Here is a 56758-nt window from a genome sequence, read left to right as displayed (position 1 = left end):
ACCGCAGCTGGCAGCGCCAGCAGGAAAAGTTCACCGACCGCCGCACCTACGCCTACGACGTGCGCGGCCACGGCGCGAGCACCCTCGGCACCGCCGACGGCACCGCGGCGCAACTGCGCGACGACCTGCTGGCCTTCCTCTCCGAGATCTCGGGGCCAGCGGTGTGCGTGGGCTTCTCGATGGGCGGCACCGTGGTCCTCGCCGCCGCAGCAGAACGCCCCGACCTGGTCACCGGCGCGGTCGTCCTCGGCACGTCGTCGGTGGTGAACCGGGTAGCAGCGGACTTCTTCCGGCAGCGCGCCGAGCAGGCTGCCACGGACCCCGCCGCAGCCCTGCACTCGCTCCGCGAGGACACCGCGGCGATGATCTCGAACTCCACAGTGGACTTGGACGAGCTGGTCGCAGACCGCGCCGCGACGATCGGCGACGGCACCGGCTACGCCAACGCAGCAACGGCGATGGCCGGGCTCCGCGACAACCCGCTGACACCCGACCTGGCGGCGATCAAGTGCCCGGTGACGGTGATCGGCGCGGCCAACGACGCGCTCTGCCCCCGCAAAGCGGCCGACATCCTCCTCGAAGCCCTCCCCCGCTCGACCTACCGGGAAATCCCCGACGCCGGCCACCTGATGAACGTCGACAACCCGAAAGCCACCACAGCCGCCCTCCGCACGGCGCTGGGCTGACCAGGAACGCCCGAGGTGTGGTTGCGGCGAACCGCAACCACACCTCGGGCTACGCCGTCAGGCGTCGACGCTCTCGTCCGCGTCGCGCTTCGAGCGTTGGATGAGCTTGCTCCACAGGGGCCAGGTCAGCAGGAGCGCGATGATCACGTAGATCGTGACCGCCATCGGCGAGTTCACCAGGCCCGTCAGGGATCCGTCGCTGATCTGCAGTGCTCGGCGCATCTGCAGTTCCGCGGCCGGGCCGAGGATGACACCGACGATGGCCGGCAGGACCGGTAGGCCGTAGCGGCGCATCGCGAAGCCGATCGCACCGATGATGAACAGCAACACCAGGTCCAGCGCTTCGCCGCCGACCGCGTAGGCACCGATGCTGGCGAAGAACAGGATTCCCGCGTACAGGTACGGGCGCGGGACCTGCAGCAGCTTCGCCCACACCGGGGCCATCGGCAGGTTGATGACCAGCAGCAGCGCCAGGCCCACGAACATGCTCGCGATCAGCGTCCACACCAGGTCCGTCTCGCGCTGGAACAGCAGCGGTCCGGGCTGGATGCCGTACTGCTGGAACGCCGCCAGCATCACCGCGGCCACCGAGGTCGTCGGCAGGCCCAGGGTGAGCATGGTGACCATCGTGCCCGCCGCGGTGGACGTCGAGGTCGCTTCCGGTCCGGCGACACCCTCGATCGCGCCCTTGCCCCACTCGCCGTTGTTGCGGGTGAGCCGCTTCTCCATCGTGTAGGAAAGGAACGTCGTCATGTCCGCGCCGCCGGCGGGGATCGCGCCGAACGGGAACCCGATCAGCGGTCCGCGCAGCCACGGCTTCCACGCGCGCCGCAGGTCCGCCTTGCCCAGCCAGGGGCGGCCGACCGGGATCGGCTTGTCCTGGGTGTGGCGCAGGTGCGCGGCGACCCACAGCGATTCGCCAACGGCGAACAGACCGACCGCCACGATCACCACGTCGATGCCGTCTGCCAGCTGCAGCGAGCCGAACGTCAACCGGGCCTGGCCGCTCATCTGGTCCAGGCCGACCAGTCCGATGGTCAGGCCGATCAGCAGCGAGGCGAACCCGCGGATCCGCGAACTGCCCAACACGGTTGCGGTCGCAGCGAAGGCCAGCACCATGAACGCGAAGTAGTCCGGGGCACCGATGTTCACCGCGTAGCTGGCGATGACTGGTGCCAGCAGCACCAGCAGGATCAGGCCGATCAGACCGCCGATGAAGTGGCCGATCGCCGCCGCTGCCAGGGCTTGCGCCCCTCGTCCGTTCTTGGCCATCTTGTTGCCTTCGATGGCCACCACCACCGCCGCGCTCTCACCCGGGGTGTTGAGCAGGATCGAGGTGGTCGAGCCGCCGAACATGCCACCGAAGTAGATGCCGGCGAACATGATGAACGCACCGGTGGGGTCGAGCGCGTAGGTCACCGGCAGCAGCAGCGCCACCGCCATCGCCGGGCCGATGCCCGGCAGCACGCCCACGGCGGTGCCGAGCAGCACGCCGATCGCGGCGAACAGCAGGTGTTCTGGGGTCAGCGCGGTGCCGAATCCGGCCAGGAGGTTGGACAGGTCCATCGGTTACAGCACCCCCATCAGCGGGCCGCCGGGCAACGGGACGCCGAGCAGGTTGTTGAACGCGAACCAGGTCACCACCGCGATGCCCGCGGCGATCAGCGGATCGCGCACGAAGTTGCGGCTGCCCAGCGAGTAGGCCGCACCCCAGAACAGGATCGCCGACGACGCCGGGAAGCCGATCACGTTGACCAACGCGGCGTTGAGCAGGAAGAACCCGGACAGCATCAGCAGCGTGCGCCAGTCGGTCGGCGCGTCCAGGTCGACGTCCTCGCCACCTTCGGCCTCGCCGCGGCCGCCGCGCAGCACGTCGCGGACCAGCAGGAGCGCGACCAGCAGGAGCAGCGTGCCGACCACGACCGGCACCGCCTTCGGCCCCACCGGGCCGCGCTGCGCGAAGTCGGTGGGGATGTTGATCGCATCGACCAGCACCAGCACGCCGACCACGAGCAGCAGGGCGCACAGACCCAGCTCGGAGTGCGATTTCCACCAGCTCTGACGCGGCGGTCCGGCCTCCGCACCCTTGGTGTCCACAGTGGAACTCATGCGGCCCCCAGTTCCTTGAGCACCGATGCCACCCGGTCGTTCTCCGCCTTCAGGAAGCCGCCGAACTGGTCACCGGTCTGGAACGCGTCCGCCCAACCGTTGAGCCGCATCGCTTCGCGCCACTGCTCGGAGTCGTGCAGCCTCGAGAACAATCCGATCAGCCGGTCGCGTTCCTTGTCGGTGATGCCCGGTGGCGCAACGACGCCGCGCCAGTTGGTGAAGCTGACGTTCACCCCGGACTCCCGCAGGGTCGGCGCGTCGATGCCCGGCACGCGCTCGGGACTGGTCACCGCCAGCGCCCGCAGCTCGCCCGCGGCGATCTGGTCGCGGGTCTCACCGATCCCGGACACGCCGAAGGCGACCTTGCTGCCCAGCACCGAGGCCATCAGCTCGCCGCCACCGTCGAAGGGCACGTAGTTGACGTCCTTGGCCGGCAGGCCGATCGCCCGCGCGGTCAGCATCGGCGCCAGGTGGTCCGGGCCGCCCGGGGACGAACCGCCGCCCACCGGGACCGCGCCCGGATCGGCCTTCCAGGCCTCGAGCAGCTCACCGATGTTGCGGTACGGCGAGCCCTTGGCCACCACGATGACGTCGGATTCTTCGGTCAGCTTCGCGATCGGCGTGGTGTCCTGCAATGACGCCGGCGAGTGGTTGGTGTACACCGAACCCACCACGCCCAGGCCCATCGACATCACCAGCGCGCCGTTGCCCGCTTCGTTGACCAGCCGGCCCAATCCGACCGTGCCGCCGGCACCGGGCAGGTTGAAGACCTCGGTCGGTCCGTTCAGCCCGGTGTCCTCGATGGCCTTCACCGCGGTCCGCGCCGTGATGTCGTAGCCACCGCCGGGGGTGTTGGGCACCATGACCCGCATGCCGCGGATCTGGGCCCCCGCTGCGTCGTCCCGCCCGGTGCCCGCCAGGGGCGGCACCAGGAACACCAGCAGTGCTGCTCCCAGCACTGCCAGCGCCACTTTCACCTTGCGCATCATCACCTCACCGTGACCCCGATCTCGCAGTGACCGGGTGGTGGGTGATCATCCCGCGCGCGGCGCGTTTCGTCTCGGTTTCGGGTCTATCGGAACTTCTGGAAGTTCTGTAACCCCGACCTCGGTCAGTTCACGCAGGGGATCCCGTCGGCGGTGATGGCGTTGTCGCTCGGCGATTCGGGCGCCTGCCGGGCGAGACCGTCGAGATGGAGGCGAGGCCCGGCGGCGAGGTGCTGGGCACCGGGCCCCTGGTAGTCGCGGCCGAGCACGACGCTGATGCGCCCGCCGCTCAGCGACGGATCTGCTTCGGTCGGCAGGCCGCCGAGGTGTTCGGCGACGAAGCGAGCGGCCTCGTCGTTGCCGGGCGTGAACAGCACGCGCGAGGTGGCGGTTTCTGCGCTGTTGCCCACGTTTCCGACCGGGACGCCCTCGGAGTTCAGCTCATCCTGGACTCGGGAGGCCAGGCCCGTGACGCCCGCGCCGTTGCCCACGTCCACCACGCTGGTGTCCAAGCCGTCGGGCCGCGGCGGTTCGGCGGGCAGCCCCTCGTTGACCCGCTGGATCATCAGCTGCACCTTGCGCGGGTTGACCTTGACCGCCATCCCGTCGTGCGGGGTGTCGTACTCGGGGTCCTCGACCGGGATCGTGTCGAAGCTGATGTTGCCCCCGGCCAGGCCCTGCAGCTGCCCGGCGAAGGAGAGCACGTCCAGCCCCTGGTCGAGCACCACCGACTGCTGCACCGAGTCGAACATGCGGTTCAGCTTGGCCGGGTTGGTCAGGGTTCCGGTGGACAGCATCGACCGCGCCAGCCCGGCCATGAACGCCTGCTGCCGCTGCACCCGGTCCAGGTCGCCGCGCGGCAGGCCGTGCCGCTGCCGGACGAAGGCCAACGCGTCGCCGCCGGAGATCATCTGGTGCCCGGCCGGGAAGTGCGCACCGGAGAACGAGTCGTCCACGGCGTTGTTCAGGCACACCTCGACGCCGCCGATCGCCTGGGTGAGCTGGTAGAAGCCGAGCAGGTTGACCTCGGCGTAGTGGTCGACGTTCACCCCGGTGAGCTGTTCAACGGTGCGCACCAACAACTTTCGGCCCGCGTCGTTGGACCGGCGCTCCAGATCAGCGGGGTCGGTCACGCCCTCGGCCTGCAGCGCGGTGCGCGCCTCGGCCTTGCCCCGACCGTACGCCGAGTTGATCTTGTGCTCGCCGTAGCCGTCCGGGATCGAGACGTAGGAATCGCGGGGCAGCGAGTAGGCGACCGCGCGAGAGCGGTCCTGCGGGATGTGCATCAGGATCAGCGTGTCTGTCAGGCTGGACCCGCTGTCGCCGGTCCGCAGCTCGCGCAGCATCTCCTCCGGCAGCGGGTTGCCCTGCGCGTCCGTGCGACCATCCAGCCCGACCAGCAGGATGTCCACCGCGCCGTCATCGCCCGCGCCCGCAGTCACATCGCTGGTCGACATGCCGCCCTGCAGACGGCCGAACGTCATCCACAGGTAGCCGCTGAACGCGAACACCGCGGTCGAGACCAGCGCGACCGCGACACGAGCACCGGCCCACCATCGACGCCGAGCGGGCCCCGGACGCACCCGAGCGATCGGCATCGTGCGGTCGTCGTGATCGAAACCAGCTCGGTCACCACCGGTCACCGGACCTCTCCCTTACCCCAGTCGAGCAGCCTGGCCGCCGCCGGACGGCCGTGGCCGAGGCTACCGGTCCTGCCCACGAGCAAGTCGATCACGGTTTCGAAAGGCGGCCGACGCATGGGCACCACCCGGAAGTGGGTAAACTGCTCACGGCGCAACCGGAGGCCGCCTGACCTCGATTCCAGGTGGTCGGACAGCGAGGAGTTACTCATGGGTTCGCTCAGTGCCTGGCACTGGCTGATCGTGCTCGCCGCGGTCGTGCTGCTGTTCGGTTCGGCGAAGCTGCCCCAGATGGCCCGCTCGCTCGGCCAGTCGGCGCGCGTGCTCAAGGCCGAGGCGCGGGGCATGAAGGCCGACGAAGAAGCGGCCAAGCCGTCGGCCGTCGAGGGCGACGACAAGCCTAACAACGCCCCCAAGAACTGACCGCGAGCAGACCGGTCAACTCAAAAGCTCCCCTGCCGACCGACGCCGACGGGGGAGCCTTTCGCTGCGCGCCGAAACCAGGTCAGCGCAGGTTCGCTTCCAGCTGGTCGGCCAGCTTGTTCATGATCTTCGCGTAGCTGGCGTAGCTCATCGGCGCGACCGCGTCCCACTCGGCGAAGCGGTTCGCCGCGGCGGCGGGGTGCGCGGCGAAGACCGGGTTCTCCTTCATCTGCTCCGGCTTCATCGACGCCGACCGGGCGTCCCACAGCATGATGTCGCCCGGGTAGGCGTTGGCGTTCTCCCAGGACAGCCGCTCGAAGTAGCCGCCGCCCGTCACGTCGGGGTTCTTCGGCGTGGTGATCGGCAGGCCGAGCTCCTTGACGTAGTAGTCGAGGTCGGGGTTCCGCTCGGGAACCACCACGAAGTACTCCTCCTTGGTGCCGCCGACGGCCAGGATCGTCTTGTTCTCGGCGCGCATCCGCGCCCCGATGTCGCGCAGGCGCTGGGAAGCGGCATCGAACGCGTCCTCGTCGGCCTTCACCTTCGCCGAGTCGACGTCGGAGCCGAGCGCGCGGGCCAGCTCCTTGTACTTGCCGATCGCCTCGGGCAGCGCGATGCCGGACTGCTGCACGCCGAGGGTCGGCACGATCTTCTTGACCGCGTCCTCCTGGTCCTGCACCAGATGCCACAGGCCGGGGTACTCCGCGTACTTGCCGCTGACCAGCAGGTCGGGCTTCAGCGAGGCCACGCGCTCCAGGTTCACCTCGCCGTAGCCGGCACCGGTGACGTCGGTGACCTTGCTCGGGTCGACGCTGCCCGCCTCCGGCTCGGTGGAACCGTCGTCGCGCACCAGCGGGCCGAACGTGCCGGCGATCGGCACGCCGAAGTCGTTCAGCGCACCGGCCGCCGAGACCTGCGCGACGATCCGCTCGGGGCGGTGGTCGACGTTGACGACGGTCCCGCGATCATCGGTGTAGGACCACGCGCCTCCTCCCCGCTCCCCTGGCGCGTTCGAGCCGCACCCTGCCAAAAGGCCCGTTGCCAGCGCTAACGCGGCCGCGGCTCGGATCTTGTGACGCACACCAACCTCCCGAAATCTGTAAGGGTAGGCTAACCTAGCAGCTGATCTCGGGAGGTTTTCGGATGGCAGGCACGCAGACCGCACAGCTCCGGCCGGACTACCGGCTGTTCCCCGTCGACGTGACGCGGGTCCAGCGGCTCGGCCCCAGCTTCGTCCGGATCACCTTCAGCGCCGAATGCCTGCGCCGTTTCGGCGCCGCTGGCGACGACCAGCGGATCAAGCTGGTGCTGCCGCAGCCCGGCCGCACGGTCGCGGACTTCCCGGACGCCCCGGACTGGTACCAGCGGTGGCTGGCGCAGCCCGACGAGATCCGCCCGACGCTGCGCACCTACACGGTCCGCGCCTTCCGCGCCGACACCGCCGAGCTCGACGTCGACTTCGTGCTGCACGGCACCACCGACGGGCACGGCGGACCCGCCTCCAACTGGGCCGCCACCGCTTGCCCCGGCCAGCAGATCGGGCTACTCGGCCCGGACCGCCCCGGCTGCGGACGTCCGTGGGGCTGCGAGTGGGCGCCACCGGAGTCGGCCAGTCACCTGGTGCTGGCCGGTGACGAGACCGCGGTGCCTGCGGTCGCCGCCATCGTCGAGAGCCTGCCCCCGTGCGCCCGCGGCGTCGTCTGCCTCGAGGTGCCCGAGGAGATGGATCGCCAGGACTGGCAGGTTCCCGCCGGGGTCGACGTCCGGTGGTTCGCCCGCTGCACCGGCGCGCCGCACGGCAAGCTGCTGGAGGAAGGCGTCGCCACCGCCCTTGCCGAGCTGTATCCGCAGTCCTCCCCCACGACCCAGTCCTCCCCCGACTCCGCCGAGCTGGACGACATCGACGTGGACACCGAAGCGCTCTGGGAGGTTCCCGCCGAGGACACCGCGCCGAGCCGCCTCTACGGCTGGCTGGCTGGCGAGGCGGGGGTGATCAAGCGGTTGCGCCGGATGCTGGTCAGCGAGTACGGCATTCCGAAGCAGTCCGTGGCCTTCATGGGCTATTGGCGCGAGGGCCGCAGCTGACCTTTCCGGCCATTCCTGTCGGTACCTCCGATTACTGTTCCAGCGACCGCGCCGGTCTCGCCAACACGACCGGCACCGCCCTAGAGTCGCAACAGGAGCAGCCGAAAGGGGGACGCCATGGGCGCCACCATGGCCGTCGAGGACTTCACCACCGCGGCGGATCCGTACCGGCGCGAGCTGCTCGCGCACTGCTACCGGATGCTCGGTTCGCTCCACGACGCCGAGGACCTGGTGCAGGAGACCTACCTGCGCGCGTGGCGGGCCTACGACCGGTTCGAAGGCCGCTCGTCGCTGCGCACCTGGCTGTACAAGATCGCCACGACCGCCTGCCTGACCGCGTTGGAGAGCCGCAAGCGCCGCCCGCTGCCGACCGGGCTCGGCGGCCCGAGCGAGATCCCCGGTGACGAGCTGGTGGAGCGGCCCGAGATCACCTGGCTGGAGCCGATCCCGGACTCGGCCATCGCCGACGACCCGACCGATCCGGCCACCATAGTCGGCGCTCGGGAGAGCACCCGGCTGGCGTTCATCGCCGCCCTCCAGCACCTGCCCGCCCGGCAGCGTGCGGTGCTGGTCCTGCGCGACGTGCTCAAGTGGAAGGCCTCCGAGGTCGCCGAGGCGATGGGCGTCAGCACGGCAGCCGTCAACAGCATCCTGCAGCGCGCCCGTGCGCAGCTCTCCGAGGTCAAGCCCTCGCAGGACGACACACCCGAGCCGCTGACCGCGGAGCAACAGCTGCTGCTGGACCGCTACGTGACCGCGTTCGAAGCCAAGGACATCTCCGCCATCGTGCAGCTGTTCACCGCTGAAGCGATCTGGGAGATGCCGCCGTTCACCACCTGGGTGCGCGGCGCCGAGCAGATCGGCCGGCTGGTCGACCTCAACTGCCCGGCCAAGTCGGACGACCTGCGGTTGCTGCCCGCACGGGCCAACGGCCAGGCGGCGTTCGGCGTCTACATGCGCGGGCCCGACGACGTTTTCCGGCCGTTCCACCTGCAGGTCTTAGAACTCGACGGCAACGCGGTCCAGCACGCGGTCGCGTTCTTCGACGTCAGCGTGTTCCCCGCATTCGGCCTGCCCGAGACCTACCCGGAACCGCGCGACTAGTCGAGCGGGTGCTCCGCGAGGAAGTCCAGCACCGCGCCGGAGGCTTCCTCGCGCTTCTCCTCGAAGTAGGCGTGCCTGGCCCCTTCCAGGTAGTGCACTTCGGCGCCAGAGATGCGGTTGGCGAGGATCATCGCGTTGTCGACCGGGCTGAACTCGTCGTCGGTGCCGTGCAGCACCAGCGTCGGCGCCGTGACCTGGTCCAACACCGCCCAGCTGTCGTGGCCGTTGCTGGCGCGCAGGTGCGCGCGACGGGCGTGGCCGGACATCGGACCGCCGAGGGTCACGTACGGGCCGGGGTTGTCCCGCAACCATTCCGGGCTGTACATCAGGTCGATCAGGGCCTCGCGGGCAGCTTCCACCGACCGCTGAGCCAACGCGCGAGTGATCTCCGGAGCGGCTTTCAGCCCATGCATACCGCCGACCGAGGTGCAGCCGAGAGCCAGCGCACCAATGCGGTCCGGGTAGTCGATCGCCAGCCACTGGGCGACCTTGCCACCCATCGACGTGCCGTAGACGTGCGCGCGGGCGATACCGAGCTCGTCGAGGACGCTGATCACATCGCTGGCGAAGCGGCAGACGCTGTAGTCAGCATCGGCTGGCTTGTCGCTCTCCCCCGTGCCCAGGTAGTCCAGCACGATCACCTGGTGCTCGGCCTCGAAGTCGGCGTGCACGTTGTCCCACCAGTGGTGGGTGTTGGCCTGCCCGCTGAGCAGCACCAGTGGTTCCCCGCTGCCGTGCGCTTCGTAGTAGATCTCGGCTTGGTCGGCACTTTTCACGAACGGCACGATCGCCATCCTATGGTGTGGCTCGGCTCCGCTGTGCTCTCCCGCCATCGGTGCTCTAATGCCCGGTATGACCGGCTCGGAGCCGATTCGCCTGACCCAGTACGCGCACGGCGGCGGGTGCGCGTGCAAGATTCCGCCGGGTGAGCTGGAAGCGGTGCTGGGTGGTGTGGTGACCGACGTGACCAGCCCGGGTGCGCAGCTGCTGGTCGGTCTGGCCACCGGTGACGACGCGGCCGTGGTGCGCCCGGACGGCGGACCCGGGATCGTGGCCACCACGGACTTCTTCACCCCGGTCGTGGACGATCCACACGACTGGGGACGCATCGCAGCGGCCAACGCGATGTCCGATGTGTACGCGATGGGCGGCACGCCGATCGTCGCGGTGAACCTGCTCAGCTGGCCCCGCGAAGTCCTGCCGTTCGAGCTGGCCGCGGAGGTGTTGCGAGGAGGATGCGAGGTCGCGGCGGCGGCCGGTTGCCACATCGGCGGCGGTCACAGCATCGACGATCCCGAACCCAAGTACGGCTTGGCGGTGACCGGCCTGGTCGATCCAGATCGGTTGCTGCGCAACGACACCGCTCGCCCCGGCCAGCCGCTCTCGCTGACCAAACCCCTGGGCATTGGCGTGCTCAACACCCGTCACAAGCGCACCGGGCAACGCTTCCCACACGCCGTCGAAGCGATGACGACGCTCAACCGGGACGCGGCCGCCGCGGCGCTGCGGGTGGGTGCGGTGTGCGCCACCGACGTCACCGGGTTCGGGCTGCTCGGGCACCTGTTCAAGATGATGCGCGCTTCGGGAACCTCAGCGGAGATCGACGTCGCAGCCGTTCCGTACCTCGACGGGGCCCGCGATGCCGTGCGCGCGGGTTTCGTCAGCGGCGGGACACGGCGGAACCTCGACTGGGTCCGGCCGCACCTCGACGTCGGCCCGGCCTCGGGCGAGGACCAGCTGCTGCTCGCCGACGCGCAGACCTCCGGTGGCCTGCTGGTGGTCGGCGAGGTTCCCGGTGCTGCTGTGATCGGCCGGGTGGTGCCTGCGGGGAGTGCTGTCATCACACTGCGGTGAGGCGCGCCCACATTGTGGGCAGCAGCGGGGTTTCGTTGATGCTGCGGCGATTTCGGTTCTAGCGTTGCAGGTATGGCGCATCCGGTTCAGCCGGTCACCCGGGACCACGTGGCTCTCCTCCGGGCCATCTCCGCCGCCTGTCCGCGGCGCTGACTCCGCGCACCTCTCTTCTTTCATCCACTGTGGACGAATCTGGCCCGCGGTGGTTCACGCCCGCAGGAAGGACGGCCGCCCCGCCCCGGTCACGTCGCGCAGCGTCGCCAAACCGCGCGCGATGGCGTCCGGTGTGCCCACGAAATGCGTGTCCACCCGGCCGAGGAAGCGGCCCGCGAACTCGCCGCCCCGTACGCGCCATGGGGCACAGCGTCCGCGCCGTCGGCGACCAGTTCCCGCTGCTCGTCGGTCCACTGGAACGCGGTGGGTGGCCTCCGCCGGGGTGGAGAACGGGATCGCAACCCACGACCACATCGACCGGGCGCGCTCCTACGAGCTCCTGGCCAAGGCGTGGCAGGAGGTCTAGCCGCGTCCGATGAACGGCATCGCGGTGGCGGTGATGGTCAGGAACTGGACGTTCGCCGACAACGGCAGTCCGGCCATGTAGAGCACGGCTTCGGCAACATGCCGCGCATCGAAGGTCGGTTCGGGGCGAGTGGTGCCGTCAGCCTGGGCTGCTCCAGTGGCGATGCCCGCAGTCATGTCGGTGGCGGCGTTGCCGATGTCGATCTGCCCGCAGGCGATGTCGTAGGGACGGCCGTCCAGCGAGATCGACTTGGTCAGGCCGGTGATGGCGTGCTTGGTCGCGGTGTAGGCGACGCTGCGCGGCCGCGGGCTGTGCGCGGAGATCGACCCGTTGTTGATGATCCGCCCGCCCTGCGGCTGCTGCTCCTTCATGATGCGAAAGGCGTGCTGGGCGCAGAGGAACGAGCCGGTCAGGTTGATCTGCACGACGTCCTGCCAGTCCGCGTGCGACAGCTCGCCGACGGATCCAGCAGGGCCGAAGGTGCCCGCGTTGTTGACCAGCAGGTCAACACGCCCCCACTGCTCGCGCACCCCGTCGAACAGCGCAGCGACCGACTCGGGATCACTGACGTCAGTGGGCACAGCGAGCGCCGCCGGGGATCCTTGCGCGGTTTCCTGCAGCGGTTCGAGGCGTCGCCCGGCCAGTGCCACCCGGTAACCAGCATCGAGCAATGCTCGCGCGATCTCCCGGCCGACACCGGATCCGGCACCGGTCACCACCGCGACTCGCTCGTCGGTCATCTGCCCTCCCGTTGTGGATGTCGACGGCCCGCCCATTGATACCTGAGCGGGCCGTCAACTCGCGGGTCAGGCCCCGGCTTCGCGCAGCAGGATGTCGACTGCCGCGTCGTTGCGCTGGGTTTCCCGCTCGATCACCTCGTCGGGTGGGTAGAAGCCATCGATGCCGCCGCTGGAGGGGTACATCTCGAAGGTGAAGGAGAGGATCTTGTGCTTGCCCCACATCCAGTCGTTGACGCTGCCGTCGGTGACGTAGAGGTCGCTCGACTGCTCCGGGGTGTAGCCGTTGGTCTGGGCCATCTCGGTGCCGACCCGCACGAACCGGTCGTACTCCTGCTGCGTCATGCCCTCGGCGGTGTCGGCGTCGGTGTAGCCGTAGGGCCAGAGCACGAGTTCTGAGAAGGTGTGGAAATCGATGTGCGCCTTGATCTGCTGGACGCCGTCGACCACGCGGGAGTCGACGAACCGGGCGAGCTCGCTGGCTTCAGGTGCGGACAAGGGCGCGCTGCCGTGGTAGGTCTCGGAGTTCGGGTCGTCGCTGGAGCCGCCGCAGCAGCCCCACTGGTAGTCCCAGTTGCGGTTGGTGTCGGTGCCGGTGTCCTGCCGGTTCTTCCGCCAGCCCTGGTATTCCCCGGATTCGACGTCGTAGATGGAGCCGTCCGGGTTGGCGACCGGCACGATCCAGATCTCGCGGCTGTCGACGATCTCCTTGATGGCCGGATCGGAGGCGTACCCGTCGGTGAACCGGTTGATGATGCGGAGGCACATCTCGGTGGTCAGGTGCTCCCGCGCGTGCTGGTTGCAGCTGAACAAGACCTCGGGCTCGGCCTCATCCTCCGCGACGTTCCCGCTGATCTTCAGCATCGGGATGTCGTGACCCTCGAAGGACCTGCCGACGCTGGACTTCGCCGCGATGTCACCGTGCTCGGCGACGGCCTGGTCCAGGACTTGGTTGACCTCGTCGAAGTCGTGGTAGCCCTGGTCGTCCGGCGGGAAGGCCGCGGTGCCGGGACCGGCCTGCCGACCGAGGTTGAGCTGGTCGAGCGCGCTGATGACGTCCTGCTGCTTCTGGAGCGCAAACCCGCCGGCCCGGAGCCGCTCGGCCTGTTCGGGGGTCGCCTCGACGGTGGCCGAGTTCCCGGCGACGGACAGGATCTGCGCGCCGATGCGGTTGATCTCGGTCCTGCTGCGGCTGTCGGTGTCCGGCACGGTGTAAACCGCGGTGCCACCGGCGTTGGCCGCTGGAGTGGCGACCAGGTCGTCGGGAGCGGCCGAAACGCCCGTTTGAGCTGCGGGAATCAGCAGAAGGCAGGCAGCTGCCGCGATTGTGGCCGCGGTGCGCCGTGAACTGAACATCGGACCTCCGATCGATCAGCGGTCGTGGGCCCCGAATCTTGTTGAACCCGCGAACGCCCGCCACCAGCGAAAGTGGCATTTCCGACAACTACCAATTCCCACTTGCTCGTGGATAAACCGGGAAAACGCGACAGCGGAATCAGGGCATCACAGGGCACCCTCCGAGCCCCTGGGCACAGGGATGAGATCCCGGAGGGTGTCGCAATAGGCGGCGGGCAATGCCTTGCCACCTGGTCTGGGTTTTCGAGTCACGTCCACACTGGACGGTGGCGTGAACACCGGACGCCCATCGCGGATGGCGACGCCCCACTGCCGCCCGTGGATGACGCGGTGGTGGTGCGCAGGTCATGACCATGTTGCCGATGTCGGTAGGACCGCCATCGACCCAATGCACGATTTGATGCGCTTGCGGTGTCCCGAGCGGTCGATCGCAGCTGGGGAAGGCGCACGCACCATCGCGTTGTAGCAGTGCTGCACGGATGTGCGGCGGCGTGGTCCGCTGCGAGGCCCCGACGTCCAGCGGAAGGCTGTCGCCACCGAGCATGACGGGCAGAACCTCACAGTCACATGCGATGCGACGAACGTTCTCGGCGCTGATCGACTGCTCCGTCGTAGCCAACGTGCCGGGCATGCCTTCCTCGCCGAGCAGGATTCCCCGCTTGAGGTCGTCGAAGTCGATCGTGACGGCCATGTGCGGTGATGCACCCGCGCGTACTCGGGCATGCTGCGCACGCACCGCGAAACCACGAGCGCGTGCTCCACCCCGATCGCACCCTCGGCCATAGCCGCGGCCGTAGCGGGCAAATCCGCAGGAAGCTTCTCCACGCGAAAACTGGTCTGCTGCGCCACATCACGCGCCCCCACGACTCCGGAGGCCCCAGCCGGGCCCGCAACCACATCGATCAAAGGCGCCATACATCAATGATCTCAACTGTCGAGCAGATTTTCGACAGAATACAGGTCGCCCGATGCGATGATCATCGCTGAAATCTGTTCACAAAATCCCTGCACGGCAAGGACTTTCACATCCAACTCCAGCAGAAACCGAAACCGGCACTCCTGCCGTATCCGTGGGGTCGGCGGACGTCACCACCGCACGATCAGCGGTGATACAGCGCGGACACTAGCGAGCGCTGTCCTCCACCCACCACCCGAAAACCGCAGACCCAAAGGCCCTACCGACGACCCGCCCGACCCGCTCATCCGAAGACAGAACGAAGTCATACCCCCCGATCCGCCCACCACGAACCCCAACCCGATCCACAGCAGGCCGCATCCCAGGAGCCGAAGCAACAACGGTCACGTACCGCCCAGGCAGGTCATGAACCTCGTACGCCCCACCCCCGCCAGCCACAAGATGCGCCAACTGAACCCCATTGGCATCAGTCACGGCCACAACAGCCCCACCCCGACTGACTGTTAGCGAGGCTAACCTGGAGGCAGCGCTGGCCAGCGGGCTGGCGCAGCGGCTCGGCCGCGACCGCGAGGACCTCTACATCCAACTTCTGGCCAGCACCGCCATCACGGCGATGCGCACCTCCATCCAGTCCTGGCACCAGGCGGGTCCGGACGTCGACCCGCACGAGTTCCTGGACCAGGCGTTCGACCTGCTCGGCCGCGGGATGCCACCCGACTGACCCGGCCGTGTCACAGCGAAAGGAGCACGATGTCCGACCCCGCGAAGCTGCCCACCGACCCTGATGCGGCCCGCCGCCTCGTCGCCACCCGGCTGGACCAGTTCCCCACCACCGACATTCCGCTGCAGAACCGCCGACCGGCAGCGGTGGCCGTCTCGCTGGCCAGCGAGAACGGCGATCTCGGCGTCTGGGTAACCCGACGGGCCTCGACGCTGCGCGCGCACGCGGGCCAGTTCGCGTTACCCGGAGGCCGGGTGGACCCGGGCGAGAACGCGATCCAGGCGGCGCTGCGCGAGATGCGAGAAGAGCTCGGCGTGTCCGCGGACGAACATGACGTGCTCGGCCGGTTGGACGACTACGCGACCCGCTCGGGCTACGTGATCACGCCGATCGTCGTGTGGATCGGCGAGGCTCCGCAACTGGCGCCCAACCCCGACGAGGTGGCCGGGGTCGACCTGGTGCCGCTGACAGACCTGGACGTCCCGCCCCGGTTCGTGCAGATCGCCGAATCAGACCGCCCGGTGATCCAGCTGCCACTGCTGGACACGCTCATCCACGCGCCGACGGCCGCCGTGCTGCACCAGTTCCGCGAGGTCGTGCTGCACGACCGGCACACCAGGGTGGCCGATCTGGAGCAGCCGCTGTTCGCCTGGCGCTGACCGCACGGGCGTAGCCTGGACCTGGAGGGAGATCCGGGAGCTTCCATGCGGCGCGAGTTGCTGCGCGCGTTGTTCGCCGCAGCGCTGATTGTGCTCGCGGTGCTCGGCGGAGTTGCGTGCAACCCGTTCCAGCCACCGCGTGCCGGGATTCCCGCGCCACCACCGGGCGGCGCACCAGCAGCCCCTTCCGCACCGGTGCTCGCGGTGAAGATCGACAACGTGCCGGAAGCCCGGCCGCCGGTGGGCATCGGCGCCGCGAACCTCGTCTACGTCGAACCGGTCGAGGGCGGCTACAGCCGCTTGCTGGGGATCTTCGCCGGCCAGCTACCGCCCCTGATCGGTCCGGTCCGCAGCGCACGGGAGACAGATGCCGAGCTGCTCCCCCAGTTCGGCCACCCGACCTTGGCCTTCTCCGGCGCAGCGCCCGAACTGCTCCCGCAGATCGACGCGGCTCCGCTGACCGATGCCTCCGATGCCAACTACCCCGACGCCTACTCCCGAGACGACACGCGCCCGGTCCCGCACAACCTGTTCCTGGACCCGGCCAAGCTCCCGCCAGGCGCGGACTGGCCCGCCCAGAACCGGCCGACCGTCGGCCCCGCACCCGCTGGCGGCACGCCGACCGACCACTACGAGGTCCAGTTCCCCGCGGCCACCGTGGCGTTCTACTGGGACCCGCCGACCCAGCGGTGGCAGGTGTCGATGGACGGCGCGCCCTACTCCGCGGTCGACACCGGCCGTGTCAGCGCACCGACCGTGGTGATCCAGCGGGTGCAGGAACGCCAATCCGCCATCCACGACGCAGCGGGCAACCCGTCCCCGATCGCCGAGACCGTCGGCAGCGGTCCGGTCGTGATGCTGCGCGACGGGCGGGCCTTCGACGGCACCTGGTCCCGCACGGCGCCGGACGCCGCAAACACCTACACCGGCCCGTCGGGCGAGCCACTTCCGGTCGGGTTCGGGCAGGTGTGGATCGTGCTCAGCCCGTGAAGGAGGCGGCGTGGCGCTGGTCAGGTTGTTCCTGTGCGGCGACGTGATGCCCGGTCGCGGGGTGGACCAGATCCTGCCGCACCCCGGCGACCCGGACCTGCACGAGCTCTACCTGCACGACGCGCGCAGCTACGTCGCGGCCGCCGAAGCCCTCAATGGCCCCATCCGCAGCCCGGTCGGCTTCGCCTGGCCGTGGGGCAGCGCGCTGCGGGCCATCGACGAAGCCGCCCCGGACGTGCGGGTGATCAACCTCGAGTCCAGCATCACCCGCGACGACCACTTCGCCGCCCGCAAGGGCGTGCACTACCGGATGAACCCGGCCAACGTGGACTGCCTGCGCGCGGGCCACCCGGACGTGTGCAGCCTGGCGAACAACCACGTGCTGGACTTCGGCCGCCGAGGCCTGACCGACACGCTCGACGCCCTGTCCCGAGCCGGGTTGCGCTGGGTCGGCGCCGGCCGCGATGTCACCGAAGCGCACCGTCCAGCGCTGATCGGCACGCCGCACGGCCGGGTCGCGGTGTTCGGCTGCGGCGCTGCCTCCAGCGGAATCCCAGGCGGTTGGGCGGCGACCGCACAGCGTTCAGGCATCAACTACCTACCGGACCTCTCCGACCGGCGGGCCGCCGAACTCACCGCGGAGATCCGCGAACGCACCAGGCCCGGCGACATCGTGGTGGTCTCGCTGCACTGGGGCACCAACTGGCAGTACCACGTGGACGCGGACCAGATCCGCTTCGCGCACCGCCTGATCGACGGCGGGGTGCACGTGGTGCACGGCCATTCCTCCCACCACCCGCGCCCTATCGAGATCTACCGCGGTCGACTGATCCTCTACGGCTGCGGCGACTTCATCGACGACTACGAGGGAATCCCCGGCTACGAGAACTACCGGGACGACCTCCGCCTGCTGTTCTTCGCCGCCCTGGCCCCCTCCGGCGACCTGGCCGAACTACGAATGCTGCCAATGCAGTCCAGACGAATGCGCCTGCACCCGGCCTCAGCACCCGACACCGAATGGCTCCGCGAAACCCTGACCACCATCAGCGCCGATTTCGGCACCACTGTCTCCGTCTCCGCCGGGGCACTCCTCGCCCATCACCAGTAAGTCCGAAGTGGACCGTCCCATCGGGGCCCGTGGCCCGAGGTAGAACGGAACCATGCGCGCGATCGTCCTCGGCTCAACCGACGCAGGCTCCACCTGGCTGGAACGACACGACGTCGAGCCCCCGGAACCAGACGAGAACGAGGTCGTCGTCGAAGTCCGCGCTACCGCGCTGAACCACGCCGACCTCGACGAACTGGCCGGCACATACGCCTCGGACCAGCGCCGCCATGACCGCCCGCACGTCGTCGGTTCGGACCTCGCCGGAATCGTCACCTCGGTCGGCAGCGCGGTGTCCGGAGTGCGCCCCGGTGATCGCGTGATGGCGATGGTCGACGGCGCCTTCGCCGACCAAGTCGCGTTCGACCACCGACTCGCGCTCCCCGTCCCCGACGCACTCGACTGGCCGGCCGCCGCAGCACTGCCCTCAGCGCTGATGACGGAGTACGACGCACTGCTCAACCAGGGACAGCTCGCGCCAGGCCAAAGCGTGCTGATCACGGCAGCGACTTCCGGCGTCGGACTGATCGCGCTGGACATCGCACAGTGGGCGGGAGCCGACCAGATCTTCGCGACGACCACGAGCCCGCAGAAGGAACTCCTGCTCACCGCACGCGGCGCACGAGCGGTCAACACCCGCAGCGAAGATCTCGCCGAAACCGTGCTCGCGGCCACCGACGGCCGAGGGGTCGATCTCGTCATCGACCACGTCGGCGGCGCCCTCCTCGACGCTTGCATCGCGGCCACCCGCATCGGCGGCACAGTCGTGCAGGTCGGCAGGGCGAGCGGCCCGGTGTCGACGATCGACGTGGACCGCCTCGCCTACCGCCGCGTGCACCTGATCGGCACCACCTTCCGAACCCGCGGCACCGACGCCCGGGCCAACATCGCCGAAGCGATCCGCACCCACCTCCTCCCCGCGGTGGCAGACCACCGAATCCGCGCGCACGTGCACGAAGTCCTACCGCTGGCACAGGCCGACCGGGCCCGCGCGGAACTGGCAGCTCCCGGCTCAGCAGGCAAGGTCGTCCTCGACTTCCGCTGACCAACCCCCAGAAGGACGTATCGAAATCACCGGACGTGACCCCTCGGCGGCTCATCGAGTGATCTTGCTCGACACAGGCCAGTCAGGCGAGATCACGCATTAGACACACGGATGTGAACGAGGCCAACCAGTCCCGCGCAGCACGAGGTTTCCGGTCCCACATTTCCACCCGAGCCTGGTCAACCCTGGTTCAGCAGGGCCTCAGAGCAAAGCATCGGGCTGGGGATCGTTTGCTGGACCAAGGCGCTCCAGGCGGCTGGGTTCTGTTATGCCTTTCCGGACGGGTGAAGGTGGTCTACGCCGAGCCTGACGGCCGCGAAATCACGCTCGCTGTCCGCGGTCCTGGCGACGTGATCGGCGAGTTCTCCAGCCGCGACGGACTGCCCAGGTCAGCCACTGTTCAAGCCATCGAACCGGGTATCACGTCCAAGCTCTCCGATGCCCGATTCATCGAACTCGTCGAGGGGCTGGGGCTGAAGGACCAACTGGACGGGTACATCATGGGCAAGGTGCGGGCCACCGCATCCCATGCTTGGCAACTGGCCCACCACACAACGACGACGCGTCTAGCAGATCTGCTCACCACGTTGATTGAAGCCGCAGGCCCTGACCACCCGGCTCCCACCACGATCGCCATGCCCCAGGAAGAGCTGGCCGCCACGCTCGGCCTAGCACGATCAGCGATCACGCCGGTCTTGGCCAAGTGGAAGTCCTCCGGCCTGATCCGGATTTCACGCGGCATGCTCCACGTCGCCGACCCCCGCTCGCTGCTGACATTCCGCAGCGCCGCTGTGTCCACATCTGGACAGAACTCGGCGCGGTGACCGGGCAACCTCCTTCCCGTCCAACGAACACGACTGCGGAGGTAAAACCGGTGGACGACCAGTCCCGAGAGATCAGCCGCCCCATCGGCGAGTACATCGGCATCCTGGCTGTCGACGTGCACGGATTCAGCAAGCACAACAGCGCGCAGCAACAGGCCATCGTGCAGGTCTTGGCGGAAGTCCTGCAGCAGGCCGCGATCCGCACAGGGCTGCGGGATGGCTGGGACGACCACTTCCGCGCGTACCGCGGCGACGGCTACCTCATGAGCGTTCGACTTGAACTGGTCGCCGTAGTCGTCGACAAGTTCTTCGATGCACTTCAGGCCGAGCTGCGCCGCCGAGCAGCGTCACTCCGCGCCGACAACATCACACTCAGGTTGCGAGCAAGTTTGCACTTGGGGCCTGTTCAAGCGTTCAACACACTGCTCGCCGATTCCCCGAGCGGCACGAACATGGTCGATGTGGGCCGCATGGTCGACGCGAAACCGGTCAAGGCACTACTCGACAACTCCGACTCCACGGTGACGCACGTGGCGTCGGTGATCTCGGGCTCGGTATTGGAACAAGTCGTGAAGGCCGGTCACACCGCTCGGCAGCCGAGCGAATTCGTGCAGGCACCGCTGACTGTCGACGCCAAGGAGTACTCGGGGCTGGGATACCTGCGCGTGCCTGCGCCCTCCGGCGAGCTGCTGCGTTCTGGGCTGCTATTCGGCCAGCCTGAGCCAATCCCGGATGACGAAGCTGCACCGAATCCCAGCAGCACTCATGTTCAGAACAACATGCAAGGAGTCGCGGACAACGTCGTCCAGACTGGTGAGATGCGCGACTTCACGAACGACTCCGCACAGAGCTACGGCGGTATCGCGGTGCGCGGCGACAACAACACCACCGCTGGTCGCGGCATCGACCAGTCCCAGAACAAGCAGGAGTTCTCGGGGAACTTCCACACGCAGGGCGACTCCAATTTCGGGCAATCCAGCGGCCGACGCGTTGACATCGACGACACTGCAGAGAAGCGGTGAGCGCCTTGGACTACAACGTTGACGACTTCGGCATCCTCGAACCGCCGGGTTCCACCAAGTCCGAGCCATCGCCGAACATTGATCGGGACGAAGCGCCAGCACCCCAGTCCGAGGCGGAGCCGACCGCCGATCTGAGCGAAGGACCTCCACTCCAGCCTGGAGTGGAGGCGGATGCGACCGCCCCTCAACCCACCAACTCTGTGGCAGGTAGCGGCAACATCACCGCACAAGGGGACATCGACCAGTCGTCCCTCTACTTGAACATCATCGGCGACGAGATCGCTGAAGCGGTCCTTGCGACCGCGCGTGCCCAGCAGCGACTCGGGCGCGGCTTGCAGGACGAGGAAGCACTTGAACAGCTGTCCATTCAGTATCAGCCGCCTCCGGGGCTCCTTGGTGACGCGCCCGGAACCGCGTTCCAAATCCTGCGCGACCGACGCGTCTTGATGATCACTGCCACGGAACGCGAAGGCGGCCAGTTCGCCGCCGCCCTGCAACTGGGATACGGGTTGCAGAAGAACCACGCAGGACTCGTGGTCCGTGAGGAGCTGTTCGAGCAGAAGGTTGGGTTGCAGACTAAATCACTGCTGGTAAAGCATGAGCCCGCCGTCGTACTCGTCGATCTGCGCTGGGCCGGTGAAGAAGACCTCGAGAACGTTCGCCACGACTTGGCGAGATTCACCAAAGAACTCGACGAACCCTATCAGAGTTACCTCATCCTGATCGTTCCGCAGGAGCAGGCACGCAGATTCGAAGACAGGCTTCCGGGCCGGATGCATTGGCTGAAGAAACCGTCCGCTATCGAGGTTTTCGCCAAATACGCTGCCGTTCCGAACCTGATGGAGCTCGGCGAAGGGGCCGCCAAGGAAGCCCTGGACGCCATGTGGCCACCGCAGATCAAAGAAATTGCCGAAGCCGTGGCTGATCGTCATGCCAGCGGCGAAGATCCCTGGACAGCACTGCAAGCTGCTCTCGATGCGCGGTCGGAGGCCCAGGCCCCCAAGCTGCGCGAGAAGATCATTCGACACCAAGAGCAAGGAAACACCGAATGGATTGCGCTGCTCCTGGCGGCAAGCCTGCTGGAGGAAGCGCCTGCCCAGCACATCGTGGCAGCATCCGACGAGCTCTTGACGCACAGCAAGGTCGAACGGCCCGAGTTAATCCCCTTGCTCAGGCCAAGTCCGCACACCAGATTGATGCATTTCGCGGACGACGAGTTTGACCTGGATACACGCACGTTCCAGCCGCGCGGATCCGGCCCTCAAGTGCTGCAACACATCTGGCGAGAACATCACGACCTCCGGACCACGCTGCTGGACTGGATCGGTGCTCTACCTCGCCAGATCCGTGACCTGCAACAAGCAGAGTTGGAACAGGTAGCGGACCGCGCTGCCGAGCTTGCTGCCCAAGGCGGTTATCGCATCGCTGTCCTGCTCGCAGATTCCTGGGCCAGGACCAGTGGTGGAAAGCCGGATGCCTACCGTCGATCGATCGCGGTGCGGCTGTTGACCACGACTGCCACGGACCTGTCGTTGGGCAAGCCCATCCGGCAGAAGCTCTGGGAGTGGTCCCGCGAACCCAACACGGACCGCCAGCTATTGACCGCAGAGGTCTGCGCTGGGATTGGGCAAGCGTTTCCACGCGTCGCGCTGACCAGGCTCAAGCACCTGGCCAACGCCGAGAGCGACATGGTGCGCAAGGCAGTTCAGACGGCCATCGAGCAGATCGGAGCCGAGCTCGGCGCATCAACATTCCTGCGCTACCTGGCGGACTGGTTCGACGACGCCACGCCGGCCCGGTTACTGCTAGTAGCCAAGAGCGTCGCGGCCGTCCTCAAGGACCGGCCCCTGGACGTCGACGCAGATGCAGCGGCAGCGTTCTGGCAGCGAGCCCTGGAGACCATGCCGCCGGACAACTTGCGACCGGTGGCCGAGAGCTGGCTGAGCACCGCAGCCAAGGCCTCGCCCGAGCAGCGCGATGTCCTGGTGGAGCCGCTGGTCACGGCCACTGGACATGACTCCCGTCGCATCGCTCAACTGCAGTACGCCAGCCGATTCGGTCGAACGCACTTGGATCTCAGCTCTCTGGATGAGGATCTGTCCGACGTCGTCAATCAGCTGTGGACGCGACTGGACGAGGTTGACCCGGTCCGGCTGTAGAACGCCGATCGCCGGTTGAGAGGAGGCAATAGGCCATGAACCACCGTCGGCAAGCTTGGACGATGCGCAAGCGGTTGGTCACCGATGCCCACACCGGTCCAGCCGGTCGACCGCATTTGGTCGCCTTGCCCAGCACCGACCCGTCACTTCGGTTCGAAGCCAAGCTGTTCGTGGAGTGCCGATGGACGGGAGCTGGCGCTGCTCCACCGTCCGCGTGGGACATCGCTGCGGAAGGAGTCTCCCAGCGAGCCGAAAAGCTCAGCCGGGACCACTCGCTGACCCAACTCCAGCGAGTACACGGAAAGCTGGCGATCGCACTGCTGCACTGGGAGGAAGTGGAGAAGACCGAGATCTCCGCTCGGGCTCATTGCGCGTCCGTGACCGCAGACCCTGAACTCGTCTCCGAAGTGGAAACGCGAGAGGAGGCGGCGCGTCGACAGATCGTGATCTCGTGGCAGCACGAACAGCGGGAGCACACTGCGGCGCGACTCCGCCCGTTGATCGTCGATCCGCTTCGGGCCACAGCATGGTGGTTCGCAGACAACCAGGACAAGATCGACAAGTTATCCGAGGTCGCGAAGGAGTTCCAGGATTTGCAGGCCCGATTGGGGCGCGCCGTTGACGAGGATTCGACCGGTCTTCTGGTGGACGAATTCCTGACCGCCGTTGACGTCCCGGAGCAGGAACGTCTGCTAATGCAGCTGCAGAGGGTGTTCGTCGACCGCGGCCGCGACGACCTCGCCCGACGTATCAACCTGACATCCCGGAACGCTGCCGAGGTACCCGGTTCGAACTGAATCCGTGCCGGGTCGCGAGCTGCACTCGCGGCCCGGCATTCAGCCCAGGTGGGGCGTGGTGATCGCGCGGTTGTGGGGCTTTCTCGGTTAGGGTGATCTTTCTCAGCACCGTGGGAGGGGATGCGCACCGATGCCCAAGTTCAGCTGGCACACCTGTCCCGTGCCCGAGGGCCTGCCGGTGCGGCAGGTGTACGGGTTCCTCTTCGTCCCCGACGGCCGGGTGCTGCTGCGGTTGGATGGCAGGAAGCACACCCTGCCCGGTGGGCGGCCCGAGCCCGGCGAGGTCGAGTATTCCGACATCTTGCGGCGGGAGACCATGGAAGAGGTCACCCTCGACATAGACGAGCCTCACTACCTGGGATATCAGTGCGTGGACGACGGGATTTCGCCGTACGCGCAGGTGCGGATGGCCGCCGTGATCAGCCGGGTGCACCCGCCGGCGCCCGATCCGGACAGCGGCCGAACGTATCGGCGGCTCCTGGTGCATCCAGGCAAGGCCGGTGACCTGCTGTCCTGGGGCGAGACCGGGTATCTGCAGGCGAGCGCCGCCGCGGAGGCCGCGATCGGCGTGTTCGGGCTCCCCGCTGACGGGTTGCCCGACACCGGCGAACTCTGACGCACCGAACGTAAGCAGCTCGACGAACGCACCCGCGACCGGACATCGGCGCGGGTGCTTTCGTCTGCCCTCGAAGCGGGGAAATCCTTGACCCGGCTCGCCGCGTGCGCATATCGTTCGCATAAAGCACACTTGTTCACTATGCGCACAGACGAGGAGTGGTCGGGGTGGCACGCATCCTGCAGCTCGACGAGGCGATCGCGGAGCTCGTCCACGACGGCGACTCGATCGCCCTGGAGGGCTTCACGCACCTGATCCCGGTCGCCGCCGGGCACGAGATCATCCGGCAGGGCCGACGCGATCTCACCCTGATCCGGATGACCCCCGACATCGTGTACGACCAGCTCATCGGCGCCGGGTGCGCGCGCAAGCTGGTCTTCTCGTGGGGCGGCAACCCGGGCGTCGGCTCGCTGCACCGGTTCCGCGACGCCATCCAGAACTCCTGGCCGGTTCCGCTGGAGATCGAGGAGCACAGCCACGCCGGGATGGCCAACCGCTACGCCGCCGGCGCCTCCGGGCTGCCCTTCGCCGTGCTGCGCGGCTACCGCGGCACCGATCTGCCCGCGCAGACCGACACGATCAAGCCGATCGAGTGCCCGTTCACCGGGGAGCAGCTGACCGCCGTGCCGGCGCTCAACCCGGACGTCGGCATCATCCACGCGCAGCAGGCCGACCGGGCCGGCAACGTGCAGATGTGGGGCATCACCGGTGTGCAGAAGGAGACCGTGCTTGCCTCGAAGCGCTCGCTGGTCACCGTCGAGGAGATCGTCGACGAGCTGACCCCGCGCCCCGGCGCAGTGGTGTTGCCGCAGTGGGTGGTCACCGCCGTCGCCGAGGCCCCGGGTGGCGCGCACCCGTCCTACGCGCAGGGCTATTACGAGCGCGACAACGCCTACTACCAGCAGTGGGATCCGATCGGCCGGGACCGGGAGAAGTTCGCGAACTGGCTGGAGACCGAGGTCCAGTGCGAGAGGAGCGGTCGATGACCACCGAATACACCGCTGACGAGATGATGACCGTCGGTGCGGCCCGGTCGCTGCGCGACGGTGCGGCCTGCTTCGTCGGCATCGGCCTGCCCAGCACCGCCGCCAACCTCGCGCGGCGCACGCACGCGCCGGACCTGGTGCTGATCTACGAGTCCGGCACGGTGGGCGCCAAGCCCGACCGGCTGCCGCTGTCCATCGGCGACGGCGTGCTGGCCGACACCGCGGACTCGGTGATCAGCGTGCCGGAAATCTTCAACTACTGGTTGCAGCCCGGCCGCATCGACGTCGGTTTCCTCGGTGGCGCGCAGGTGGACCGGTTCGGCAACATCAACACCACCGTGATCGGTGGCGACTACGCCGACCCCAAGGTCCGGCTCCCCGGTGCCGGCGGTGCGCCGGAGATCGCCGCGTCCTGCCAGGAGGTGCTCATCGTGATGCGGATGAGCCCGCGCGCCTTCGTCGACGAGCTCGACTTCGTCACCTCCGTCGGCTTCGGCACCGGCAAGGGCGACCGGGAAGCGCTCGGGCTGCGCGGTCGGGGCCCGGTCAAGGTGATCACCGACCTGGGCGTGCTGGAACCCGACCCGGAGACCTGCGAGCTCACCCTCACCCAGCTCAGCCCGGGTGCGACGGTCGAGCAGGCACAGGCCGCCGTCGGGTGGCCGTTGAAGGCCGTCGAGCAGCCCACCGAGCTGGCGCCGCCGAGCGAGACCGAGCTGGCGGTGCTGCGGGAGCTGAAGGCCACCGTCGAAGGCGCGAAGTGAGCGGCGTCGGCCGCTCGGAGTACGAGGAGCTGCGATGACCACTTACGAAAGCCGGTCGCCAGCCGGGCTGGCGCTGCCCAGCTACGGGCACGACGAGCAATCCCACCCGGCGCTGGACACCCCCGAGTACCGCTCGTCGGCGCTGCGCCACCCCAAGCAGCCGCTGCAGTACCTGCCGCACTACCTCACCGAGATCACCGGTCCGCTGCTGGGCCAGGACCGCTGCGCGGAGCACGACCACGACCTGACGGTCCAGCACGACGGGGAGCCGTTGGGCGAGCGGATCATCGTCAGCGGCCGGGTGCTGGACTCCGACGGCAAGCCGGTTCCCAACACGCTGGTGGAGATCTGGCAGGCCAACTCCGCAGGCCGCTACCTGCACCAGGGCGACCGACACCCGGCGCCGCTGGACCCGAACTTCTCCGGGACCGGCCGGTGCATGACCGACGCCGAGGGCAACTACCGGTTCATCACCATCAAGCCCGGCGCCTACCCGTGGCGCAACCACGACAACGCCTGGCGCCCGGCGCACATCCACTTCTCGCTGTTCGGGCAGGCGTTCACCCAGCGGCTGATCACCCAGATGTACTTCCCGGGCGACCCGCTGTTCTACCAGGACCCGATCTTCAACTCGGTGCGCGACGAGCAGGCGCGCGAGCGGATGATCTCCCGCTTCGACCTGGACACGACGGTGCCGGAGTGGGCGCTGAGCTACAAGTGGGACGTCGTGCTGCGCGGATCGCAGGCGACCGTGTTCGAGGACGAGGAAGAGGAGGACGACGACTGATGGGTGCTTCGACTCCCCCGGCCACGACGCCGTCCCAGACCGTCGGCCCGTTCTACGCCCTGCCCGGCGGGATCCTGTGGGCCGACGGCCCCGAGGTCGTCGCCGAGGGCATGCCCGGCTCGTTCCTGCTGCGCGGTCGGCTCGTCGACGGCAACGGCGACCCGATCCCGGACGGCGTGCTCGAGATCTGGCAGGCCGATGAGCAGGGCCGCTTCGACCACCCCGACGATCCGCGCCCGGACTCCTCGTCCTGGCAGGGCTTCGGCCGTTGCCCCACCGACGCCGACGGCGAGTTCTGGTTCCGCACCGTCAAGCCCGGCCCGCTGCCGACGCCGACCGGGGAGACCGAAGCTCCGCACATCAACGTGACGGTGCTGGCCCGCGGCATGCTCAACCGGGTGGTGACCCGCGTCTACTTCCCGGACGAGGAGCAGGCCAACGTCGCCGACCCGGTCCTGTCTACAGTGGATCCGACTCGCCGGGGCACGCTGCTGGCGAGCCCGGACGACCAGGGCTACCGCTTCGACATCCGGATCCAGGGCGATGACGAAACCGTATTCTTCGCGATCTGACGGCCTGTTCGGGCCGATGTTCAGCACTCCTGCGGCCACCGAGAGGATCTCCGCCACGACCTGGCTGCAGGCGATGCTGGACTTCGAGTCGGCGCTGGCCGCGGCGCAGGCCGAGGCCGGGATCATCCCGGTCACCGCAGCCGAGGAGATCGCCCGGCGCTGCCACGTGGAGCTGTTCGACGTCGACTCGATCGCTGAACGCGCGGCGTCCTCGGCGACGCCGGTGATCGCGCTGGTGCGCGACCTGACCGCGTTGCTGGACGCCGATGCCAAACCGCACGTGCACCGGGGCGCGACCAGCCAGGACGTGATCGACACGGCCGCGATGCTGATCGCGCGCGATGTCCTGGGCCTGATCATCGGCGATCTGCGCGCAGCGGCGGACGAATGCGCACGCCTCGCGCAGCAGCACCGCGACACCGTGATGATCGCCCGCTCGCTGTTGCAACAAGCGCTGCCCACGACGTTCGGCAACCGCTGCGCGAGTTGGCTGACCTCGCTCGACGAGGCGATCATCGCGCTGGAGCGGATCCATCACGAGCGGCTGGCCGTGCAGTTCGGCGGAGCGGCGGGGACTTTGGCCGCGCTGGGCACCGATGGTGTCCGGGTGGTCGGGTTGCTCGCGACCGAGCTCGGGCTGGCCGAACCGGTGGTGCCCTGGCACACCGATCGCACTCGCATCGCCGAGCTGGCCGGGACGCTGGGCACGGCCACCGGGGCGCTCGGCAAGATCGCGCTCGACGTCGAACTGCACGCGCAGACCGAGGTCGGTGAGCTCGCCGAGGGCGAGGCTGGCGGCTCATCGGCCATGCCGCACAAGCAGAATCCGGTGTCAGCGGTTCTGATCATCGCAGCATCCCGCCGGGTGCCGGGCCTGGTCGCGACACTGTTGTCGGCGATGCCGCAGGAGTACGAGCGCGCCGCCGGTGCTTGGCAGTCCGAGTGGGAACCGCTGACCGAACTGCTGCGCCTGGTCGCCGCCGCTGCCGCGGGGACCCGGCAGCTGCTCGCCGGACTGCGGGTGCATCCCGAGAAGATGGCGGCCAACCTCGACCTGACCCGCGGCCTGGTGATGGCCGAAAGCGCAGCAGGCAGGCTGATGGATTCCCTCGGCCGCACCGAAGCGCAGGAACTGGTCGGACGGTTGTGCCGCCGCGCAGTGCAGGAAGGCACGACGCTGCGCGCCCAACTGCTGGCCGACCAGCGGGTTCGAAACGTGCTGTCCGAGGACGAGATCGTCGCGGCGACCGAGCCCGCCGATTACCTCGGCTCCGCACCCGCATTCGTCGACCGCGCGCTGACCGCGCACGCGGAATTGGAGGATCGGTGAACGTCAACTACGAGCTGACCGGGCCCGAAGGCGCCCCGGTCGTGGTGCTGTCCAACTCGCTGGGCACCGACCTGACCCTGTGGGACGACCAGGTTCCGGCGCTGGAGCGGGAGTTCCAGGTGCTGCGCTACGACCAGCGCGGCCACGGAGCGACCCCGGGCAGTCCCGGCCCGTACACGCTCCAGCAACTCGGCGGGGACGTGCTCGCGTTGCTGGACACCTTGGGCATCCGCAAGGCGCACTTCGCCGGGGTGTCGCTGGGCGGCATGACCGGCATGTGGTTGGCCGAGAACACCCCGGAGCGCATCGACCGGCTCGCGCTGATCTGCACCTCCGCCGACCTCGGTCCGGCGTCGATGTGGCGGGACCGCGCCACGACGGTGCACGAGAAGGGCACTGCGGTGATGGTCGAGCCGTCGCTGCCGAGGTGGTTCACCCCAGCGCTGGCCGAGCGGGACGACATCGTCGCCAAGTTCGGCGGGATGCTCGCCGCCGCCGACGACGAGGGCTACGCGGGATGCTGCGAGGCCATCGCGGACATGGACCTGCTGGACGGGCTCGGCGGGATCAGCTCGCCGACGCTGGTCATCGCCGGTGCCGAGGACCTAGCCACGCCCCCGTCGCACGCCGAGCAGATCGCCGCCGGCATCGCGGGCGCGCGCGTGGAGGTGCTGTCCCCGGCCGCACACCTGGCCAACGCCGAGCAGCCCGAAGAGGTCAACCGGCTGCTGCTTGAGCACTTCACGAGGAGCCTGTGATGCCCGACCGTCTCGACGACGAAACCCGCCACGCGCAGGGCATGGGCGTGCGCCGGGAGGTGCTCAGCGACGAGCACGTGGACCGCGCGAACTCCAAGATCACGCCGTTCACCGAGGGCTTCCAGGACTTCATCACCCGCTACGCCTGGGGTGAGCTGTGGAGCGGCGACGGCGTCGACCGGCAGACCCGGAGCATGCTGACGCTGGCGATCCTGGCCGCGGTGGGCTGCGAGGACGAGTTCGCCATGCACGTCAAGGCCGCTCGCCGCAACGGGGTACCGCCGGAGCACATCCGCGAGGTGCTGATGCACGTCGCGGTCTACGCCGGGGTGCCCCGCGCCAACAGCGCCTTCGCGATCGCCAATACGATCCTGGGTGACGAGAAGTCCGACTGAGCAGGGGGATCATCATGGAGTCCGCGTCCGATTCGAGCGGCGGTTACGTGCAGTCGCTGGCGCGTGGGCTCATGGTGATCCGCGCGTTCGACGAGTCCAAACCCGAGATGACGCTATCGGAAGTCGCCCGCGCGACGGACTTGTCGCGCGCGGCGGCCCGGCGGTTCCTGCACACACTGGTGCACTTGGGTTACGTGTGGACCGACGGCCGGGTGTTCGCGCTGACCCCGCGGGTGCTGGAGCTCGGTTTCGCCTACCTGTCCAGCATTTCGCTGCCCGAGATCGCCCAGCCCTACCTCGAGCGCCTGGTCGCCAAGGTGCACGAGTCCGCGTCGGTGTCCGTGCTGGACGGCCCGGACATCGTCTACGTGGCGCGCGTGCCCACCTCGCGGATCATGACGGTGTCGATCAACATCGGCACCCGGTTCCCCGCCTACGCCACCTCGATGGGCCGGGTCCTGCTGGCCGATCTGCCGCCGGCCGAACTGGACACCTACCTGTCCGAAGTGGACTTGGCGCCGCTGGGTCCGCACACCATCACCACGCCCGAGCAGTTCCGGGAGGAGCTGGCACGCATCCGCGAGCAGGGCTGGGCGCTGGTCGACCAGGAGCTGGAGGCGGGACTGCGGTCGATCGCCGCGCCGATCCGGGACCGGGCGAACAAGGTGGTGGCGGCGGTGAACATCTCCTCGCACGCCACCCGCACCAGCCCCGAGGACGCCCGCACCAACCTCCTGCCGCCACTGCTGGAAACCGCATCGCGCATCGCCGCCGACCTCTCCGTCGCCCCGGCGTCCCGCGCGGTTTCGCGCTGACTCAGCCGAGGTCTTGCCGCCAGGCGCTGCGGTAGAAGCTGCGGATGTGCCGCTCGACCTGCTCTTCTGCTTCGGTGGAATCACCGGCGGCCAGCGCCTGGTGGATCAGGCGGTGGTCGTGGCGCAGGCCGTCAGCGATCGGGAACCACTCGTCGCCGAGGTCGTCGAAGGCGGCCAGCAGCGGACGGCGCAGCGATTCGCGGATGGCGATCGTCATGTCCGCGACCAGCCGGTTGCCACCGGCTTCGGCGATGGCGACGTGGAACTGGGTGTCCAGGTCGTTGAACCGCTCCCGGTCGCAGTCCGGCGACTCCATCTCGTCCAGCAGCGCGCGCAGCTCGTCGAGTTCGGCCTCGGTGGCGCGCTGCGCAGCGTTGCGCGCGCTCTCGCGCTCCAGCATGACCCGCGCTCGCACGACGTCGGCCACCGGGAAGTTCGCCAGCGCCACGTGCAGCCGAAGCAGCCTGGTCAGAGCTTGACTCGGCAGCGCGGCGACCGTCGTGCCGGAGTCCGGGCCGGTGCCCACCGCCATCCGCAGCACACCCTGGGCTTCCAGCGCGCGGAACGCCTCGCGCACCGCCGCGCGGCTCACACCGAGCATCTGCGCTAGATCCCGCTCCGGCGGCAAGCGGTCCCCGACGCCGAGCTGGCCGCTGACGATCTGCTCCTCGATGCGGTCGATGACCAGCTCGTAGGTGCGCGTCCGGGCGACCGGCCGCCAACCTGCGTTTTCCCCGTTCTCCGAGCCGGTCACGGACCCCCCTTTACAAACCCCACGAGCGATCTTTATGGTACGCCAGTTCTTGGTCTGACCATAGAAAGGTCAACGGCGAAAGCCGGAGTGGAGCATCGGGCTGCTGCTGACCCTGTGCGCTGGTCTTCCTGCAGTCCAACGGCTGGTCGTGGATGCTTCCACGGTGCACGAATCCGAACGAGGTGATGTGGCATGAGGGTGGCGCTGTTCGCAACCTGCCTCGGGGACACGATGTTCCCGGCAGCGCCGAAGGCGACCGTGCAGGTCTTGGAGCGGCTCGGCTGCGAGGTGGAGTTCCCCGCCACGCAGACCTGCTGCGGGCAGATGCACACCAACACCGGGTACCGCAAGCAGGCGAAGTCCTCGGTGCGGACCTTCGTGGACGCCTTCACCGACTACGACGCCGTCGTCGCCCCGTCCGGATCGTGCGTGGCCTCGGTGCGCCACCAGCACGCGATGGTCGCCGACGGCGACGAGAAGCTCAGCCGCGCGGTCGCGCAGGTGGCCCCGAAGGTGCACGAGCTGTCGGAGTTCCTGGTGGACGTGCTCGGCGTGGCCGACGTCGGCGCGTACTTCCCGCACCGGGTCACCTACCACCCGACCTGCCACTCCGCCCGGCTGTTGCGGGTCGGCGACCACCCGCTGCAGCTGCTGCGCGCGGTCCGTTCGCTGGAGCTGGTCGAGCTGCCCGCGGCGGAGCAGTGCTGCGGGTTCGGCGGCACGTTCGCGCTGAAGAACCCGGACGTGTCGGTGGCGATGGGCGCTGACAAGGCGCGGCACGTCCGGGAAACCGACGCCGAGGTGCTCTGCGCCGGGGACAACTCGTGCCTGATGCACATCGGCGGACTGCTGTCCCGGCAGCGCTCCGGAATCCGGGTGATGCACCTCGCCGAGATCCTGGCCAGCACGGAAGGAACCGACCGGTGACCGGAACTTACCTGGGCATGCCCGCGTTCCCGCAGGCGGCCAAGCAGGAGCTGGCCAACTCGCAGCTGCGGCACAACCTCGCCAACGCCACCTCCACGATCCGGCACAAGCGCGCCGAAGTCGTCGGCGAACTGGACGACTGGGCGCAGCTGCGCGAGGCGGGCGCGGCGATCAAGACCCACACCCTGTCCAACTTGGACACCTACCTCGAGCAGTTCGAGGAAGCGGTCACCGCCTCCGGTGGCACCGTGCACTGGGCCCGCGACGCCGAGGAGGCCAACCGCATCGTGGTGGACCTGGTGCGCGCCACCGGGGAACGCGAAGTCGTCAAGGTCAAGTCGATGGCCACCCAGGAGATCGAGCTCAACGAGGCGTTGCAGGACGCCGGGATCGACGCCTGGGAGACCGACCTGGCGGAGCTGATCGTCCAGCTAGGACACGACACGCCGAGCCACATCCTGGTGCCCGCGATCCACCGCAACCGCGCGGAGATCCGGGAGATCTTCCAGCAGGAGATGGGCAAGGTCGGCACTCCCGCCCCGGAGGACCTCACCGACGAGCCCGCCCGGTTGGCCGAAGCGGCGCGCCGCCATCTGCGGGAGAAGTTCCTGCGGGCCAAGGTCGCCGTCTCCGGCGCGAACTTCGCGGTCGCCGACACCGGCACGCTGGTCGTGGTGGAGTCCGAGGGCAACGGCCGGATGTGCCTGACGCTGCCGGAAACGCTGATCAGCGTCGTCGGGATCGAGAAGCTGGTGCCGAGCTGGCAGGACCTGGAGGTCTTCCTGCAGCTGCTGCCGCGGTCCAGCACTGGCGAGCGGATGAACCCCTACACCTCGACCTGGACCGGCGTCACGCCCGGCGACGGACCGCAGCAGTTCCACGTGGTGCTGCTGGACAACGGCCGCACCAACGCCCTCGCCGACGAGATCGGCCGCCAGGCGCTGCGCTGCATCCGTTGCTCGGCCTGCCTGAACGTGTGCCCGGTCTACGAGCGCACCGGCGGCCACGCCTACGGTTCGGTCTACCCCGGTCCGATCGGCGCGGTGCTGACGCCGCAGTTGCGCGGCATTACGTCCGAAGTGGACAAGTCGCTGCCTTATGCCTCCTCGCTGTGCGGGGCTTGCTACGACGTGTGCCCGGTCGCGATCAACATCCCGGATCTGCTGGTGCACCTGCGGACCCGCGTGGTCGAGGAGCACAGCGGCTGGCAGTCGAAGCCGATGGACGCGCTGATGAGCCTGGCGTCCTGGGTGCTGGGCGATGCCAAGCGGTTGGGCGCCGCGCAGAAGGTGGCGTCGTTGAGCCGGAAGGTGATCGGCCGCAAGGGCACCATCGGCCGCCTGCCTCCGCCGCTGTCGCGGTGGACCGATGCGCGCGATGCACCGGCGCCGGCGGAAGAGTCTTTCCGAACCTGGTGGGAACGCAACCGAGGGGGCGATGCGTGATGAGCGCGGGCAGTTCGGCACGTGCGGAGATCCTGGGCCGCGTGCGCTCGGCCCTCGCGGGCACCGAGCGGACGTCGCCGGAGGACGTCCCGCGGCGCTACCGGGAACACCGCCCGGCGGACGATCTGGTGGGCATGTTCTGCGAACGGGTCGCCGACTACCGGGCCACTGTGGACCGGGTCGCGCCGGGCGAGCTCACCGCCGCGATCGTGGCCGCCGCGCGCGGCGTCGGAGCTCGCAGAGTGCTTGCCCCAACTGGGGTACCACAGGCGTGGTACGAGGCCCTGAACAGCGAGTTCGAGCACGTGGAGGACGGAGATGGCATCGACACGACCGGCTTGGAGCGCGTCGACGCGACGATCACCACAGCCGTGGTGGGCATCGCCTCCACCGGCACCATTGTGCTCGACCACGGTCCAGGGCAAGGACATCGAGCGGTGACCCTGGTGCCGGACGTGCACATCTGCGTGGTCTTCGAGTCGCAGGTCGCCGACGACGTCCCGGAGGGACTGCGGCGACTCGACCCGACGCGGCCGATGACCTTCATCAGCGGCCCGTCCGCCACCAGCGACATCGAGCTCAACCGCGTCGAAGGCGTGCACGGACCGCGAACCCTCCACGTCCTGGTCACCCCGGATACGCGTTAGGAATTAACTAACAGCTGCGGACCACGTGGCACTCCCCTGCTGAATTGCAGGCACACTGATCACCTAGACGTGTGACTGAAGGAGTCGATCGTGGAGGCCGACGCGCCGTTGGAGTCGCAGCCGGACGTCGTCGCGCGAGCGGCGGCATTGCACGATCAGCTGGCGTCGCATCGCGACGAAGGCGAGCAGCGGCGCCAGCTGGCCGGCGAGACGATCGCAGCGCTGGACGGGGCGGGCTTGTTCCGCGCCTGGGTTCCGCGCCGCTTCGGCGGTTCCGAACTCGACATGCGCACGCTCGTCGACGCCACAGCGGAGATCACCAAGGGCGATGCGTCGGCGGGCTGGCTGGTCATGATCCTCGGCTGCGGCGACTGGCTGACCGGGCTATTCCCGGACAAGGCCCAGCAGGAGGTCTTCGGCCCCGACCCGGACACCAAGATCTGCCAGGTCCTCACGCCGAAGACCCGAGCCCGCCGGACCGACGGCGGCTGGCTGGTCAGCGGCAGGTGGGCACCGGCCTCCGGCTGCCTGCATTCGGAGTGGGCGATGCTCGGCATGGCGCTGCCGGAGCATGGCGCCGCGTTCGGCCTGGTGCCGATGCGCGAGCTGAGCATCGAGGACACCTGGTTCACCCTCGGCATGCGCGGAACCGGCAGCAACATGCTCGTCGGCGAGGACGTGTTCATCCCCGATCACCGGGTGATGCACCGCGGTCCCGCGACGCGCGGCGAGTTCCCCAGCGCCGAGAACGACTCCCCGAGGTACCGGACCGCGCTGGTGCCCACGCTGGCCACCGTCCTTATCGCGCCGATGCTCGGGATGGCCGAACAGGCCCTGGAGCACGTGGTTTCGCACGCCGGTCGGCGGTCCATCGCGTTCACCAGCTACGAGCGCCAGCTCGACTCGACCGGTTTCCAGCTGGCGGTGGCCGACGCTGCCACCAAGATCGACGCGGCGCGGATGATCGCGCACCAGTCGGCCGCCGCCGTCGACGGACATGCACGTGCCGGAACGCATCCGGACCTGCTGGAGCGCGCCCGGATCCGACAGCACTCCAGCTTCGCGCTCCAGCAGTGCCGGGAAGCCGTCCAGGCACTGGTGAACGCCTACGGAGCGGGAGCGATGTCGGAGCGGGATCCGCTGCACGCCATCGTCCGCGACATCGAGACGGCGTCCCGGCACGCACTCGCCCACCCGGCGTCCAACGCCGAGATCTTCGGCCGCGCACTCCTCGGCATGGAACCGGGGATCACCGAGATGATCTGAGCACCTCCCTCACCACACGATCAAGTGACACCGGGAACCGATGTTCCGGGCGCACCGGTCGTAGTGGTGTCGATCACTTCTGGAGGGAGTTTCGTTTTGCCAGACATCAGGGTTCGGCTGCGGGGTGGCCCGCACGACGGGCACGAAGTCAACGCGCCGGCGGACGATTCGGGAAAACCGATCCCGCGGATCACGCTGCCGGCCCGCGCCCGCAATGCCCAAGCCGTGCCACCCCAACTCGCCTACGAACGCGGCCGCCGAGGCCCAGACGGAACCTGGGAGTTCAACTACGTCGGCACCGAAACCTAGGACTCCGCGTCGCGCCACATCGGGTACATGGTGGGGCCGTCGTGCGGGAGGATCATCGGAGTGCCGATGTCTCGGAAGCCCAGGCGCAGGTAGAGGTTCCGGCTGCGGGTGCTGCTGGCCTCCAGATAGGACGGTTGACCTTCGGCGTCCCACCTGGTCACGGCTTTTCGCAGTTCTCGGCCGCCGATTCCGGTGGACTGCACCGACGGGTCGACCGCGACCATCGCCAGGTACTGGTGCGGTTCCGTCGGGTGGTTGGCGGCGGTGAGCTCGCCGAACTCGCGGAAGCGCGCCGTGCGCGGACCGGCGAGTTCGGCCAGGCGGCGTTCGCCTTCCTCGTCGAGGATGCTCGGCGGTCCGTGATGGCCGTCGAGCCAGACCTGCACCGCCAGGCCTTCGGCGCCGACGATCACCTCGCCGTGCTGCTCCGCGTGCTGCAAGACCATGCCGAACCAGTTGCGGTACACGTGGTGGCGCTGCTGCTGGTCCGGTAGCAGCCAGCAAGCGAACTCGTCGTCGCCGAAGGCACGCAGCAACGTCCGGACGCATACGTCCTCATCGGACACCCGCGGCCTCCTTCCCCAGCTGCACGGCCGCAGCACGCGCACCCAGGCCGATGCGCGCGTACGCCCACGGGCGGGTGCGTTTCAGGACCGCACCCCAGGTCGCGCCAAGCGCGAACACCACCAGGAAGCCCAGCGGAAGTGCCCACGCGGCCGGGTCGCCGTCCTCGACGCCGAGCACCGTGCCGAACGAGATCACGGTCAGCAACAGGACCACGGCCAGCACCAGCGCCGCGATCGCGGGCGCGACCAGGGTTCGCCAGCGGCTGTGCTCGTGGTCCCGGTTGCTCAGGAAGTAGCCGAGGACCGCCACCGAGGTCAGCATCACCAGCGACAGCACCCCGAGCGCGCCGGCGGAAGCGCCCCAGAAGAACAGGTAGGTGATCGGGTCGATCCCGGTGACCGCCACCAGCGCCACCACGACGATCGAGATCGCGGTGGTGGTCAGCGAACCCGCCGCCGGGGCCGCGGTGCGCGAGCTGGTGGTGCCCCACCAGCGCAGGCCGACGCCTTCGCGGCCCAGCGCGAAGAAGTAGCGGGAGCAGACGTGGTGGAACGACAACATCGCGGCGAACAGGCTCGTGACGTACAGCGCCGAGCCGATGGTCACCAGAGTGCTCGGCAGGCGCTGTGCGGCGAGCACGAAAAGCAGTTCCGTGGAGTGGGTTTCGGCCTGCGAGACTATGTTGCCCGGTCCGGTAGCCACTGTCATCGCCCACGTCGACAGCGAGTACAGCCCGCCGATGACCACCAGCGAGATGTAGGTCGCGTAGATCACCGTGCGCGGGTTCTTCGCCTCTTCGGCCAGCACGGTGGAGTTCTCGAACCCGATGAAGCCGGTGAAGGCGATGACCAGGATGACCCCGGCCGCACCGGTCATCAGCTGCCCGGGGTTGAGCGTGTCCAGCACGACGCCAGCCGGGGACGGCGCCGAGACGAACGACGTGTCGTAGATCAGGATGATCGCCACCTCGGCCAGCAGCAGCACGCCCAGCACCCGGCCGTTGACGTCGATGCGCAGCACGCCGAGCACCGCTACCGCGGCCAGACCGCATCCGGCGAACACCCACCACGGCACGGACGCTCCGCTGACCTGGTGCAGGAAGTCCGACGCCCCGACGCCGAGACCGCCCGCGAGGCTGACCAGGATCATCAGGTACGACACCAGCGCCACCGCGCCCGCCCCGGTTCCGGCCACCCGGCCCAGCCCCTTGGCGATGTAGGCGTAGAAGGCACCGGCGTTCTCCACGTGCCGCGACATCGTGACGTAGCCGATCGCGAACAGGCCGAGGACCAGGGCTATCGCCAGGTAGCCCAGCGGGATCCCGGTCACCCCGGAGACCGCGAAGCCGCTAACCGCTCCCCCGCCGACGACGGTTTCCGGTGCAGCCGCGGCGACCGTGAAGAACACGATCGACGTGACACCCAGTCGAGCGCGGGCCAGTGCGGCGGACACTTTGGACGGTGGCAACAGCTCGCTCCTTCGCGGGGTTTGCGGAATCTAATGTCTGGGCGTGATCGCCGACTGGCCGCGCGCGGCGGCGACTTCGGCAATCAGGTTGCGCAGCGGGCCGGGAACGCGCTTCTGCCAGGACTTCATCCGGAAGTCGCCTTGCCGCGCGACGTTCTTGGGCAATCGCACGTTGCGGACCACCCCAGTCTCGCGCGCCAGCAGCGCGAAGGTGATCTCGGCGAGGCGCTCCGGCACGGTGATCATGCCGTTGCCAGTAGCTGTCTCAGCGCTGGTGAACAGCAGCTCCAGCACGGCTTCCGGGCTGGTCACGCCGGTGTCGGCCAACCGCCACGCCGAGGCCGTGCCACCGCGCCAGCCAGCCGAGACCGGCACTTCGCGCAGCACGTCGATGATGACCAGCCGGGCGCGGACCTTCTCCGCGGCGGCCTGGCCGAGGTAGTCCAGCCAGGTGCGCAGGTCGTGGCCGGGCTCCTCGCGGATCTCGCGCAGGACCGCCCAGGACAGGAAGTCCGGGCAGCGCCCCCGGCCGCTGGGCCGCACGTTGGGCGTGACCGCGATCTCCTCTTCCAGGATCAGCTCGGCGAGCAGCCCGGCAGCGCACCCCAGCGACACCAGCGCGCTGTCCACCCTCGGCGAGATCCGCTGCCCTCCGGTGTGCGCGGCCAGGAAGAACCGATCCGCCACCCGCAGCGGGATGCGGGTGGCATCCAGCTCGGAAACCGTCACCGGCCACCCCCGGCCGAAGTGCCGCTCAACACCCACTCGCTCCCATCCGAGCCGTCACTGCCCCCCAAACCTGCCCCCGCGCCGAATTCGGAAAGTGCCCGAGACAGCGCACAGAGTAACGTACGCGAAGGTTTGTTCAAGTTTTCCGCCCGCGCGAGCCGCTGCGACACCCGGGTGATGTTCCTCGCGGGAATCGGACATCGTCCGGCGGTGTTGACTTCGACCTAACGCGAAGTCTGAGGATGTCATCAACGCTCAGCGCGCTTTTTGGAGGGGTTGTGGACACAACGGTGAGCTGGCAGACGATGCGCTCGTACGCCAGCGATGGATCGGTGACCAGGCAACGGCTGTCACCCGGGCTGGCTCGGCGCATCTTGCGCTACGCCCGGCCGTACCTGCGCGACATCGTGCCGTTCCTGGTGCTGGTCATGCTCGCCGCAGTGCTCGGCATCATCAACCCGCTGCTGTTCAAGGCCATCATCGACGACGGCATCGTGCCGCGGAACATGTCGCTGGTGGTCTGGCTGTCGGTCGCGGTCGCCGGGGTCGCGCTGCTGGACGCCGTGTTCTCGCTGCTGCAGCGCTGGTACTCCGCGCGCCTCGGCGAGGGGTTGATCTACGACCTGCGCTCGGAGGTCTTCGACCACGTGCAGCGAATGCCGGTGGCGTTCTTCGTCCGCGCCCAGACCGGGGCGCTGGTCAGCCGGCTCAACAACGACGTCATCGGCGCGCAGCGGGCGCTGACCAGCACGTTGTCCTCGGTGGTGTCCAACGTGCTGAGCCTGGTGCTGGTGCTGGCCACCATGTTCACGCTGTCCTGGCAGATCACCCTGATCGCGCTGGCGCTGCTGCCGCTGTTCCTGCTGCCGGTGCGCTGGATCGGGCGGCGGTTGCAGCGCATCACGCGGGAGCAGATGAAGGTCGACGCCGAGATGAGCTCGTTGATGACCGAGCGCTTCGGCGTGGCCGGGGCGATGCTGGCAAAGCTGTACGGCCGCGCCGACGAGGAGGCCGCGCAGTTCTCCGCGCGAGCCGCGCGGGTGCGCGACATGGGCGTGATCTCGGCGATGTACAGCCGGGTGTTCTTCGTGGCGCTGACGCTGCTGGCCGCACTGGCCACCGCGGTGGTGTACGGGCTGGGCGGCGGTCTGGTGCTGACCGGGGCGCTGCAGCTCGGCACCCTGGTCGCGCTGGCCACCTTGCTGACCAGGCTCTACGGTCCGCTGACCGCGCTGTCGAACGTGCACGTGGACGTGATGACCGCGTTGGTCAGCTTCGACCGGGTCTTCGAGGTGCTGGACCTGCGCCCGATGATCCAGGAGAAGCCGGACGCCGCCGAGCTGCCCGCCAACGCCTCCGACGTGGAGTTCGACCACGTTTCCTTCCGCTACCCGGCCGCCAGCGAGGTTTCGCTGGCCTCGCTGGAGTCGGTGGCCCGGCAGGACAACTCGCCCGCGCACGACGTGCTGCACGACATCTCCTTCCACGCCGAACCGGGTCAGACGATCGCGCTGGTCGGGCACTCCGGCGCGGGCAAGACGACCATCACCAACCTGGCCGGGCGGCTCTACGACGTTGACTCCGGTTCGGTGCGCATCGGCGGCGCCGACGTCCGCGACGTCTCGCTGACCTCGCTGTACCGCACCGTCGGCGTGGTCACCCAAGACCCGCACATGTTCCACGACAGCATCCGCGCCAACCTGGCCTTCGCCCGGCCCGAGGCCACTGACGAGGAGCTCACCGAAGCGCTGCACACCGCACAGCTGGGCCACCTCGTCGCGACGCTGCCCGAAGGCCTGGACACCGTGGTCGGCGATCGCGGCTACCGGCTCTCCGGCGGAGAAAAGCAGCGGCTGGCGATCGCCCGCCTGCTGCTGAAGGCGCCGCCGGTCGTGGTGCTGGACGAGGCGACCGCGCACCTGGACTCGGAATCGGAGGCAGCGGTCCAGGAGGCGTTGCGAACGGCGCTGTCCGGGCGGACCGCGCTGGTCATCGCACACCGGCTGTCCACGATCCGCGAGGCGGACCGGATCCTGGTCATCTCCGGCGGACGCATCGCCGAGGACGGCACGCACGCCGATCTGCTGGCCCGCGACGGTCTCTACGCCGAGCTCTACCGCACCCAGTTCGCGCAGCAGGCGGACACCGAAGAAGCCGCTTGATCACTCCTGGGGCGGGGCCGTGATGAGCTCACCCTCGGGGTCCAGGTGCGCCAGTATCGCCGTGCACAGCACGTTGAGCTGGCGCATCTGGGCGTCGGTGAGCCCGTCGAAGATCAGGTCGCGGACCTTCTCCACGTGCCCCGGGGCGGTCTCGACGACCTTCTCGTAACCGGCGTCGGTGAGCTCGGCTACGTTGCCCCGGCCGTCGCTGGTGGCGCGCTGCCGACGCACCCAGCCCTCCTTCTCCAACCTCGCGATCACGTGCGAGACCCGCGACGGCGAGGCGTTGGAGCGCGCCGCCAGCTCGCTCATCCGCAACGCGCGGTCAGGGTGTTCGGAGAGCATCGCCAGCACCCAGTAGCCGAAGTGGGTCAGCCCGGAGTCCCGTTGCAGCTGCCCGTCGAGCTGGGCCGGGATGACCGTCATCAGCGTGGCCAACTTCCGCCACGTGCACTGCTCCTCGCCGCTGAGCCATCTGGGTTCGGTCACCCCGCCAGCATACGCCCGAAATGTTTGAATATTCATCTAAATGTTGCTGTTCGATCTCTTGAACGTGATCAGCGCAACTGGTCGGCGGTGCGCGTGTTGAGCACCCGGTCCGGGGTCACTCCGCACTCCTGCGCGCGGGCGCAGCCGTAGGACAACCAGTCCAGCTGGCCGGGCGCGTGCGCGTCGGAATCGATGCTGAACAGGCAGCCGGTGTCGACGGCGAGGCGGATCAGGTCGTGGGGCGGGTCCAGCCGGTCCGGGCGGGAGTTGATCTCGATGGCGACACCGTTGTCCCGGCACGCCTGGAACACGGCGGTCGCGTCGAAGGTCGACTGCGAGCGCTTCTTCTCCCCGATCAGCCGGCCGGTGCAGTGTCCGAGCACGTCCACGTGCGGGTTGGCCACCGCCGAGCACAGCCGTCGGGTCATCTCGGCGGAGGCCATCCGCAGTTCGGAGTGCGCGCTGGCCACCACCACGTCGAGCTGGGCCAATAGCTCTTCCTCCTGGTCCAGCGAACCGTCGGAGAGGATGTCGACCTCGATGCCGGTCAGGATGCGGAACGGGGCGAGGCGCTTGTTGAGCTCGGCGACGACGTCCAGCTGCTCGCGCAGCCGGTCCGCCGACAGGCCGCGGGCCACCTTCAGGCGCGGCGAGTGGTCCGTCAACGCTATCCACTCGTGGCCGAGGTCACGGGCCGTGGCGGCCATCTCGGCGATCGGGCTCCCACCGTCCGACCAGTCCGAATGCGAGTGGCAATCGCCGCGCAGCGCAGCCCGCAGTTCCGAGCCGCGCTCTGGGACGTCCACTTCGGATCGAAGCCGAGCCAGGTATTCGGGGGTCTCGCCGCGGTGGGCTTCCTCGATGACGGACGCGGTCGTCCTGCCGATGCCCTCCAACGCCGTCAACCGCCTCGACGCCACCCGTTCGTCCAGGTCCGGCAGCTCGTCGACGACCGCGGCCGCGCGCCGGAACGCCCGGACCCGGAAGGTCGGCGCATCGGCCCGTTCCAGCCAGAAGGCGATCTCGCGCAGTGCCCGTGCCGCATCCACGCGCTCATTCGTAGTCCCTTCCCTGCCGTGATGCCACCGACGATTCGCGCTAAAGCCTGTTTCCAAACTCGTTTTGCGTTGCGGTGCAGGTAGCGGAACCTCAGCGCCCGCCTGACTCCGGGATCTCCTCCTTACGTATGGCCAAATACACGGCGTCGGAGCTGTCCTCGCCAGACGAACGCTGAGAACCCGCGGCGGTGCCAGCGTCGAGGGTGGGCTAAGCGGCTGCGCCGCTTCAAAGACAAAGACCACAGATAGGTGCTCAGCTCTTGGCCCGCCGCATGCGCGGGCGTTAGATGACCACCGGGAACGTGATCTTCGAGGGACGAGGTGGAGAGTGCAGCAGTACGAACTCGCGGTGCTGCCCGGTGACGGGATCGGCAACGAGGTCATGCCCGAGGCGTTGCGCGTGCTCGACGTGGTCGGCGCGAAGTACGGCGTGCGGTTCGCCTACCAGCACTTCGACTGGAGCTGTGAGACCTACAAGAGCACCGGCGCGATGATGCCCGCCGACGGGCTGGACCGGTTGCGCGACCACGACTCGATCCTGCTCGGCGCGGTCGGCTGGCCCGGCGTGCCCGACCACATCTCGCTGTGGGGCCTGCTGCTGCCGATCCGGCGCGAGTTCGACCAGTACGTCAACCTGCGGCCGGTGCGGTTGCTGCCGGGTGTGACGCCGCCGGTGCGCGACAAGCAGCCCGGCGACATCGACTTCTGGGTGGTCCGGGAGAACACCGAGGGCGAGTACTCGCAGCTGGGCGGCCGGCAGGGCGAGGGCACCCCGACCGAGATGGTGCTGCAGACCGCGGCCTTCACCCGGCACGGCACCGACCGGATCATGCGCTACGCGTTCGAGCTGGCGCGCCAGCTCGGCAAGCCGCACGTCACCTCGGCGACCAAGTCCAACGGCATCTACCACTCGATGCCCTACTGGGACGAGCGGTTCGCCGCGATCGCCGCGGAGTACCCGGACGTCACCGTCGACCAGGACCACATCGACATCCTGTGCGCCCGGTTCGTGATGTCACCGGAGCGCTTCGACGTGGTGGTCGCCAGCAACCTCTTCGGCGACATCCTGTCCGACCTCGGGCCGGGCGTGACCGGCACGATCGGGGTCGCGCCGTCGGGCAACATCAACCCCGAACGCACCTACCCGTCGACGTTCGAGCCGGTGCACGGTTCCGCGCCGGACATCGCCGGGCGGGGCATCGCCAACCCGATCGGCCAGATCTGGTCGGCGGCGATGATGCTGGACCACCTCGGCCTGACCGAGGCCGGTGCCGACGTGGTCAGCGCGATCGAACGCGTCCTGGCCGACGAGACGGCCCCGCGCACCCCAGACCTCGGCGGCAAGGCGACCACCGAGGACCTGGGCAAGGCGATCGCCGAGTCCGTCAGGGGCTGAGTCAGCCGGCGATCCGGGCGGCGACGGCCAGCAGGACGTCCTCCGCTCCGGGGCGGCTGATGAGCTGGAGACCGACCGGGAGCCCGCCGATGGCGCCCGCGGGGATCGACACCGCGGGCGATCCGGCGAGGTTCCACGGTTTGGTCAGCCCGATCAGCGCACCGCGCACGTTCACGTCCGTCCCGTCTACGGTGATCTCGCGGCGGTCGATCTCGGTGGCGACGACGCAGGTCGTGGGCATCGCGAGCAGGTCGACTTCGGACAGCAGCTCGTCGACGTCGCTGCGCCACTGGTCACGCGCGGCCAACGCGCGCACGTGCTGCCAGCCCGCGGTCCGCGCCGATTCCCGCAGCCGTCCCAGGACGTCGTCGGTGAACAGCTCCGGGTTCTCGGCCACCCGCTCGGCGTGGTTGGCGTAGGCCTCGCTGAACTGGATGCCCAGGAATCCGCGGTGCACGACCTCCGGATCGCGGATTCCGACGTCCTGCACCGGGATTCCGCTGGTCTCCAGCACGGCGCGGGCGATCCGGGTGACCTCCGGATCCGTCGGGTGCAGCGAGTTCGGGTCGATCCACCCGATGTTCGCGATGTCGCCGCGTTCCCGGCTAGCTGCTTCGCGCAGTCCGGCCAGGACTCGGTAGCCGGTGCGGCAGTCCTGCGGTGTGCGGGCGAGGACTCCGACGTGGTCCAGCGACTGCGACAGCGGAAACACCCCGCCGGTCGGGATCGCTCCGTACGCCGGTTTGAAGCCCACCACCCCGCACAGCGCGGCCGGGATGCGCACGGATCCGCCGGTGTCGGTGCCCAGCGCCAGCGGCACCATCCCGGCGGCGACCGCAGCGCCACTTCCTCCGCTGGAACCGCCGGTGATGCGGGTGGGGTCGTGCGGGTTCCGGGACGGGCCGTTGTGCGCGCTGTCGCCAGTCGGGCCGAACGCGAACTCGTGGGTGGTGGTCTTGCCGACCAGCACCGCGCCGCCGGCACGCAGCCGCTGCACGCATTCGGCGTCCGATGTGGACACGTGGTCGGCGAAGTGCGCCGAGCCCATCGTGGTGGGCAGTCCGGCGACCTCGATGAGGTCCTTGACCGCCACCGGGATGCCGTGCAGGGGTCCGCTATCCTGGCCTTCGGCCAGTTCGGCGTCGGCCTTCTCCGCCGCCTGCACCGCACCTTCGCGGTCGACGGTGACGAACGCGTTGAGCTCGGTGTCGAACTGCTCGATGGCGTTCAGCGCGGCTCGGGTGAGTTCGACGGCGCTGGTCTCACCGGCGCGCAGCTGTTCGGCGAGTTCGGTGATCGTGTGGTCGCTGAAGAACCCCGATGGGCTGTGCCGGCTCAACGTTCGCGCACCCCTCTCCCGATGATCGCCGCGGCGCGGCGTCCGGCTCATCCTGCGCTGGGATCGCGAAGTCCGTCAACGCTTCGGCGTCCCACAAATCCCGGAACGGCCCCGGAATCGCCACCAGGTCCCGGTGGGGTCCGCGCTGCACGATCCGCCCAGCGTCGAGTACCAGGATCTCGTCGAACTGGGCGAGGCAGGCCAGGCGGTGCGTCACGACGATCGTGGTCCGCCCGGTCCGGGTGCGCAGAACGCAGGTCAGGACCTCGTCGGCGAGCTCCGGCTCCAGCGCCTCGGTCGGCTCGTCGAGCAGCAGCACGTTCGGCTCGGAGAGCAACGCTCGGGCCAGCAGGAGGCGTTGGCGTTGGCCGCCGGAGAGCGGTTGCCCGGCTTCGCCGACGAGCGTGTCGAAACCTGCTGGCTGGCAGCGGATCCAGTCGAGGAGTCCGGCCTGCTCCGCCGCCCGTTCCAATGGGGCCTGGTCGGCGTCCGGGGCCGCGAGCAGGAAGTTCTCGCGGATGGTGGCGCTGAAGACGTGCGCATCCTGCGTCACCGCACGGGTTTCCGGTCGTTCGACTCGGCCGGCCGACGGCGGTACGAGTCCGGCCAGGACGCCGAGCAGGGTGCTCTTGCCCGCTCCGCTGGCACCGACGACGGCGACCGTTCGGCCGGGCTCGACGGTCAGATCCACGCTGCTCAACGCCGGTCGGTCGTAGCGCACCGAGACGTCGTGGAGCGCGAGGTTCTGCGAGTTGGGCTTCGGCAGCGCGATCGGGGGCTCGGCCAGGAGTTCCGTGATGCGCCGCAGTGCCGGGAAGTGTTCGGTCCAGCGGCGGGCGGCATCGGTCAGCGGGAGAACGGTTTCGAATGCCGCCAGCGCGAGGAATCCCACCACGGCCGCTCTCGTCTGCGGCACACCGGCGAGCAGAGCCACCCACGTCACGCCCACTGCCGTCATGCCCTGCACCAGGACACCGGCCGCCAACAGCGCACTCGAGTTGCGGGCCGCTGCGCCATCGCGGCGCCGCATCCGCGCGGCGTGCTGTTCAGCGCGTACCACGGCGGCGGGAACTGCGCCGAAGGCGGCCAATTCCCGTGCGCCGTCCACGAGATCTCCGGCGGCGACGGCAAGTTCGGCTCGATCTGCGGCGGTGCGGTCACGACGGTGCGACGCGAGCACCGGCAGCACCAACGCCGCGACCAGCAGGCCCGCAGCCAGCACGACACCGCTGGCCGGGACCACGATGGTGCAGGCGATGACCGAGCCGGTGGCGACGACCAGCGCGATCGCGGCCGGGGACAGGCAGCGCAGCAGCAGTTCCTGCACGCTGTCGACGTCGGAGACCAAGCGGGACAAGGCATCCCCGTCGCGCAGTGCCGGCCGTCCCGTCCTTGCGCGGAACACCTCCGGGCGCAGCCGTGCGACCACCCGCAGCGCGGCGTCGTGCCCGGCCAGGCGCTCCAAGTAGCGGAACGCGCCGCGGGCCAGCGCGCAGGCGCGGACCCCAACAATGGCCAGGCTCAACGCCGACAGCGCCGGTTGTTCGGCTGCGCGAGTGATGAGCCAGGCCGCCAGCGCCATCAGTCCCACCGCACACAGCTCGGCGATCACTCCCGCAGCCACTGCGGCCAGCAGCCGCGGCCAGCGGAACAGCGCCAGCACTGTTCCGCCTCTCCACGATTCACAGTGGTGGTTGCGTACGGGATCAAACTCGCGTTTCGCGGTTTCTTGTGGCTGGGTTGCGTCACGGTCCCCTGAGGTGCGGTCGAGCAGAACTCGGGTTGACACAGGACTACTCATCCCGCCACCTCCACCGATCCGCTGCGCAAGCGGATCACACGGTCCACGGCTGCCAGCAGCGCTGGGCGGTGCGCCACCACGATCGCGGTCCGGCCGTGCAGCACTTCCGCGGCCGAGGCCGTCAACGCCGCTTCGGCGTGCAGGTCCAGGCGTGCCGTCGGCTCATCCAGCAGCACGATCGGCGCATTCTTGAGGTAGGCGCGGGCGATCGCGACGCGCTGTCGCTGACCGGCTGAGAGTTCAGTGCCCCGGTCGCCGAGCAGCGCCTCGTAGCCCGCTGAACGTTGCTCGACGAACTCCGCTGCGTGCGCGGCCTCCGCGGCCGCTTGGACTTCCGCTATCGAAGCATCGGCCGCGCCGAGCCGGATGTTGTCCGCGATCGTCCCGGCGAACAGGTGCGGGTGCTGCGGCACCCACGCGACCTGGCGCCGCCAGTCGTCCAGATCGAGTTCTCGCAGGTCAACGCCATCCACCAGGACGCGCCCGGAAGTCGGCTGCACGAACCCGAGCAGCAGGTGCAGGACCGTGGACTTGCCTGCGCCGCTGGGCCCGACCAACGCGACCCGCTCCCACTGCCGGACCACGAACGACACGCGGTCCAACACCGGGTCCTCATGTCCGGGAAAGTGCACGCTCACATCCTCGAAGCGGATCTCACCCGCAACAGCGCGCTGTGTCCCGCTCGGCTCGGCGAGTGGCTGGTCCAAGACCTCGAAGACCTGCTCAGCCGCTGCCATGCCCTCAGCAGCGGCGTGGAACCGGGTGCCGAGCGCCCGCAGCGGCAGCAACGCCTCCGGCGTCAGCAGCAACACCACCAGAGCCGTGGTCAGGTCCATGCCGCCGGACAGCAACCGCAGGCCCACCGGCACCGCGACCAGCGCAACCGCCAGCGACGACACCAGTTCCAGCACGAACCCGGACAGGAACGCCACCCGCAACGCCCGCATCGTCGCCGAGCGGTGCTCGTCGGCCATCCGCTGGATGACCGCTTCCTGGTGCTCAGCCCGACCGAACACGCGCAGCGTGCTCAATCCGGCCAGCACGTCCCGGAAGTGCCCGCCGAGCCGTTGCAGGTGCGCCCACTGGTGCGTGGTCACGTCCTTGGTCCGCAGTCCGATCAGCGCACCGAACAGCGGGATCAGCGGAATGGTCAGGGCGACGATCAGCGCCGATGGCCAGTCCACCAGTCCCAACCGCACCAGCACGATCGGCGGCACGAGCACCGCGAGCGCCAGTTGCGGAACGACTCCGGTGATGGCCGGCTCCAGAGCGTCGATCCCCTTGGTGACCAGGGTGCTGAACGCCCCGCTCGACCGCTGCCCCGCGGCACGTTTGAACAACGAGCTGCGCAGATCAGCCTTGAGATCCGCTGCGGCGCACTGAACGACGGCACTGCTGCACCAGGTCGTACCCGCGCGCAACGCCACGGCACCGGCGAGCCACGGCAGGTAGCCGGGATCGAGCTCGGCGATGGCGCGCGCGAGCAGATCGGCCTGCGCGATGATCAGCCCGGCCTGCACCAGCGCGAGCAGCACCACCGCGATACGGGTTCGCCGCGCGACCAAGCCCAGAAGTCGTTCGTTCACAGGTACGACGGCCTTTCCACGCGTGCCCGGAACGTCCACCACACGCCCGCTTGCGCGGCGATCAGGACCGGCGTGAGCACCAGCAGCGCGGGCAGCAGCAGTTCGAGCGTGCCCGAGTCGGCCGCGTTCTCCGCCAGCGGCAACCGGAATCCGACCGCCAAGCACAGCAGCGCCATCACGCCGGCGGTGAGCGCGAATCCCGGCCATTCCCCGCAACGCCCGAACAACGCACCCGCCCGCTGACGCGGCGATCCGGTCAGCCGGAGCCGGGCGAAGGCCAGGCCGTGCAGGGCGAACAGCGTCGCGATCGCGACTGCCGCCAACGCCGCGCCGGGCCCGGTGGCGACCTCGTGGATCTGGCCCGCGAGCAGTCCGGCGAACATCCAGCCCCAGCTCAGTGCCACTCCCCAGCTGCCTCCGATGACTGCCGCATCGCACACCGCCCACCACGCACGGGCGTCCACCCGCCCCCGCAGCCACAGCCCCATGTCCCGCACGATCCAGCTGGTCAGCAGCAGGACCACGGCCGGGAACAGGCCGGTGAGCAGTTCGCCTTCCAGCACGGGGAAAGAACCGACCAGGATTCCCGCGGTCGCCACCAGCCACACCTCGTTGCCGAGGAAGAACGGGGCGATGGCAGTGATCACCAGACGCCGTTGCCGAGCGTCCCGCCCCAGCACAGGGAGCAGCATTCCGACGCCGATGTCCGCGCCACCCAGCAAGAAGTAACCGAGGGCGAACACGCCCAGCACAGCGATTGCCAGCAGTTCCACGTCTCGCTCCTCACAGCGCTGCGGTCATCGGACGGGGTTCTTCGGGCGCCCGACCCAAGGCGACCGCATCAGGCCCGCGGACGGCTTGGCGCAGCAGCAGCCACCAGTTGATCACCAGCAGCAGTCCGAAGAGGACGGTGAACACCAGCAAGGACGTCCGCATCACCGTCGGGGACACGTCGGAGACCGCGTGCTCGATGCGCAGGACGCCGTTGATCACCCACGGCTGACGGCCCATCTCGCGGAACACCCAGCCCGAGACCATCGAGATGAAGGGCAGCGGGATGGCTGCCACCAACACCATGTGCCACAACCGGAATCGCTGCACCACCGGCCTGAAGAACGCGAGCAGCACGCTGGGGCCGAGCAGGTAGAGCAGCAGTGCGAAGGCCAGCAGCATCACGAGACCGCCCGCCCTGACCCAGGCCTCTGGCGGCACGTAGTCGCCGGGACCGAAGCGGGCGACCTGATCGGCTTGCAGAGCAGCGATCTCCGCACCGGCCTGACCCCAGACCGCGGACTTCATCGGCTGCACCGCATTGATCTGATCGAACTGCAACCCGCCGAACGTAGCCGCGACGAACAGCGCGGGCAGCGCGGTGAACAGACCGATGCGCAGCGACTTGGTGAACAGCTCCACCTCGGCCGTCCGGCGGAACAGGTGCAGCGCGCTGATACCGGCCAGGAAAACCCCTGCCGTCAACAGGGATCCGCTCAGGATGTGCCAGAACGCGGTGGTCGCGGACGCGTTGGTCAGCACCGCCCAGGCATCGGTGAGCCGCAGCTGGTCACCGGAACGCTCGTAGCCGACGGGGTTCTGCAGGAAGCCGTTGGTCACCAGGATCCAGTACGCCGAGGCGTAGGCGGTGAGCGCGACGACCCAGATCAGCCCGAGGTGCACCCAGCGGTTCAGCCTGCCCCAGCCGAATATCCACAGCCCCAGGAACGTCGACTCGATGAAGAACGCGACCAGCGCCTCCATCGCCAGCGAGGATCCGATGACGTTGCCGGCCGCGTGCATCAGCCCGCTCCAGGCGAGCCCGAACTGGAACTCCATCACCAGCCCGGTGACGATGCCGACCGCGTAGTTGATCACGTAGAGCTGACCCCAGAACCGGGTCATCCGCTCGTGCACCGGATTCCCGGACAGCGTCGCCGCGGTCTGCACGCACGCCACCAGCGTCGCCAGCCCGATGGTCAGGGCGACGAACAGGAAGTGGCCACCGGCGGTCAGGGCGAACTGCAGCCGCGCCAGATCGAGGGTCTCGGGATCCATGCCCACAAGCCTGGCGTTGGAGCCCTGATCGGACGTCCGGCGGCGGAGGACACTTCGGATACCGCGCCAGTTGTCCCCTAGGGGCGCTCCCCTACACCCGGAGTTGCGTCGCTCAGGTCAGCCAACCAGGAGCGATCAGGGCCGACTCGTAGGCCAGCACCACCAGTTGCGCCCGGTCGCGCACCCCGAGCTTGCTCATGATCCGACTGACGTGGGTCTTCGCCGTCGCCGGGCTGAGCACTAGGCGCGCGGCGATCTCGTCGTTGGACAACCCGCACGCCACCTGCACCAGCACTTCCCGCTCGCGGTCGGTCAGCGACGCCAGTCTGGGGCTGGGCGCGGGCCGTTCGCTCCGCGTGGCGAACTCGGAGATCAGCCGCCGGGTGATCGCCGGGGCCAGCAGCGCATCGCCGCGCGCCACCACCCGGACCGCGTGGATCAGCTCGGTCGGTTCGGTGTCCTTGACCAGGAAACCGCTGGCTCCGGCGCGCAACGCGGCGTAGACGTGATCGTCCACGTCGAAGGTGGTCAGGATGATCACCTTCACCGCGGCCAGTCGCGGGTCGGTGCAGACCCGCCGCGTCGCCTCCAGGCCGTCCAGGTCGGGCATCCGGATGTCCATCAGCACGACGTCGGGGCGCAGTTCGCCTGCGCGGTACACCGCCTCGGCACCGTCGGCGGCCTCGCCGACGATCTCAATGTCGTCCTCACCCGCCAAGATCGACCGAAATCCAGCGCGCACCAGCGTCTGGTCGTCGGCCAACATCGCGCGGATCACGGAGCATCCCGCCACGGCAGGCGAGCTCGCACATGGAAGCCTCCAGTCGGAAGGGCATCGGCGGCGAACTCCCCGCCCAGCGCCCGCGCGCGCTCGTCCATACCGCGAATCCCGTTGCCCCGCTGGGCGTTCTGCTCCGCCACTGCCGTCCCATCGTCGTCGATCTGCACCCGGACATCCTGGCCGGAGTAGCTTATGCGCACGAAAGCCGTGCGCGCGTCGGCGTGTCGGGTCACATTGGTCAGCGCCTCCTGCACGATCCGGTACCCGGCGAGATCGACTTCCGGCGGCAGCGGCCGGACCTCGCCATCGACCTCGACGTGCACCGTCAATCCGGTGGCGCGGGCTTGCGCGACCAAGTCGTCCAGCCGGTCCAGCCCTGGCGCGGGTGCGGTCGGCGCGGCCTCGTCGACCTGCCGCAGCACGCCGAGCGTGGCGCGCAGGTCGCGCAGCGCGTCCTTGCTGGCCTGCTTGATCGAGGTCAGCGCCGGTCCGGCCTGCTCCGGATCGGCGTCCAACCGGTGCAGCGCGGCACCGGCCTGCACGTTGATCAGGGAGATGTGGTGGCCGAGCACGTCGTGCAGCTCCCGCGCGATGCGCAACCGCTCCTCGCTGGCCCGCGAGCGCGCTTCCTCCTCCTTCTCCCGCTCCACTGCCCGCATCCGCTCATCCGCTTCGTGCAGGTAGGCCCGCCGGTTGTGGACCAGACCGCCGATCGCGACCGCCGCGACCAGCCAGCCGGCCAACAGGTAAAGCGAGGTGTCGTCCAGGTGCCGGACTCCGCTGCTCAGCTCGCCGTAGCCGACGAGCAGCATCGCCACCACCGCGAGCAGGACTGCGACCGCCGTGCGCCCCTCAGCGGCCACCGTGAACAAGGCGACCGCGAAGGCCAGCGTCAGCGGACCGTCCAGCGAGCTGAGCGGGTAGTAGACGGCGCACCCCACCAGCGTCACCAGCGCGACCGGAACGGGGAACCGCCGGCGGAACACCAACACCGCGCAGGTGCCGAGGATCAGCACCACGTCGAGCGGCCGGAGAACCCCTTGCTCGAGCGGGAACCTCAGCAGTCCGGTGAGCAGCACCGCCGCAGCGATCAGCGCCGCCAGCACCACGTCGACGACGGTGCCGGGCACTCGCTGGAAAACGGTCATGCCCGGAACAATAAGCGTTCTCCGGATCGCTTCAGCATTCCGCGCGCGACGATCTCCAGCGCGACCAGGATCGCCACCGACTCCACCGCGAGCAGCGCCACCAGCACGTACAGCTGCACCACCCCGGCCTGCACCGGTGTCGCACCGCCGAGCAGCATCCCGACGAACGCGCCGGTGAAAGTTGAATCAGAGATGGGTCGTCCGTGGGTGCGTTTTCGCAGTTCAGAGGCTGTTCAGCTCGGCTCTGACGGCTGATCTTGTGTGCTGGCGCGGTCAATTCCGCATACCTCGTAGACTCTAGTGGGTTCGTGATTCTGTTTTCTTTACGCGGGCTTGATTGATCTTGTTGTTGCAGATCTCGGTGTTGGCCACCTCTAAACCGGCCGCCCGTTCCTCGTCCCGCAGCAGCGCCTTCCGCTCGCCCCACGAGCACGCAAGCAGGCGTGTAGGCACCCACTCCTCCAGGCCTTGGAGCTCATCCTCTTCGTACCGGACCCGACACTGACGACCACGGACAGGACCCACGAACGTCACCTTCGTAAACGAGTTGCCCGCTTCCCGGTGCCGCGCTGAAGTTGCGGTCCTCGCCAAGTCTGACGACGCCAAAGGCTGGGAGCGGCGCGGAGTAGGAGCCGCCTGCGGTGCAGCCGAGAGCTACCTTTGTGCACGGGAGAGGATTCGAAGCGCTTGGGTGCGTGCGGGCCGACCTGACTTGTACGCGCGGTGATCCTTTGTTACGGGTGGGAGGACGACGGTGTCGACAGATTCCACCGCAGAGCCCGCCGACGGCGACGGGCATGGTGATGTTGCGGGGCCCTCTCGTCGAGGAGCGGGGCACTCCGAGACGCCGGATGAGGAGCCGGTGGCCGACGCGGCGATGGCGGCGAGGCCAAGCAGCAGCGAGCAGCCGACGCAGCCGGGACCTCTTGCCCGGCGCTCGCCTTTCGTCACAGGCATGACCGCGGCGGCCGGCGTGGCGGTGACTTACGGCGTCGTCGAGTTGATCATTGCTGCACGGCAGGTCTTGATCCTCGTCGGGTTGGCGTTCTTCGTGGCGATGAGCTTGGAACCAACAGTGGCGTGGTTGGTGCGACACCGGTTTCCGAGATGGACTGCGGTGTCGGGTGTGCTTGTCATTGCTCTGGGCGTCGTGGCCGGATTCCTCGCTGCGGCGATCCCGCCTCTGATCACTCAAGCCCGCCAGTTCGCCGTGCAGGTACCGGGATACCTGCAGAGCCTGCAAGACCCGCATTCCACGCTCGGACGCCTCAGTGCCCAGTTCGAGGTTCAACAGCGCGTGCAGCAGTTGCTCAGCGGACAAGGCGCAACGCTCGCGCAGGGACTGCTCGGGGCGGGACAGCTGCTGCTCGACCTGATTTCCGGAGCTGTCGTGGTCGCAGTGCTCGTGGTGTACTTCCTCGCGGCAATGCCGAGCATCCGGCGAGCGCTGTACCGGCTGGTGCCCGCAGACCGGCGCCCTCGCGCCATCTTGATCGGCAATCAGATCTTCGATCAGACCGGCGCGTACCTGCTCGGCAATCTGATCACCTCGTTGATTGCCGGTACGGCCGCCTTCGTCTGGCTGGTGATCTTCGGTGTGCCGTTTCCGCTGTTGCTGGCAGTGCTCGTCGCGCTCCTGGACCTGGTTCCGGTAGTCGGCACGATCACCGCCGGTGTGATCGTTTCGGCGGTGTCCCTGACCGTGTCGGTGCCGGTCTTGTTGGCCACGGTGGGCTTCCTCATCGTCTATCGCGTCATCGAGGACTATCTGCTCGTACCGAAAATCATCGGCCGGACCGTGCAGGTGCCTGCCGCCACCACAGTCATCGCCGTCTTGCTCGGCGCGACTCTGCTGGGAGTGATCGGCGCGTTGATCGCCATTCCCGTGGCTGCAGTGATCCGGCTCCTGCTGCGCGAGTTCGTACTGCCCCGCCTGGACCACACGTGACGACAGCGAGAAGCTACGCAGCCGGGCCGGGATTTCGCTCAGGTTCATCTGGCGAGCAGTCGACGGCCGATGCCCCCGGACGTGGCGGCTCCCGATAAGTGGTGCTGTGCCCGTCGTCGGATCAGGATGGGCAGGTAGTTCGCCACCTTCGCCGAGGGCACGAACTCGGCCGCGGCGGCCTGCACCGCCTTTGACACGTGCGCCCGCGGCGTGGTCGGGAACATGCGGAAGAGTTCCTCGTTCACCAAGGCGAGCTCACGCTCGAGCCATTCGTGATCAATGGTGGCCACGCGCGCCCCCCAATTCACAAAGCAGGATCCCAAGGCACCCGGGTGCCGCCCAGGGCAGGAAGACCTCCGCGACGGACGGAAGACGGCTGGTGACGTAATGCATCCCGCTCGACCGCACAGCCCGCGAAGCTCTACGAACATGGTTTTGCGAACGCGTGAATTGGCCGGGAGCCAACAATCCCAGCACTGTGGCTCAACCGCCGCAGCGGATGGCTGAACGTCCACAGCATCTGGGGCATCATCGAGCCTGGTCAGCGCGCGAGCCACTCCCGATAGGTGGTCTTGGCGATGACGGCGTCGTCCTTGGCGATGAGGACGTCGCGCGGGACGGCGGCGAACATGCCGGCGCTGTTGTCGGTGACGACGGCGCGATGGTCACCACGGGCGGCAAGAGTGATCTTGCTCAGCTCGTCGAGCGTGAAGACCTCGGGGCCGGCGACGTTGCGGGTGCCCTGCAGCGGGTCGCCCAGGCTGACGTCGGCCACGGCCCGGGCGACGTCGGCCGCGGCCATGGGCTGGACGGGAGTGGCGGGCAGGCGGACGGTTTTCTCGTCGGCGGTCCAGGACAGCACCGCGTCGATGAACTCGAAGAACTGCGTGGCGCGGACGATCGAGTACGGCACGGGGCCAGCCTTGAGGATGTCCTCCTGCAGTACCTTCGCGCGGTAGTAGACCAGGCCCGGCACCTGGTCGGCGCCCACGATCGAGAGGATGACCGCGTGGCCGACGCCGGCGGCCTTGGCTGCCGTCAGCAGGTTGTCCATCGTCTTCTGGAAGAACTCGAGCGAGGCTTCGTCGAAGGTCGGCGAGTTCGTCAAGTTGACGACGACGTCGGCCTTGTCCAGCGCTTCGGGCAGGCCTTGCCCGCTGAGCAGGTCCAGACCGGTGGACGGCGAGTGCGGTACCGCCTCGTGCCCACTGGCGTTCAGGATCTTGACCACCTGCGAGCCGATGAGCCCGGTACCGCCCATGACAGCGATCTTCATTGTCTGACCCTCCTCGTTCTCGAAGATGAGATGCCCAGGCCTTCAGCACGACGGGTGCGATGAAGCTGAGCTTGTGGTCAGGCTGTGCGCGGGGCCCGGCGGTCCTTGCGCTGGTCGAGTTCTTCCTCGTCCACCAAAGTGAGCATGGGTTTGCCCGGTTCGCAGAGCATGGTGACGGTGAAGCGCACCGGGGCGTCGTCGCGGTTGTTGCCGTCCTGGTAGTGGATGACGTCGCCACCTGGCTCCCAGAACGCCTCCCCGGCCCGAACGACACGCGCCGGCTCACCCTCGACCTCGAACACCATCTCGCCGTCCAGCACTAAGCCGAACGCCGGTCCGGGGTGCCGATGCGGAGGGGTGCCAGGGTCGCCCGGTGGGAACTCGACGACGACGGTCGTCGCGTGTGCACCCGCCGGGATGAAGGGAGGCTCCGCCTCCTGCACCATGGTGATCGCCGACTGCCACGCGTTCGATCGTGGCTTCTGCCTGTCGTTCGTCGACTCGATGTCCGACATGAAAACCTCGCCGAGGAATGGGACGCGGAGGAATCCGCTCAGCCCTAGGATCGGACAGCGCGCGGGTTTTGACACCTCACTTGGTCGTGATTCAACAGGCCTGCCCCGGGAATGACTGATGTCACGCCAAAGCTCAGGCACAGGCGCTGACGCCATGGCCGGCATGCCGTTGGCGGCGGGGCATCAACGTAACTGGGTGGTTACGTTGCGATGCTGGTTTCGGTGGTGAGGCGGCGGGCGGTGTGGCGTCCGGTGGCGTTGGACCACTGGATGTTCCGGCCGGCGAGGCGGGTGGCCATGAGGCGGATCATCGCGAGTTTGATCATGTTTTCGGAGTT

At 68.6% G+C, this 56758-nt stretch carries 57 protein-coding genes (1 of these 57 cut by a window edge); 31 read left to right on the top strand and 26 right to left on the bottom strand.

Annotation, left to right across the window (positions count from 1 at the left end):
- On the top strand, window positions 1-686 hold the 3' portion of the coding sequence (locus ACWCO2_RS13030) for an alpha/beta fold hydrolase (RefSeq protein WP_450127940.1). The gene continues 100 nt to the left of window position 1, outside the view; the window shows 686 of its 786 coding nt (coding positions 101-786); its start codon lies beyond the left edge, outside the window; its stop codon occupies window positions 684-686.
- A 57-nt stretch (window positions 687-743) separates the two neighbouring features.
- On the opposite strand, the gene ACWCO2_RS13025 is transcribed toward ACWCO2_RS13030, so the two are convergent.
- From ACWCO2_RS13025 to ACWCO2_RS13010, 4 genes are all read right to left on the bottom strand, one after another.
- A complete protein-coding gene (locus tag ACWCO2_RS13025; protein ID WP_450127939.1) occupies window positions 744-2252 on the bottom strand; it encodes a tripartite tricarboxylate transporter permease in 1509 nt (502 codons plus the stop codon).
- Between the two features lie 3 nt (window positions 2253-2255).
- Window positions 2256-2795, bottom strand: coding sequence for a tripartite tricarboxylate transporter TctB family protein (locus tag ACWCO2_RS13020; RefSeq protein ID WP_450127938.1), 540 nt, complete (start codon window positions 2793-2795; stop codon window positions 2256-2258).
- Window positions 2792-3781 carry a Bug family tripartite tricarboxylate transporter substrate binding protein gene (locus ACWCO2_RS13015; RefSeq protein ID WP_450127998.1) on the bottom strand — a complete coding sequence of 330 codons (990 nt, stop codon included), beginning with the start codon at window positions 3779-3781 and terminating at the stop codon, window positions 2792-2794. Before ACWCO2_RS13015 ends, ACWCO2_RS13020 begins: the two co-directional genes overlap by 4 nt.
- A gap of 125 nt (window positions 3782-3906) precedes the next feature.
- Complete coding sequence (locus tag ACWCO2_RS13010; protein WP_450127937.1) at window positions 3907-5424, bottom strand: LCP family protein; 1518 nt, start codon at window positions 5422-5424, stop codon at window positions 3907-3909.
- A 207-nt stretch (window positions 5425-5631) separates the two neighbouring features.
- On the opposite strand from ACWCO2_RS13010, the gene tatA reads away from it, so the two are divergent.
- Window positions 5632-5844 (top strand): Sec-independent protein translocase subunit TatA, encoded by a 213-nt coding sequence (tatA, locus tag ACWCO2_RS13005; protein WP_450127936.1) that lies wholly within the window; start codon window positions 5632-5634, stop codon window positions 5842-5844.
- 82 nt (window positions 5845-5926) lie between these two features.
- Here the strand turns inward: tatA and ACWCO2_RS13000 are convergent, their stop codons facing one another.
- Window positions 5927-6925, bottom strand: coding sequence for an ABC transporter substrate-binding protein (locus ACWCO2_RS13000; RefSeq protein ID WP_450127935.1), 999 nt, complete (start codon window positions 6923-6925; stop codon window positions 5927-5929).
- A 62-nt stretch (window positions 6926-6987) separates the two neighbouring features.
- Between ACWCO2_RS13000 and ACWCO2_RS12995 the strand changes: the two genes are divergently transcribed.
- Together ACWCO2_RS12995 and ACWCO2_RS12990 are read left to right on the top strand one after the other, a co-directional pair.
- A complete protein-coding gene (locus ACWCO2_RS12995; protein ID WP_450127934.1) occupies window positions 6988-7929 on the top strand; it encodes a siderophore-interacting protein in 942 nt (313 codons plus the stop codon).
- Window positions 7930-8046: 117 nt separating this feature from the next.
- Entirely contained in the window at window positions 8047-9033 is a 987-nt protein-coding gene (locus ACWCO2_RS12990) for a sigma-70 family RNA polymerase sigma factor (RefSeq protein ID WP_450127933.1), read from the top strand.
- Here ACWCO2_RS12990 and ACWCO2_RS12985 read toward each other — a convergent pair.
- Entirely contained in the window at window positions 9030-9827 is a 798-nt protein-coding gene (locus ACWCO2_RS12985) for an alpha/beta fold hydrolase (protein WP_450127932.1), read from the bottom strand. The two genes, ACWCO2_RS12990 and ACWCO2_RS12985, sit on opposite strands and share 4 nt — an antisense overlap.
- 58 nt (window positions 9828-9885) lie before the next feature.
- On the opposite strand from ACWCO2_RS12985, the gene selD reads away from it, so the two are divergent.
- On the top strand, window positions 9886-10887 hold the full coding sequence (selD, locus tag ACWCO2_RS12980) for a selenide, water dikinase SelD (protein WP_450127931.1): 1002 nt from the start codon (window positions 9886-9888) through the stop codon (window positions 10885-10887).
- Between the two features lie 516 nt (window positions 10888-11403).
- On the opposite strand, the gene ACWCO2_RS12975 is transcribed toward selD, so the two are convergent.
- The 3 genes from ACWCO2_RS12975 to ACWCO2_RS12965 form a co-directional block, all read right to left on the bottom strand.
- Window positions 11404-12147 carry an SDR family oxidoreductase gene (locus tag ACWCO2_RS12975; protein WP_450127930.1) on the bottom strand — a complete coding sequence of 248 codons (744 nt, stop codon included), beginning with the start codon at window positions 12145-12147 and terminating at the stop codon, window positions 11404-11406.
- Between the two features lie 66 nt (window positions 12148-12213).
- Entirely contained in the window at window positions 12214-13500 is a 1287-nt protein-coding gene (locus ACWCO2_RS12970) for a M14 family metallopeptidase (RefSeq protein ID WP_450127929.1), read from the bottom strand.
- Window positions 13501-13639: 139 nt separating this feature from the next.
- The gene (locus tag ACWCO2_RS12965) at window positions 13640-14191 is read right to left on the bottom strand and encodes an HNH endonuclease signature motif containing protein (RefSeq protein ID WP_450127928.1); all 552 of its coding nucleotides are present in this window, start codon (window positions 14189-14191) and stop codon (window positions 13640-13642) included.
- Between the two features lie 685 nt (window positions 14192-14876).
- Between ACWCO2_RS12965 and ACWCO2_RS12960 the strand changes: the two genes are divergently transcribed.
- From ACWCO2_RS12960 to ACWCO2_RS12875, 18 genes are all read left to right on the top strand, one after another.
- Window positions 14877-15137 (top strand): acyl-CoA-like ligand-binding transcription factor, encoded by a 261-nt coding sequence (locus tag ACWCO2_RS12960; RefSeq protein WP_450127927.1) that lies wholly within the window; start codon window positions 14877-14879, stop codon window positions 15135-15137.
- Window positions 15138-15166: 29 nt separating this feature from the next.
- Window positions 15167-15796, top strand: coding sequence for an NUDIX hydrolase (locus tag ACWCO2_RS12955; protein WP_450127926.1), 630 nt, complete (start codon window positions 15167-15169; stop codon window positions 15794-15796).
- 45 nt (window positions 15797-15841) lie between these two features.
- Window positions 15842-16786, top strand: coding sequence for a DUF3048 domain-containing protein (locus ACWCO2_RS12950; protein WP_450127925.1), 945 nt, complete (start codon window positions 15842-15844; stop codon window positions 16784-16786).
- A gap of 10 nt (window positions 16787-16796) precedes the next feature.
- Entirely contained in the window at window positions 16797-17894 is a 1098-nt protein-coding gene (locus ACWCO2_RS12945; protein ID WP_450127924.1) for a CapA family protein, read from the top strand.
- A gap of 52 nt (window positions 17895-17946) precedes the next feature.
- Window positions 17947-18936 (top strand): quinone oxidoreductase family protein, encoded by a 990-nt coding sequence (locus ACWCO2_RS12940; protein ID WP_450127923.1) that lies wholly within the window; start codon window positions 17947-17949, stop codon window positions 18934-18936.
- A 113-nt stretch (window positions 18937-19049) separates the two neighbouring features.
- The gene (locus tag ACWCO2_RS12935; protein WP_450127922.1) at window positions 19050-19760 is read left to right on the top strand and encodes a Crp/Fnr family transcriptional regulator; all 711 of its coding nucleotides are present in this window, start codon (window positions 19050-19052) and stop codon (window positions 19758-19760) included.
- Between the two features lie 50 nt (window positions 19761-19810).
- Entirely contained in the window at window positions 19811-20782 is a 972-nt protein-coding gene (locus ACWCO2_RS12930; protein WP_450127921.1) for a hypothetical protein, read from the top strand.
- Between the two features lie 5 nt (window positions 20783-20787).
- Window positions 20788-22941 carry a hypothetical protein gene (locus tag ACWCO2_RS12925; RefSeq protein WP_450127920.1) on the top strand — a complete coding sequence of 718 codons (2154 nt, stop codon included), beginning with the start codon at window positions 20788-20790 and terminating at the stop codon, window positions 22939-22941.
- A gap of 335 nt (window positions 22942-23276) precedes the next feature.
- The gene (locus ACWCO2_RS12920; RefSeq protein WP_450127919.1) at window positions 23277-23738 is read left to right on the top strand and encodes a hypothetical protein; all 462 of its coding nucleotides are present in this window, start codon (window positions 23277-23279) and stop codon (window positions 23736-23738) included.
- A gap of 130 nt (window positions 23739-23868) precedes the next feature.
- Window positions 23869-24354, top strand: a complete 486-nt coding sequence (locus tag ACWCO2_RS12915; protein ID WP_450127918.1) for an NUDIX domain-containing protein — start codon at window positions 23869-23871, stop codon at window positions 24352-24354.
- Between the two features lie 167 nt (window positions 24355-24521).
- Window positions 24522-25340, top strand: a complete 819-nt coding sequence (locus ACWCO2_RS12910; RefSeq protein ID WP_450127917.1) for a CoA transferase subunit A — start codon at window positions 24522-24524, stop codon at window positions 25338-25340.
- Window positions 25337-26104: a CoA-transferase subunit beta gene (locus ACWCO2_RS12905; protein ID WP_450127916.1), complete on the top strand. Its 768-nt coding sequence runs from the start codon at window positions 25337-25339 to the stop codon at window positions 26102-26104. Before ACWCO2_RS12910 ends, ACWCO2_RS12905 begins: the two co-directional genes overlap by 4 nt.
- 34 nt (window positions 26105-26138) lie before the next feature.
- Window positions 26139-26891, top strand: coding sequence for a protocatechuate 3,4-dioxygenase subunit beta (pcaH, locus tag ACWCO2_RS12900; protein WP_450127915.1), 753 nt, complete (start codon window positions 26139-26141; stop codon window positions 26889-26891).
- On the top strand, window positions 26891-27463 hold the full coding sequence (pcaG, locus tag ACWCO2_RS12895; protein WP_450127914.1) for a protocatechuate 3,4-dioxygenase subunit alpha: 573 nt from the start codon (window positions 26891-26893) through the stop codon (window positions 27461-27463). The genes pcaH and pcaG overlap by 1 nt, the downstream gene beginning before the upstream one ends.
- A 16-nt stretch (window positions 27464-27479) precedes the next feature.
- Window positions 27480-28793 carry a 3-carboxy-cis,cis-muconate cycloisomerase gene (pcaB, locus tag ACWCO2_RS12890; protein ID WP_450127913.1) on the top strand — a complete coding sequence of 438 codons (1314 nt, stop codon included), beginning with the start codon at window positions 27480-27482 and terminating at the stop codon, window positions 28791-28793.
- Complete coding sequence (gene pcaD, locus ACWCO2_RS12885) at window positions 28790-29551, top strand: 3-oxoadipate enol-lactonase (RefSeq protein WP_450127912.1); 762 nt, start codon at window positions 28790-28792, stop codon at window positions 29549-29551. Before pcaB ends, pcaD begins: the two co-directional genes overlap by 4 nt.
- A complete protein-coding gene (gene pcaC, locus ACWCO2_RS12880; protein WP_450127911.1) occupies window positions 29551-29946 on the top strand; it encodes a 4-carboxymuconolactone decarboxylase in 396 nt (131 codons plus the stop codon). Before pcaD ends, pcaC begins: the two co-directional genes overlap by 1 nt.
- Window positions 29947-29960: 14 nt before the next feature.
- On the top strand, window positions 29961-30761 hold the full coding sequence (locus tag ACWCO2_RS12875; RefSeq protein ID WP_450127910.1) for an IclR family transcriptional regulator: 801 nt from the start codon (window positions 29961-29963) through the stop codon (window positions 30759-30761).
- Window position 30762: 1 nt separating this feature from the next.
- Here the strand turns inward: ACWCO2_RS12875 and ACWCO2_RS12870 are convergent, their stop codons facing one another.
- Window positions 30763-31515 carry a FadR/GntR family transcriptional regulator gene (locus tag ACWCO2_RS12870; protein WP_450127909.1) on the bottom strand — a complete coding sequence of 251 codons (753 nt, stop codon included), beginning with the start codon at window positions 31513-31515 and terminating at the stop codon, window positions 30763-30765.
- 192 nt (window positions 31516-31707) lie between these two features.
- On the opposite strand from ACWCO2_RS12870, the gene ACWCO2_RS12865 reads away from it, so the two are divergent.
- From ACWCO2_RS12865 to ACWCO2_RS12845, 5 genes are all read left to right on the top strand, one after another.
- Window positions 31708-32442 carry a (Fe-S)-binding protein gene (locus tag ACWCO2_RS12865; protein ID WP_450127908.1) on the top strand — a complete coding sequence of 245 codons (735 nt, stop codon included), beginning with the start codon at window positions 31708-31710 and terminating at the stop codon, window positions 32440-32442.
- 17 nt (window positions 32443-32459) lie between these two features.
- Entirely contained in the window at window positions 32460-33887 is a 1428-nt protein-coding gene (locus ACWCO2_RS12860) for a LutB/LldF family L-lactate oxidation iron-sulfur protein (RefSeq protein WP_450127997.1), read from the top strand.
- Window positions 33887-34534: a LutC/YkgG family protein gene (locus ACWCO2_RS12855; protein WP_450127907.1), complete on the top strand. Its 648-nt coding sequence runs from the start codon at window positions 33887-33889 to the stop codon at window positions 34532-34534. Before ACWCO2_RS12860 ends, ACWCO2_RS12855 begins: the two co-directional genes overlap by 1 nt.
- A 90-nt stretch (window positions 34535-34624) precedes the next feature.
- Window positions 34625-35800, top strand: coding sequence for an acyl-CoA dehydrogenase family protein (locus ACWCO2_RS12850; protein WP_450127906.1), 1176 nt, complete (start codon window positions 34625-34627; stop codon window positions 35798-35800).
- Between the two features lie 96 nt (window positions 35801-35896).
- Window positions 35897-36109 (top strand): hypothetical protein, encoded by a 213-nt coding sequence (locus tag ACWCO2_RS12845; RefSeq protein WP_450127905.1) that lies wholly within the window; start codon window positions 35897-35899, stop codon window positions 36107-36109.
- Here ACWCO2_RS12845 and ACWCO2_RS12840 read toward each other — a convergent pair.
- From ACWCO2_RS12840 to ACWCO2_RS12830, 3 genes are read right to left on the bottom strand one after another with little or no spacing between them, the layout of a single operon-like run.
- Window positions 36106-36675 carry a GNAT family N-acetyltransferase gene (locus ACWCO2_RS12840; RefSeq protein ID WP_450127904.1) on the bottom strand — a complete coding sequence of 190 codons (570 nt, stop codon included), beginning with the start codon at window positions 36673-36675 and terminating at the stop codon, window positions 36106-36108. The two genes, ACWCO2_RS12845 and ACWCO2_RS12840, sit on opposite strands and share 4 nt — an antisense overlap.
- Complete coding sequence (locus ACWCO2_RS12835; RefSeq protein ID WP_450127903.1) at window positions 36665-38143, bottom strand: APC family permease; 1479 nt, start codon at window positions 38141-38143, stop codon at window positions 36665-36667. Before ACWCO2_RS12835 ends, ACWCO2_RS12840 begins: the two co-directional genes overlap by 11 nt.
- Before the next feature lie 30 nt (window positions 38144-38173).
- Window positions 38174-38872 carry a GPP34 family phosphoprotein gene (locus tag ACWCO2_RS12830; protein WP_450127902.1) on the bottom strand — a complete coding sequence of 233 codons (699 nt, stop codon included), beginning with the start codon at window positions 38870-38872 and terminating at the stop codon, window positions 38174-38176.
- Window positions 38873-39177: 305 nt separating this feature from the next.
- On the opposite strand from ACWCO2_RS12830, the gene ACWCO2_RS12825 reads away from it, so the two are divergent.
- Window positions 39178-41034 carry an ABC transporter ATP-binding protein gene (locus ACWCO2_RS12825; protein WP_450127996.1) on the top strand — a complete coding sequence of 619 codons (1857 nt, stop codon included), beginning with the start codon at window positions 39178-39180 and terminating at the stop codon, window positions 41032-41034.
- On the opposite strand, the gene ACWCO2_RS12820 is transcribed toward ACWCO2_RS12825, so the two are convergent.
- Both ACWCO2_RS12820 and ACWCO2_RS12815 read right to left on the bottom strand, forming a co-directional pair.
- Window positions 41035-41523: a MarR family winged helix-turn-helix transcriptional regulator gene (locus ACWCO2_RS12820; protein ID WP_450127901.1), complete on the bottom strand. Its 489-nt coding sequence runs from the start codon at window positions 41521-41523 to the stop codon at window positions 41035-41037.
- A gap of 68 nt (window positions 41524-41591) precedes the next feature.
- Window positions 41592-42572 carry a PHP domain-containing protein gene (locus ACWCO2_RS12815; RefSeq protein WP_450127900.1) on the bottom strand — a complete coding sequence of 327 codons (981 nt, stop codon included), beginning with the start codon at window positions 42570-42572 and terminating at the stop codon, window positions 41592-41594.
- A 337-nt stretch (window positions 42573-42909) separates the two neighbouring features.
- Here ACWCO2_RS12815 and ACWCO2_RS12810 point away from each other — a divergent pair, with 337 nt between their 5' ends.
- The gene (locus tag ACWCO2_RS12810; protein WP_450127899.1) at window positions 42910-43977 is read left to right on the top strand and encodes a tartrate dehydrogenase; all 1068 of its coding nucleotides are present in this window, start codon (window positions 42910-42912) and stop codon (window positions 43975-43977) included.
- A gap of 1 nt (window position 43978) precedes the next feature.
- On the opposite strand, the gene ACWCO2_RS12805 is transcribed toward ACWCO2_RS12810, so the two are convergent.
- From ACWCO2_RS12805 to ACWCO2_RS12770, 8 genes are all read right to left on the bottom strand, one after another.
- Entirely contained in the window at window positions 43979-45316 is a 1338-nt protein-coding gene (locus tag ACWCO2_RS12805) for an amidase (RefSeq protein WP_450127898.1), read from the bottom strand.
- On the bottom strand, window positions 45240-46979 hold the full coding sequence (gene cydC / locus ACWCO2_RS12800) for a thiol reductant ABC exporter subunit CydC (RefSeq protein ID WP_450127897.1): 1740 nt from the start codon (window positions 46977-46979) through the stop codon (window positions 45240-45242). Before cydC ends, ACWCO2_RS12805 begins: the two co-directional genes overlap by 77 nt.
- Window positions 46980-47113: 134 nt before the next feature.
- Window positions 47114-48703: a thiol reductant ABC exporter subunit CydD gene (cydD, locus tag ACWCO2_RS12795; RefSeq protein WP_450127896.1), complete on the bottom strand. Its 1590-nt coding sequence runs from the start codon at window positions 48701-48703 to the stop codon at window positions 47114-47116.
- Complete coding sequence (locus ACWCO2_RS12790) at window positions 48700-49476, bottom strand: cytochrome d ubiquinol oxidase subunit II (protein WP_450127895.1); 777 nt, start codon at window positions 49474-49476, stop codon at window positions 48700-48702. The genes cydD and ACWCO2_RS12790 overlap by 4 nt, the downstream gene beginning before the upstream one ends.
- Before the next feature lie 10 nt (window positions 49477-49486).
- Window positions 49487-50752, bottom strand: coding sequence for a cytochrome ubiquinol oxidase subunit I (locus ACWCO2_RS12785; RefSeq protein ID WP_450127894.1), 1266 nt, complete (start codon window positions 50750-50752; stop codon window positions 49487-49489).
- A gap of 112 nt (window positions 50753-50864) precedes the next feature.
- Window positions 50865-51530, bottom strand: a complete 666-nt coding sequence (locus ACWCO2_RS12780) for a response regulator (protein ID WP_450127893.1) — start codon at window positions 51528-51530, stop codon at window positions 50865-50867.
- The gene (locus ACWCO2_RS12775; protein WP_450127892.1) at window positions 51527-52681 is read right to left on the bottom strand and encodes a sensor histidine kinase; all 1155 of its coding nucleotides are present in this window, start codon (window positions 52679-52681) and stop codon (window positions 51527-51529) included. The genes ACWCO2_RS12780 and ACWCO2_RS12775 overlap by 4 nt, the downstream gene beginning before the upstream one ends.
- The gene (locus ACWCO2_RS12770; RefSeq protein ID WP_450127995.1) at window positions 52678-52875 is read right to left on the bottom strand and encodes an ABC transporter permease; all 198 of its coding nucleotides are present in this window, start codon (window positions 52873-52875) and stop codon (window positions 52678-52680) included. The genes ACWCO2_RS12775 and ACWCO2_RS12770 overlap by 4 nt, the downstream gene beginning before the upstream one ends.
- A gap of 668 nt (window positions 52876-53543) precedes the next feature.
- Between ACWCO2_RS12770 and ACWCO2_RS12765 the strand changes: the two genes are divergently transcribed.
- Window positions 53544-54629, top strand: coding sequence for an AI-2E family transporter (locus ACWCO2_RS12765; RefSeq protein WP_450127891.1), 1086 nt, complete (start codon window positions 53544-53546; stop codon window positions 54627-54629).
- 44 nt (window positions 54630-54673) lie between these two features.
- Here ACWCO2_RS12765 and ACWCO2_RS12760 read toward each other — a convergent pair whose 3' ends face one another.
- The 3 genes from ACWCO2_RS12760 to ACWCO2_RS12750 all read right to left on the bottom strand — a co-directional run bounded on the left by ACWCO2_RS12760 (window position 54674) and on the right by ACWCO2_RS12750 (window position 56420).
- Complete coding sequence (locus ACWCO2_RS12760) at window positions 54674-54919, bottom strand: three-helix bundle dimerization domain-containing protein (protein ID WP_450127890.1); 246 nt, start codon at window positions 54917-54919, stop codon at window positions 54674-54676.
- Window positions 54920-55170: 251 nt separating this feature from the next.
- Window positions 55171-55905 carry an SDR family oxidoreductase gene (locus ACWCO2_RS12755; RefSeq protein ID WP_450127889.1) on the bottom strand — a complete coding sequence of 245 codons (735 nt, stop codon included), beginning with the start codon at window positions 55903-55905 and terminating at the stop codon, window positions 55171-55173.
- A gap of 77 nt (window positions 55906-55982) precedes the next feature.
- Window positions 55983-56420: a cupin domain-containing protein gene (locus ACWCO2_RS12750; RefSeq protein ID WP_450127888.1), complete on the bottom strand. Its 438-nt coding sequence runs from the start codon at window positions 56418-56420 to the stop codon at window positions 55983-55985.
- Window positions 56421-56758: the final 338 nt, after the last annotated feature.

Source organism: Saccharopolyspora sp. NPDC002376 (assembly GCF_053593195.1).
The sequence above is the reverse complement of the archived record's forward strand: the minus strand, read 5'-3'. Positions and strand labels throughout refer to the sequence as shown.

Excerpts from the sequence above, each read along its gene's own strand:
- pcaB (WP_450127913.1), top strand. The coding sequence starts at position 27,480 with ATGTTCAGCACTCCTGCGGCCACCGAGAGGATCTCCGCCACGACCTGG.
- ACWCO2_RS12825 (WP_450127996.1), top strand. The coding sequence starts at position 39,178 with ATGCGCTCGTACGCCAGCGATGGATCGGTGACCAGGCAACGGCTGTCA.
- ACWCO2_RS12990 (WP_450127933.1), top strand. The coding sequence starts at position 8,047 with ATGGGCGCCACCATGGCCGTCGAGGACTTCACCACCGCGGCGGATCCG.
- ACWCO2_RS12985 (WP_450127932.1), bottom strand. The coding sequence starts at position 9,827 with ATGGCGATCGTGCCGTTCGTGAAAAGTGCCGACCAAGCCGAGATCTAC.
- ACWCO2_RS12855 (WP_450127907.1), top strand. The coding sequence starts at position 33,887 with ATGAGCGCGGGCAGTTCGGCACGTGCGGAGATCCTGGGCCGCGTGCGC.
- ACWCO2_RS12915 (WP_450127918.1), top strand. The coding sequence starts at position 23,869 with ATGCCCAAGTTCAGCTGGCACACCTGTCCCGTGCCCGAGGGCCTGCCG.
- ACWCO2_RS12775 (WP_450127892.1), bottom strand. The coding sequence starts at position 52,681 with ATGACCGTTTTCCAGCGAGTGCCCGGCACCGTCGTCGACGTGGTGCTG.
- ACWCO2_RS12970 (WP_450127929.1), bottom strand. The coding sequence starts at position 13,500 with ATGTTCAGTTCACGGCGCACCGCGGCCACAATCGCGGCAGCTGCCTGC.
- ACWCO2_RS12860 (WP_450127997.1), top strand. The coding sequence starts at position 32,460 with ATGCCCGCGTTCCCGCAGGCGGCCAAGCAGGAGCTGGCCAACTCGCAG.
- ACWCO2_RS13020 (WP_450127938.1), bottom strand. The coding sequence starts at position 2,795 with ATGAGTTCCACTGTGGACACCAAGGGTGCGGAGGCCGGACCGCCGCGT.
- ACWCO2_RS13025 (WP_450127939.1), bottom strand. The coding sequence starts at position 2,252 with ATGGACCTGTCCAACCTCCTGGCCGGATTCGGCACCGCGCTGACCCCA.
- ACWCO2_RS12995 (WP_450127934.1), top strand. The coding sequence starts at position 6,988 with ATGGCAGGCACGCAGACCGCACAGCTCCGGCCGGACTACCGGCTGTTC.
- ACWCO2_RS13015 (WP_450127998.1), bottom strand. The coding sequence starts at position 3,781 with ATGCGCAAGGTGAAAGTGGCGCTGGCAGTGCTGGGAGCAGCACTGCTG.
- pcaG (WP_450127914.1), top strand. The coding sequence starts at position 26,891 with ATGGGTGCTTCGACTCCCCCGGCCACGACGCCGTCCCAGACCGTCGGC.
- ACWCO2_RS12940 (WP_450127923.1), top strand. The coding sequence starts at position 17,947 with ATGCGCGCGATCGTCCTCGGCTCAACCGACGCAGGCTCCACCTGGCTG.
- ACWCO2_RS12865 (WP_450127908.1), top strand. The coding sequence starts at position 31,708 with ATGAGGGTGGCGCTGTTCGCAACCTGCCTCGGGGACACGATGTTCCCG.
- pcaH (WP_450127915.1), top strand. The coding sequence starts at position 26,139 with ATGACCACTTACGAAAGCCGGTCGCCAGCCGGGCTGGCGCTGCCCAGC.
- ACWCO2_RS12955 (WP_450127926.1), top strand. The coding sequence starts at position 15,167 with ATGTCCGACCCCGCGAAGCTGCCCACCGACCCTGATGCGGCCCGCCGC.
- selD (WP_450127931.1), top strand. The coding sequence starts at position 9,886 with ATGACCGGCTCGGAGCCGATTCGCCTGACCCAGTACGCGCACGGCGGC.
- pcaC (WP_450127911.1), top strand. The coding sequence starts at position 29,551 with ATGCCCGACCGTCTCGACGACGAAACCCGCCACGCGCAGGGCATGGGC.
- tatA (WP_450127936.1), top strand. The coding sequence starts at position 5,632 with ATGGGTTCGCTCAGTGCCTGGCACTGGCTGATCGTGCTCGCCGCGGTC.
- ACWCO2_RS12965 (WP_450127928.1), bottom strand. The coding sequence starts at position 14,191 with ATGGCCGTCACGATCGACTTCGACGACCTCAAGCGGGGAATCCTGCTC.
- ACWCO2_RS12975 (WP_450127930.1), bottom strand. The coding sequence starts at position 12,147 with ATGACCGACGAGCGAGTCGCGGTGGTGACCGGTGCCGGATCCGGTGTC.
- ACWCO2_RS12950 (WP_450127925.1), top strand. The coding sequence starts at position 15,842 with ATGCGGCGCGAGTTGCTGCGCGCGTTGTTCGCCGCAGCGCTGATTGTG.
- ACWCO2_RS12750 (WP_450127888.1), bottom strand. The coding sequence starts at position 56,420 with ATGTCGGACATCGAGTCGACGAACGACAGGCAGAAGCCACGATCGAAC.
- ACWCO2_RS12875 (WP_450127910.1), top strand. The coding sequence starts at position 29,961 with ATGGAGTCCGCGTCCGATTCGAGCGGCGGTTACGTGCAGTCGCTGGCG.
- ACWCO2_RS12755 (WP_450127889.1), bottom strand. The coding sequence starts at position 55,905 with ATGAAGATCGCTGTCATGGGCGGTACCGGGCTCATCGGCTCGCAGGTG.
- ACWCO2_RS12905 (WP_450127916.1), top strand. The coding sequence starts at position 25,337 with ATGACCACCGAATACACCGCTGACGAGATGATGACCGTCGGTGCGGCC.
- ACWCO2_RS12785 (WP_450127894.1), bottom strand. The coding sequence starts at position 50,752 with ATGGATCCCGAGACCCTCGATCTGGCGCGGCTGCAGTTCGCCCTGACC.